Source organism: Sphaerotilus hippei, from assembly GCF_003201595.1.
Lineage (GTDB): Bacteria > Pseudomonadota > Gammaproteobacteria > Burkholderiales > Burkholderiaceae_C > Sphaerotilus > Sphaerotilus hippei.
On record NZ_QJJS01000024.1, the window covers coordinates 1 to 46897 of the forward strand.

31 protein-coding genes and 1 tRNA gene are annotated in these 46897 nt (G+C 68.6%); 10 read left to right on the plus strand and 22 right to left on the minus strand.

Annotated features, from left to right (window positions below; genetic code table 11):
- Nucleotides 1-195: 195 nt before the first annotated feature.
- The 7 genes from C7444_RS18385 to C7444_RS18415 form a co-directional block, all read right to left on the minus strand.
- Nucleotides 196-1506, minus strand: coding sequence for a citrate synthase (locus C7444_RS18385; protein ID WP_110402350.1), 1311 nt, complete (start codon nucleotides 1504-1506; stop codon nucleotides 196-198).
- A gap of 69 nt (nucleotides 1507-1575) precedes the next feature.
- Entirely contained in the window at nucleotides 1576-1845 is a 270-nt protein-coding gene (locus tag C7444_RS18390; protein WP_110402321.1) for an FAD assembly factor SdhE, read from the minus strand.
- A gap of 35 nt (nucleotides 1846-1880) precedes the next feature.
- Nucleotides 1881-2588 (minus strand): succinate dehydrogenase iron-sulfur subunit, encoded by a 708-nt coding sequence (locus C7444_RS18395; protein ID WP_110402322.1) that lies wholly within the window; start codon nucleotides 2586-2588, stop codon nucleotides 1881-1883.
- Between the two features lie 22 nt (nucleotides 2589-2610).
- Nucleotides 2611-4419 (minus strand): succinate dehydrogenase flavoprotein subunit, encoded by a 1809-nt coding sequence (gene sdhA / locus C7444_RS18400; protein ID WP_110402323.1) that lies wholly within the window; start codon nucleotides 4417-4419, stop codon nucleotides 2611-2613.
- Nucleotides 4419-4784: a succinate dehydrogenase, hydrophobic membrane anchor protein gene (gene sdhD / locus C7444_RS18405; RefSeq protein ID WP_110402324.1), complete on the minus strand. Its 366-nt coding sequence runs from the start codon at nucleotides 4782-4784 to the stop codon at nucleotides 4419-4421. The genes sdhA and sdhD overlap by 1 nt, the downstream gene beginning before the upstream one ends.
- Before the next feature lie 27 nt (nucleotides 4785-4811).
- Nucleotides 4812-5234, minus strand: coding sequence for a succinate dehydrogenase, cytochrome b556 subunit (gene sdhC, locus C7444_RS18410; protein ID WP_110402325.1), 423 nt, complete (start codon nucleotides 5232-5234; stop codon nucleotides 4812-4814).
- 93 nt (nucleotides 5235-5327) lie between these two features.
- Nucleotides 5328-6104 (minus strand): GntR family transcriptional regulator, encoded by a 777-nt coding sequence (locus C7444_RS18415; protein WP_110402326.1) that lies wholly within the window; start codon nucleotides 6102-6104, stop codon nucleotides 5328-5330.
- Between the two features lie 158 nt (nucleotides 6105-6262).
- Here C7444_RS18415 and C7444_RS18420 point away from each other — a divergent pair, with 158 nt between their 5' ends.
- The 4 genes from C7444_RS18420 (at nucleotide 6263) to acnB (ending at nucleotide 11767) form a co-directional block, all read left to right on the plus strand.
- Complete coding sequence (locus tag C7444_RS18420; RefSeq protein WP_110402327.1) at nucleotides 6263-7249, plus strand: malate dehydrogenase; 987 nt, start codon at nucleotides 6263-6265, stop codon at nucleotides 7247-7249.
- Nucleotides 7250-7376: 127 nt separating this feature from the next.
- Nucleotides 7377-8408 carry an HpcH/HpaI aldolase/citrate lyase family protein gene (locus tag C7444_RS18425; protein WP_110402328.1) on the plus strand — a complete coding sequence of 344 codons (1032 nt, stop codon included), beginning with the start codon at nucleotides 7377-7379 and terminating at the stop codon, nucleotides 8406-8408.
- 140 nt (nucleotides 8409-8548) lie between these two features.
- Nucleotides 8549-8974, plus strand: a complete 426-nt coding sequence (locus tag C7444_RS18430) for a hypothetical protein (RefSeq protein ID WP_110402329.1) — start codon at nucleotides 8549-8551, stop codon at nucleotides 8972-8974.
- Nucleotides 8975-9175: 201 nt separating this feature from the next.
- Nucleotides 9176-11767: a bifunctional aconitate hydratase 2/2-methylisocitrate dehydratase gene (gene acnB / locus C7444_RS18435; protein ID WP_110402330.1), complete on the plus strand. Its 2592-nt coding sequence runs from the start codon at nucleotides 9176-9178 to the stop codon at nucleotides 11765-11767.
- Nucleotides 11768-11880: 113 nt separating this feature from the next.
- Here acnB and C7444_RS18440 read toward each other — a convergent pair whose 3' ends face one another.
- Entirely contained in the window at nucleotides 11881-17268 is a 5388-nt protein-coding gene (locus tag C7444_RS18440) for a DUF7379 domain-containing protein (RefSeq protein ID WP_110402331.1), read from the minus strand.
- Nucleotides 17269-17611: 343 nt separating this feature from the next.
- Between C7444_RS18440 and C7444_RS20815 the strand changes: the two genes are divergently transcribed.
- Nucleotides 17612-19579, plus strand: coding sequence for a methyl-accepting chemotaxis protein (locus C7444_RS20815; protein WP_110402332.1), 1968 nt, complete (start codon nucleotides 17612-17614; stop codon nucleotides 19577-19579).
- 446 nt (nucleotides 19580-20025) lie between these two features.
- Complete coding sequence (locus C7444_RS18450) at nucleotides 20026-21918, plus strand: acyltransferase family protein (protein ID WP_110402333.1); 1893 nt, start codon at nucleotides 20026-20028, stop codon at nucleotides 21916-21918.
- 36 nt (nucleotides 21919-21954) lie between these two features.
- Here the strand turns inward: C7444_RS18450 and C7444_RS18455 are convergent, their stop codons facing one another.
- The 9 genes from C7444_RS18455 to C7444_RS18495 form a co-directional block, all read right to left on the minus strand.
- Nucleotides 21955-22740 (minus strand): tRNA-uridine aminocarboxypropyltransferase, encoded by a 786-nt coding sequence (locus tag C7444_RS18455; RefSeq protein WP_110402334.1) that lies wholly within the window; start codon nucleotides 22738-22740, stop codon nucleotides 21955-21957.
- 179 nt (nucleotides 22741-22919) lie between these two features.
- The gene (locus C7444_RS18460; RefSeq protein ID WP_110402335.1) at nucleotides 22920-25796 is read right to left on the minus strand and encodes an ATP-binding protein; all 2877 of its coding nucleotides are present in this window, start codon (nucleotides 25794-25796) and stop codon (nucleotides 22920-22922) included.
- Entirely contained in the window at nucleotides 25793-26407 is a 615-nt protein-coding gene (locus C7444_RS18465) for a hypothetical protein (RefSeq protein ID WP_110402336.1), read from the minus strand. The genes C7444_RS18460 and C7444_RS18465 overlap by 4 nt, the downstream gene beginning before the upstream one ends.
- Nucleotide 26408: 1 nt before the next feature.
- Nucleotides 26409-27473 carry an AAA family ATPase gene (locus C7444_RS18470; RefSeq protein WP_170130804.1) on the minus strand — a complete coding sequence of 355 codons (1065 nt, stop codon included), beginning with the start codon at nucleotides 27471-27473 and terminating at the stop codon, nucleotides 26409-26411.
- 16 nt (nucleotides 27474-27489) lie between these two features.
- Nucleotides 27490-30390, minus strand: coding sequence for a DUF1156 domain-containing protein (locus C7444_RS18475; RefSeq protein ID WP_110402338.1), 2901 nt, complete (start codon nucleotides 30388-30390; stop codon nucleotides 27490-27492).
- A gap of 15 nt (nucleotides 30391-30405) precedes the next feature.
- Nucleotides 30406-30996, minus strand: coding sequence for a retron system putative HNH endonuclease (locus C7444_RS18480; protein ID WP_110402339.1), 591 nt, complete (start codon nucleotides 30994-30996; stop codon nucleotides 30406-30408).
- Between the two features lie 2 nt (nucleotides 30997-30998).
- Nucleotides 30999-32414, minus strand: coding sequence for an AAA family ATPase (locus C7444_RS18485; RefSeq protein WP_110402340.1), 1416 nt, complete (start codon nucleotides 32412-32414; stop codon nucleotides 30999-31001).
- Nucleotides 32405-35965: a helicase-related protein gene (locus tag C7444_RS18490; RefSeq protein ID WP_110402341.1), complete on the minus strand. Its 3561-nt coding sequence runs from the start codon at nucleotides 35963-35965 to the stop codon at nucleotides 32405-32407. The genes C7444_RS18485 and C7444_RS18490 overlap by 10 nt, the downstream gene beginning before the upstream one ends.
- A gap of 587 nt (nucleotides 35966-36552) precedes the next feature.
- Nucleotides 36553-36628, minus strand: a tRNA-Asn gene (locus C7444_RS18495).
- A gap of 107 nt (nucleotides 36629-36735) precedes the next feature.
- Between C7444_RS18495 and C7444_RS18500 the strand changes: the two genes are divergently transcribed.
- Complete coding sequence (locus C7444_RS18500) at nucleotides 36736-37890, plus strand: metallophosphoesterase family protein (RefSeq protein ID WP_110402342.1); 1155 nt, start codon at nucleotides 36736-36738, stop codon at nucleotides 37888-37890.
- Nucleotides 37887-40604, plus strand: coding sequence for an AAA family ATPase (locus C7444_RS18505; protein ID WP_110402343.1), 2718 nt, complete (start codon nucleotides 37887-37889; stop codon nucleotides 40602-40604). Before C7444_RS18500 ends, C7444_RS18505 begins: the two co-directional genes overlap by 4 nt.
- A gap of 30 nt (nucleotides 40605-40634) precedes the next feature.
- Here C7444_RS18505 and ylqF read toward each other — a convergent pair whose 3' ends face one another.
- The 3 genes from ylqF to C7444_RS18520 all read right to left on the minus strand — a co-directional run bounded on the left by ylqF (nucleotide 40635) and on the right by C7444_RS18520 (nucleotide 43531).
- The gene (ylqF, locus tag C7444_RS18510) at nucleotides 40635-41648 is read right to left on the minus strand and encodes a ribosome biogenesis GTPase YlqF (protein WP_110402344.1); all 1014 of its coding nucleotides are present in this window, start codon (nucleotides 41646-41648) and stop codon (nucleotides 40635-40637) included.
- Between the two features lie 107 nt (nucleotides 41649-41755).
- Entirely contained in the window at nucleotides 41756-42433 is a 678-nt protein-coding gene (locus C7444_RS18515) for a DJ-1/PfpI family protein (RefSeq protein ID WP_110402345.1), read from the minus strand.
- Nucleotides 42434-42469: 36 nt separating this feature from the next.
- Entirely contained in the window at nucleotides 42470-43531 is a 1062-nt protein-coding gene (locus tag C7444_RS18520) for a GlxA family transcriptional regulator (protein ID WP_110402346.1), read from the minus strand.
- 210 nt (nucleotides 43532-43741) lie between these two features.
- On the opposite strand from C7444_RS18520, the gene C7444_RS18525 reads away from it, so the two are divergent.
- Complete coding sequence (locus C7444_RS18525) at nucleotides 43742-43966, plus strand: hypothetical protein (protein WP_110402347.1); 225 nt, start codon at nucleotides 43742-43744, stop codon at nucleotides 43964-43966.
- Between the two features lie 36 nt (nucleotides 43967-44002).
- Here C7444_RS18525 and C7444_RS18530 read toward each other — a convergent pair whose 3' ends face one another.
- The gene (locus C7444_RS18530; protein ID WP_110402348.1) at nucleotides 44003-44926 is read right to left on the minus strand and encodes a DNA ligase; all 924 of its coding nucleotides are present in this window, start codon (nucleotides 44924-44926) and stop codon (nucleotides 44003-44005) included.
- 205 nt (nucleotides 44927-45131) lie between these two features.
- Complete coding sequence (gene sbcB / locus C7444_RS18535; RefSeq protein ID WP_110402349.1) at nucleotides 45132-46583, minus strand: exodeoxyribonuclease I; 1452 nt, start codon at nucleotides 46581-46583, stop codon at nucleotides 45132-45134.
- A 203-nt stretch (nucleotides 46584-46786) separates the two neighbouring features.
- On the opposite strand from sbcB, the gene C7444_RS18540 reads away from it, so the two are divergent.
- The coding region (locus C7444_RS18540; protein ID WP_146219446.1) for a hypothetical protein at nucleotides 46787-46897 on the plus strand (111 nt) is incomplete at its 3' end.

The following is a 46897-nucleotide window of genomic DNA, read 5'->3' on the forward strand; positions in this document are numbered from 1 at the left end:
TCAAGGGCCTGCTCTAAGCCCTGCCCTGCCGCCCGCTCGGCACGCTCCGGGCCCGCGGGCTCCAGGCCTCAAGCCGTCGCTCGCGACGGCTTTTTTTCGACCACGCGCCGGGAGCGGGCAGCAAAAAGGGTCCCGCAGGACCCTGGGTGCGACCTGCACGATCCGGCCGGAGCCGGAGCGTGCATCAGGTGCCGATCAGCGTTCGCCGACGGGCTGCACGTCGCGCGAGGCCGCGCCCACGAACAGCTGGCGCGGACGGCCGATCTTGTACTCCGGATCGCTGATCATCTCGTTGAGCTGGGCGATCCAGCCGACCGTGCGGGCCAGCGCGAAGATGCCGGTGAACAGGTTGACCGGGATGCCGATGGCGCGCTGCACGATGCCGGAGTAGAAGTCGACGTTCGGGTAGAGCTTGCGGCTGACGAAGTATTCGTCTTCCAGCGCGATCTTCTCCAGCTCCTTGGCCAGCTTGAACAGCGGATCGTTCTCCAGGCCCAGCTCGGCCAGCACCTCGTTGCAGGTTTCCTGCATCAGCTTGGCGCGCGGGTCGTAGTTCTTGTAGACGCGGTGACCGAAGCCCATCAGCTTGACGCCGGAGTTCTTGTCCTTGACCTTCTCCATGAACTCGCCGACCTTGGAGACACCGCCCTGGCGCTGGATGTCTTCCAGCATGTTCAGGCAGGCTTCGTTGGCACCGCCGTGGGCGGGGCCCCACAGGCAGGCGACGCCGGCAGCGATGGCGGCGAACGGGTTGGTGCCCGACGAGCCGCACAGGCGGACCGTCGAGGTCGAGGCGTTCTGCTCGTGGTCGGCGTGCAGGATGAAGATGCGGTCGAGGGCGCGCTCGAGCACCGGGTTGACCACGTACTCCTCGCACGGCGTGCCGAACATCATGCGCAGGAAGTTGCCCGAGTAGCTCAGGTCGTTCTTCGGGTACATGTAGGGCTGGCCGATGCCGTACTTGTAGGCCATGGCCACCAGCGTGGGCATCTTGGCGATCAGGCGGATGGCCGCGACGTGGCGGTGCTCCGGGTTGTTGATGTCGGTGCTGTCGTGATAGAAGGCCGACAGACCGCCGATCAGGCCGGTCAGCACCGCCATCGGATGGGCGTCACGGCGGAAGCCGCGCAGGAAGAACTGCATCTGCTCGTTGACCATCGTGTGGTTGATGACGAGCTTGTGGAAGTCGCTGCGCTGCGTGGCGTCAGGCAGGTCGCCGTTGAGCAGCAGGTAGCAGGTGTCGAGGTAGTCGCACTGGGTGGCCAGCTGCTCGATCGGGTAGCCGCGATACAGCAGCTCGCCCTTGTCACCGTCGATGTAGGTGATCGTGGAGTTGCACGACGCGGTGGACAGGAAGCCCGGGTCGTAGGTGAACTTGCCGGTCTGGGCGTAGAGCTTGCGGATGTCGATGACGTCCGGGCCTACCGTACCCTTGTAGATCGGCAGGTCCATCTTCGGACTGCCGTCCGAGAACGACAGGGTGGCTTTCACGTCGGAGGGAGTCATCATCGCAAAGTCCTCTAGGTCAAATAATGTGTTGCAGAGCCCAGCCGCTGAGCGCGACAGGTCGGTGGCTCAGGGGCGCTGACGCAGCTGCGCCAGCACGTCCACGACTTCGGGCCGAGCCAGCTCGCCCTCCGGCTCACGCCGTTGCAGCAGGAGGTCGAGCAGATCGTTGTCGGCCAGGTCCATCAGCAGTTCGATCCCGGCGGCCTGGCGCACCGTCAAGGTGCTCTCGTACCGCTGGAAGAAGCGCTCGATGAACAGATCGTTCTCCAGCAGGCCCCGGCGGCAACGCCACCGGAGCTTGCTGAGTGCCCGTTCATCAAGCAAGCCGTGGTCCATCGCGGGATCGGATACCGATGTGCCGGTCACGTCGTTCACACCGCGCGGCGGATCATCAGTTCCTTGATCTTGCCGATGGCCTTCGTGGGGTTCAGGCCCTTCGGGCACACGTCCACGCAGTTCATGATCGTGTGGCAGCGGAACAGACGGTACGGATCTTCCAGATTGTCCAGACGCTCGCCGGTGGCCTGGTCGCGGCTGTCCGCGATGAAGCGGTAGGCCTGCAGCAGACCGGCCGGGCCGACGAACTTGTCCGGGTTCCACCAGAAGCTCGGGCAGCTCGTCGAGCAGCTCGCGCACAGGATGCACTCGTACAGGCCGTTGAGCTCGTCGCGCTCTTCGGGAGACTGCAGGCGCTCCTTGTCGGGCAGCGGCGTGTCGTTGATCAGGTAGGGCTTGATCGAGTTGTACTGGTTGAAGAACATCGTCATGTCCACGATCAGATCGCGGACGACGGGCAGGCCCGGCAGCGGCTTGAGCACGATCACGCCCGGCAGGTCGCGCATGTTCGTCAGGCAGGCCAGACCGTTCTTGCCGTTGATGTTCATCGCGTCCGAACCGCAGACGCCTTCGCGGCAGGAGCGGCGGAAGCTGATGGTCGGGTCGACGGCCTTGAGCTTGATCAGGGCGTCGAGCAGCATGCGCTCGTTGCCTTCGAGCTCGACCTCGATGCTCTGCATGTAGGGCTTGGCATCCTTGTCCGGATCGTAGCGGTAGATCTGGAACGTGCGCTTCTGTGCCATGTTGTTTACTCCTGTTGCACGCTTAGAAGGTGCGGACCTTGGGCGGAACGGACTCGACCGTCAGCGGCTTGAGCTGCACCGGCTTGTACGACAGGCTGTTGGTGGCGCTGTCCCACAGGGTGTGCTTCATCCATTCGCGGTCGTTGCGGCCCAGCGGGAACTCGGCATCGTCGGCGCCACGCTCGTAGTCGTTCACGGTGTGGGCACCCCGGCATTCACGGCGGGCGGCGGCCGAGACGATCGTGGCCTGGGCGGCCTCGATCAGGTTCTCGACTTCCAGCGCCTCGATGCGCGCGGTGTTGAACACCTTGGACTTGTCCTTGAGCGTGATGCCCTTGACACGTTCGCGGATCGCGGCGATGGAGACCACACCCTCGTCCATCATCTTCTGGGTGCGGAACACGCCGGCATGCTTCTGCATCGAGGCACGCAGGTCGTTGGCGACGTCCTGGGCGTATTCGCCCGAGGTGCTGCCATCCAGACGCGCCAGGCGCGACAGCGCGAGGTCGGCGGCGTCCTTGGGCAGTTCCTTGTGCGAGCGCGGAGCGTTCTTGATCGCGTCGACGATGTGGTTGCCGGCCGCGCGGCCGAACACCAGCAGGTCGAGCAGCGAGTTCGTGCCCAGGCGGTTGGCGCCGTGCACCGACACGCAGGAGCATTCGCCCACGGCGTACAGGCCGTTGACGACGCTCTTGTAGTCGTCGCCCTTGGGAGCGACGACCTGGCCGTTGATGTTGGTCGGGATGCCACCCATCTGGTAGTGGATGGTCGGCACCACCGGGATCGGCTCCTTGGTGATGTCGACGTTGGCGAAGTTGTGACCGATCTCGAACACCGAGGGCAGGCGCTTGAGGATGGTGTCGCCACCCAGGTGGGTCATGTCGAGCTGGATGTAGTCCTTGTTCGGACCGCAGCCACGACCTTCCTTGATCTCCTGGTCCATGCAGCGCGAGACGAAGTCACGCGGTGCCAGGTCCTTCAGCGTCGGGGCATAACGCTCCATGAAGCGCTCGCCGTTGACGTTGCGCAGGATCGCGCCTTCGCCGCGGCAGCCTTCGGTCAGCAACACGCCCGCGCCGGCCACGCCGGTGGGGTGAAACTGCCAGAACTCCATGTCCTGCAGCGGGATGTTGGCGCGTGCGGCCATGCCCAGGCCGTCACCGGTGTTGATGAAGGCGTTGGTCGAGGCCGCGTAGATGCGACCGGCACCGCCGGTGGCCAGCAGCGTGGTCTTGGCCTCGAGGATGTGGACCTCGCCGGTCTCCATCTCGAGCGCGGTCACGCCCACCACGTCACCGTCGGCGTCGCGGATCAGGTCCAGCGCCATCCATTCGACGAAGAACTGGGTGCGCGACTTGACGTTCTGCTGATACAGCGTGTGCAGCATCGCGTGGCCGGTGCGGTCGGCCGCGGCGCAGGCACGCTGCACCGGCTTCTCGCCGTAGTTGGCGGTGTGGCCGCCGAACGGACGCTGGTAGATCGAGCCGTCGGCATTGCGGTCGAAGGGCATGCCGAAGTGCTCGAGCTCGTAGACCACCTTCGGCGCTTCACGGCACATGAACTCGATCGCGTCCTGGTCGCCCAGCCAGTCGGAGCCCTTGATGGTGTCGTAGAAGTGATAGTGCCAGTTGTCCTCGCTCATGTTGCCCAGCGAGGCACCGATGCCACCCTGTGCCGCCACCGTGTGCGAACGGGTCGGGAACACCTTGGACAGCACCGCCACGTTCAGGCCGGCACGGGACAGTTGCAGGGAAGCACGCATGCCGGAGCCACCGGCACCGACGATGACGACGTCGAACTTGCGGCGCGACAGATTGGAACCAACAGACATTACAGCCTCCAGAGCACTTGGACCGCCCAGCCGGCACAGCCGACGAGCCACGCGACCGTGGCCACCTGCAGCGACAGGCGCAGCCCGACCGACTTGGTGACGTAGTCCATGTAGATATCACGCACACCGACCCAGGCATGCCATGCCAGGGAGACGATGACGACAAAAGTCAGGGTCTTCATCCACTGGGCGGAGAAGATCGCCGCCCAGCGGTCATAGCCCAGCGGGCCGCCCAGCAGCACCTGGGCCAGCAGCACGATGGTGAACAGCGCCATCAGCACGGCGGTCATGCGCTGCACGAGCCAGTCGCGCAGACCGTAATGCGCGCCGACGACGACACGCTTGGAACCATAGTTCTTGGACATGGAAAACAACTGCCTCTCGGAAAGGGTTCAGAACAGACCGAACAGCTTGGCGCCCAGGGCCACGGTCAGCACCAGGCTGATCGCGAAGCTGACCACGGCCGACGAATGGCCCTGCTGCTTGGTGACGCTGTGGGTCGCGTCCATCCAGAGGTGGCGCACGCCGGCGCAGAAGTGGTGCAGGTAGGACCAGATCAGGCCCAGCACGACCAGCTTCATGAACCAGCCGGGCAGCACGCCCCAGCCCGCGGTGAAGACCGACGTGAAGGCGTCGTACGAGACTTCCGAGCTGACACTGTTGTCGAACATCCAGATGATGAACGGCAGCAGGACGAACATCACCACCCCGCTGGCGCGATGGAGGATCGACAGCTTGGCTGCCAGGGGAAGTCGGTACTGCGTGGCGTCGATCAGACGCATCGGGCCTGGCCGCTGCTTGGTGGTGGCTGTCATGACGTGCCTTTTTGGTGAGAAGGTAAACCGATCGATTTTATTGCAATGCAGCAGAGTTGGTACGTCCGGTGTGGCAGGCGCCCCACCCCTGCTTCAGCTGAGTTCGTTGCGATAGTGATGCCCGTGGGTGTTGTACAGGCCGCGCCGGAGCTCGACCGGCTTGTCGCCGTAGGTCATGGACAGGCGCTCGACGCTGAGCAGCGGAGCCCCTGCCTGCACCGACAGCACGACGGCCGTGGCCTCGTCGGCCACCACGGCGCGGATCTTCTCCTCGGCCCGGATCATGCGCACCCCGAACTCGGATTCGAACAGGCTGTAGAGCGGCCCGCGGTATTCACTCAAGCGTTCGGCGGTCAGCCCCTTGAAGAGGGAGCCCGGCAACCAGATGTCGTCGAGCACCACCGCCACCCCCGACTGCGACAGCGTGCGGCGGATCTGCACGACCGTGTCGCCGGCGCGCAGATCCAGCGCCCGCGCCACGTCGGACGGCGCCCGCAGGCGGCGGCAGTCGAGGAACTGGCGCTGCATGCGCAGCGGCGGCATGCCATCCTCGGGCTGCAGCCGCAAGAAGCGGTACTGGATCTTCTCTTCGTTGTGGGTGGCGACGAACGTGCCCTTGCCCTGACGTCGAACCAGCAGATTCTCCGCGGCAAGTTCGTCAATAGCCTTACGCACCGTGCCCTGGCTGACACGAAAGCGCGCCGCGAGCTCCAGCTCGCTCGGGATGGCCTCGCCCGGACGCCATTCACCGCCCTGCAGACCCCGCATGATCAGGGCCTTGATCTGCTGATAAAGTGGACTGAAGGCAGGCGTGGCCCCACCGCCACCATCGGATGCGGACTGTGCGGAAGGGGGGGCCTGGTTCGACATCCCCGGATTGCAGCACAAGGCCGCACACCGTTGCAATCGTCTGGTCAAAGATGTCTTATATAAGACATAAGATCGTTGACAGCCATGGGGGCGAGACCTAGACTGAAAGGCTAATCCCGCCCAAAATTTAGGTCCAACTTCCTCCAAGGAGTCCGTCCATGAGCAAGAGCCCCGTCCGTGTTGCCGTCACCGGCGCCGCTGGTCAGATCGGTTACGCCCTGCTGTTCCGCATCGCCTCCGGCGAAATGCTGGGCAAGGACCAGCCCGTGATCCTGCAACTGCTGGAAGTGCCGGTCGAGAAGGCTCAGGAAGCGCTCAAGGGCGTGATCATGGAGCTCGAGGACTGCGCCTTCCCGCTGCTGGCCGGCATCGAGGCCCACAGCGACCCGATGGAAGCCTTCAAGGACACCGACTACGCCCTGCTGGTCGGCTCGCGTCCCCGCGGCCCGGGCATGGAGCGTGCCGAGCTGCTGTCGATCAACGGCGCCATCTTCACCGCCCAGGGCAAGGCCCTGAACGCCGTCGCCTCGCGCAACGTCAAGGTGCTGGTGGTCGGCAACCCCGCCAACACCAACGCCTACATCGCGATGAAGGCCGCGCCAGACCTGCCGGCCAAGAACTTCACCGCCATGCTGCGCCTGGACCACAACCGCGCCGCCTCGCAGATCGCCGCCAAGACCGGCAAGGCCGTGGCCGACATCCAGAAGCTGGCCGTGTGGGGCAACCACTCGCCGACCATGTACGCCGACTACCGCTTCGCCACCATCGGTGGTGAGTCGGTCAAGGACATGATCAACGACGAAGCCTGGAACCGCGACGTGTTCCTGCCCACCGTCGGCAAGCGTGGTGCCGCGATCATCGCCGCACGCGGCCTGTCGTCGGCCGCCTCGGCCGCCAACGCCGCCATCGACCACATGCGCGACTGGGCCCTGGGCACCAACGGCGCCTGGGTCACGATGGGCATCCCGTCCAACGGCGAATACGGCATCCCGGCCGAGACGATGTTCGGCTTCCCCGTCACCTGCGAAGGCGGCGAATACAAGATCGTCGAGGGCCTGCCGATCGATGCCTTCTCGCAGGAGTGCATCAACAAGACCCTGGCCGAGCTGGAAGGCGAGAAGGACGGCGTCAAGCACCTGCTGTGATGCCTCGCTGACGCAGGCAGGCCGGCGGTCCCCCGATCGGCCGGTCGCAGCGTCACAATGCAGCCAGTCTGGCAACGGACTGGCTTTTTTTTGCCCGTCTCCTTTCCTTCACGCACCGGCACGACCCATGAGCGCTCCTTCCGTTCCCCTGGTCCACCCCCGCGACGCCCTGTTCGAGTCCGACGAGCGGGCACCGACCCTGCCGGTCTGCGACCACTACGCCGGCGTCGAGGTGCGCATGCGCAAGGCCCTGGCGCTGCAGGCCGAACTCGGGCCGGTGTTCGACGTCACGCTCGACGGCGAGGACGGCGCTCCGGTGGGCGGCGAAGTCGAGCACGCCCACCTGATGGCCGAGCTGGTCGACTCGACCGCCAACCACCACGACCGTGTCGGCGTGCGGGTGCAGACCGTCGATCACCCGGCCTTCGAGGCCATGGTGGACACGGTGGTCGCACGCGCCGGCGCCCGCCTGGCCTACCTGATGGTGCCCAAGCCGCGCCACCTGCAGGACATCGAGCAGGCGATCGCCGCGATCGACGCCGCCAGCCGGCGCCACGGCCTGGGTCGCTCCATTCCGGTGCACACGCTGATCGAGACCCACGGCGCGCTGCGCGAGGTCGAGGCGATCGCCGCCCTGCCCCGCATCGAGTCGCTGTCCTTCGGGCTGATGGACTTCGTCTCCGCCCACCGGGGCGCGATCCCGCACAGCGCGATGACCGCGGCCGGCCAGTTCAGCCATCCGCTGGTGGTGCGCGCCAAGCTGGCGATCGCCGCGGCCTGCCATGGCCGGGGCAAGACGCCGTCGCACTGCGTGGTGACCGAGTTCAAGCACCTCAACGCGCTGCAGGACGCGGCCACGCGCGCCTGCCGAGAGTTCGGCTACACGCGCATGTGGAGCATCCACCCCGACCAGATCCGCCCGATCGTCGAGGCGTTCTCGCCGACGACCGCCGAGATCGATCTGGCCATCCAGATCATCGAGGCGGCCCAGCAGGCGCAGTGGGGGCCGATCCGCCACCGCCACCAGGGCCAGGACCAGCTGCACGACCGCGCCAGCTACCGCTACTTCTGGCACGTCATCGAGCGGGCCCACCGCACCTCGCTGCACGGCCAGGCCCAGCTGCCGGTCGAGGTCAGCGCGCGGTATTTCGGCACCTGACCGGCGCCGGCAGGCCCCGCCGCCGTGACGGAACGCATCCACCCGGCCGCTGCGGGCACGACTTGCAACAGACCAGGCGGCCAATCGGCGCACAATCCGCCCGCCTGAATGCCCGTAGCCCTTTCTCCCGGAGTCCGAACATGCCCACCCTCCTGCGCACCCTGATCTGCACCACCGCCGCCGGCCTGTGCCTGTCGCTCGCTCCGCTGAGCCAGGCCGCCACCAAGGCCGCCAAGAAGACCGAAGCCGCCGCCCCGGCGCCGCTGCCCGAGCTCAGCGAGGAGCAGCTGTCCAACGCCGGCCGGGTGCTGACCGGCGACCAGGCCTGCGAGTTCAACCAGACGGTGAAGGTCGAGCCCAACGCCAAGTCGGGTTATTTCGACATGGATTTCAAGGGCAAGAAATACGTGCTGGCGCCCGAGCCGACCACGACCGGCGCGGTGCGCCTCGAGGACAAGAAGAACGGCCTGGTCTGGATCCAGATCGCCAACAAGTCGATGCTGATGAACTCCAAGATCGGCCGCCGCCTGGTCGACGAGTGCGTGCATCCGTCCCAGAAGGCCTGATCCCCGCGCACCCGGCCCTGCGGCCGCACGACGCCGGTGTCCCCGGTGTTGTGCGGCCGTGTCATTTTGTGGCGCCACAAGCCCGTTGAAATCACGGTGGCTCTTGGCAAGTCTTATATAAGACTTAAAATCAACGATTGATCCGGCGCCGGCTTGCGAGTCGTCTGTCCGGCACGTTCGTCACCCTGCACGGAGCACCTCATGCTGCAAGCCTATCGCCAACACGTCGCTGAGCGCGCTGCGCTCGGTATCCCGCCCCTGCCGCTGGATGCCAAGCAAGTCGCCGATCTGATCGAGCTGATCAAGAATCCGCCCGCTGGCGAAGATGCGTTCCTGCTGGACCTGCTGACCCATCGTGTGCCCCCGGGCGTGGACGATGCCGCCAAGGTCAAGGCCTCGTTCCTGGCCGCGGTCGCCCATGGCGACCTGGCCGTCGGCCTGATCTCCAAGGCCAAGGCCACCGAGCTGCTGGGCACGATGGTCGGTGGTTACAACGTGCACCCGCTGATCGAGCTGCTCGATGACGCCGAAGTCGCCGGCGTCGCCGCCGAAGGTCTGAAGAAGACCCTGCTGATGTTCGACTTCTTCAACGACGTCGCCGAGAAGGCCAAGGCCGGCAATGCCCGCGCCAAGGAAGTCGTGCAGAGCTGGGCCGAGGCCGAGTGGTTCACCACCCGCCCCGAAGTGCCCAAGTCGATCACCGTGACCGTCTTCAAGGTGCCTGGCGAGACCAACACCGACGACCTGTCGCCCGCCCCCGACGCCTGGAGCCGCCCGGACATCCCGCTGCACTACCTGGCGATGCTGAAGAACACCCGCGAAGGCGCGGCGTTCACGCCGGAAGAGGACGGCAAGCGCGGCCCGATGCAGTTCATCGAGGACCTGAAGAAGAAGGGCAACCTCGTGGCCTACGTCGGCGACGTGGTCGGCACCGGCTCCTCGCGCAAGTCGGCCACCAACTCGGTGATCTGGGCCACGGGCCAGGACATCCCGTTCGTGCCGAACAAGCGCTTCGGCGGCGTCACGCTGGGCGGCAAGATCGCGCCGATCTTCTTCAACACGCAGGAAGACTCCGGCTCGCTGCCGATCGAGGTCGACGTGACCAAGCTCGAGATGGGCGACGTGGTCGACGTGCTGCCCTATGACGGCAAGATCGTGCGCAACGGCGAGACCGTGGTCGAGTTCAAGCTCAAGAGCGACGTGCTGTTCGACGAAGTGCGCGCCGGTGGCCGCATCAACCTGATCATCGGCCGCTCGCTGACCGCCAAGGCGCGCGAGTTCCTGGGCCTGCCCGCGTCCACGCTGTTCCGCCTGCCCTCGACGCCCACCGCCACCAACGCCGGCTTCACGCTGGCGCAGAAGATGGTCGGCCGTGCCGTCGGCCTGCCGGAAGGCCAGGGCGTGCGCCCCGGCACCTACTGCGAGCCGAAGATGACCACCGTGGGTTCGCAGGACACCACCGGCCCGATGACCCGCGACGAGCTGAAGGACCTGGCCTGCCTGGGCTTCTCGGCCGACCTGGTGATGCAGTCCTTCTGCCACACCGCCGCCTACCCGAAGCCGGTCGACGTCAAGACCCACCGCGAGCTGCCCAAGTTCATCTCCAGCCGCGGCGGTGTCGCGCTGCGTCCGGGCGACGGCGTGATCCACTCGTGGCTGAACCGCCTGCTGCTGCCCGACACGGTGGGCACCGGCGGTGACTCGCACACCCGTTTCCCGATCGGCATCTCCTTCCCGGCCGGCTCCGGCCTGGTGGCCTTCGGTGCGGCCACCGGCGTGATGCCGCTGGACATGCCCGAGTCGGTGCTGGTGCGCTTCAAGGGCCAGATGCAGCCCGGCATCACGTTGCGCGACCTGGTGCACGCCATTCCGCTGTACGCCATCAAGGCCGGTCTGCTGACCGTCGCCAAGGCCGGCAAGAAGAACGTGTTCTCGGGCCGCATCCTCGAGATCGAAGGCCTGCCGGACCTGAAGGTCGAACAGGCCTTCGAGCTGAGCGACGCGTCGGCCGAACGTTCGGCCGCCGGCTGCACCGTCAAGCTGAACCCCGAGCCGATCAAGGAATACCTCACCAGCAACGTCGTGCTGATGAAGAACATGATCGCCGACGGTTATGCCGACGCCCGCACGCTGGCGCGCCGCATCGAGAAGGTCGAGGCCTGGCTGGCCAAGCCCGACCTGCTCGAGGCCGACCAGGACGCCGAATACGCGGCCGTGATCGAGATCGACCTGAACGAGCTGACCGAGCCCGTGCTGTGCTGCCCGAACGATCCGGACGACGCCAAGCTGCTGAGCGAAGTCGCCGGCGCCAAGATCGACGAGGTGTTCATCGGCTCGTGCATGACCAACATCGGTCACTTCCGCGCCGCCTCCAAGCTGCTCGAAGGCAAGCGTGACATCCCGGTCAAGCTGTGGATCGCCCCGCCGACCAAGATGGACGCTTCGGAGCTGACCAAGGAAGGCCATTACGGCGTGTTCGGTGCCGCCGGCGCGCGCACCGAGATGCCGGGCTGCTCGCTGTGCATGGGCAACCAGGCACAGGTGCGTGAAGGTGCGACCGTGGTCTCGACCTCGACCCGCAACTTCCCGAACCGCCTGGGCAAGAACACCTTCGTCTACCTGGCGTCGGCCGAGCTGGCCGCGATCGCGTCCAAGCTGGGTCGCATCCCGACGGTGGCCGAGTACGCCGCCGACATGGGCGTGATCAATAAGGACGGCAGCAAGATCTACACGTACCTGAACTTCGACAAGATCGAGGAGTATGCCGAGACCGCCAAGGGCGTGACCGCCTGATCGGTGCCATGCTGAGGGCATGAGCAGGCGGCCACGCCGCCTGCTGCGCGCACGAGGCCTGCCGGGGTGACCCGGCAGGCCTTTCCTGTTCCATGGGCGGTCCGAGCGCGGCCTCAGCCGGCCTCCAGCGCCAGCCTGAACTTCTGCAGCGCGGCGCGCAGCTTCCTGTGTTCACCCGACGAGGGCAGCAGCTCGATCAGCCAGGCCAGCTGGGATCGGATCGAATCCTGCTGGCCGGCGTTGCCCAGACGCCGCAGCAGTTCTTGCTGGGCCGCCACGAGGCGACGCCGCACCGGCTCGCGGTCCAGGCCCGAGCCGGCGGGGCCGTCGAGCATCGCCCACAGCGCATCGACCCGGGTGGCCTCCAGTTTGGCCTGGGCGTGGAAGAACTGGCGCTGCTCGCCGTAGCGGCGCCGGCCGTCGGCCACCGCCTCGGCCAGCCAGGCGCTGCGCTGCGCCACCAGGGCGTCGAGCACGGAACGATCCCCTTGTGCCGCCAGCACGATCGCCGCGTCCAGCGTCTGCAGCGTCGGGTAGTGGTCACGCGTGCCCTCGAGCTGCAGCGACAGCTCGCTGGCGCTGCGACAGGCCTGGATCATCTCGAGCAGGTTCGCCTGCACGGTGTCGTCCTCGCCACGGCGGCGGCTCGCCAGGGCCGCACGTTTCCAGTACGAACCCAGCAGCGCCAGCCGCTCGGGCGTGCGCCCCAGCAGCAGCAGGGCCTGCAGGCGGGCATGGCCCGCCGCCAGCAGCCGGGCGCCTTCCGCGGCGGTCTGCGGCTGCCGGCCCAGCGCGTCGCCCAGCCGCACCTCGAGGTTGGCCAGCTGCTCGATCGCCTTCAGGCTGGCGGCGGCCTCGTTGCAGCTGAGCGCCGCGCGGTAGTGCTCGATGGCCCGGGCCTTGTCGCCCAGGTCGGCCCAGGCCTGCGCCAGGCGCTCGCGCACCGGCGCCAGGTGGAAGAAGCGCGTGCGGGCCGCCTCCTCGATGCGCGCCAGGCGCACCTGGTAACGCTGCTGGTCCGGCGAGGCCACCGAGCCGATGCGGGCCAGCAGCCAGTCGAGGTCACCGAGCACCTGGCCCGCATGCAGGTAGTCGGGCGCCTGCCAGGCGTCGCGCTGCAGCTCCTTCAGACGGAAGCGCTCGTCGCCATACGCCTGGTAGGCCCCCCAGGTGTTGCTGGCGGGGTGGGCGCGCCAGGTGGTGGCCCGGGCCTGCAGCACCGCCTCGCCGAAGTTCGCGCCGTCGAGCAGGGCCGACCAGAAGGTGGTGGCGAAGGTCTCGGCCGCCGCATCGTCGACCGCCCAGCCGGCGGCGACCACCGCCTTGCAGCCCATCTCGATGAACTCGGTGGCCAGGTTGGCGGCCAGCTGGCCCCAGCGCTGGGCTTCACCCTGCATGTTGCCCAGGTGGCAGCAGTTGAGGAACACCACTTCGGGCACCCGCCTGAGCTTGCTGACCTGTGCGGCGGTCAGGTAGGTGTCCGGACCCAGCACCACGCCGGTGAAGCGCTGCTCCCCTTGGGCGACCACCCCGTGGGCCGCCAGGTGGATGGCGCGGTAGCAGCCGTCGAACAGCGAGACCAGCACGGCCTGGCCTTCGGGCCGGTCGAGCCGGGTGACGGCGTAGGCCTTGTCCTGGAAGCGGCGCGCCACCTCGACGGCCTCCTGCCGGGCGCCGTCGAGCTCGACCAGGCCGGAACGGGTGTCGCCGACCACCAGCACCCGGCACTCGTCGACCGTCGCCACCTGGCGGCGCCCGTAGGGCGAGGCCAGCTGGCGCACCAGGCCCACCCGCGTGGCCAGCGGCTGCTCGTGCTGGCCCGCCTCGTCGCGCATCATCTCCCACGGGTAGGCCGCGGCCACGGCGTCGACGCCGAGGATCAGGCCGCGCAGATCGGGCAGCGCGGCCTTGAAGCCGTTGGGCACCATCAGCTCGAACAGCGCCCGCGACAGGCCAGGCTGGTCCTGCGTGGACAGCGTGGCCGAGCGGATCAGGCCGTCGACCGCCTGGCGCTGGTCGGGCTCCTCGTTGACCTCGTTGCGGGCCCGGTCGGTGACCAGCGTGAAACGCAGGCCCAGGCCCGGCCGTTCGGTGATGTGCACCCGCTGCCAGCCGTTGGCGCCGCCCCCGTCGCCCCGACGGCCGAGGTAGCGCCCCTGCCCCAGGTGGATGCGGCCGTCAAAGCGCAGGTCGTCGCTGAACTTGCCGTCGAGCGCCAGTTCACGCAGCGCGCCGGCCGCGGCGATGACCCGGGACTCCTCGTCCTCGAAGAGGGTGAGCGCCCCGAGCCGCACCGCCATCTTCGCCTGCCGCAGCATCAGGTTGGCACGGCGCAGCGCCTCGACCAGCGCGCGCACGCCCAGCTCCACGCTGAGCCCGGCATAACCGGTGCCCACCAGCAGCGTCGACAGGCCGATGGCCCGCACCTCGTCACGCTCGGGGGGATGACCCTGAGCCCAGACCCGGGCGTATTCCAGCACGCCGCTGCACAGCGCGCGGGTCAGCTCGCCCGGCTGCAGCTCGCCCAGCGCGCCCAGCCCGACGACGATCGCGCCCCCCGGCCGGCTGCCCTCGAGCGGCGGCAGGAACACCATCGCATCCCCCGGCACGCTCGGATAGCGCCCCATCGCCTGGGCCCGCTTCAGCCCGTCGCCCAGGTGCTGGTCGAGGAACAGCGCACTGCCGCTGAGCGGGTCGTTGGCATAGGCACCGATCAGCACCGGCGTGTCCGCGCAGGCCAGGCTGCCGTGCACGATCGTCACCTCGACCGGCTCGCTGCGGCGCCGGGCCACCCGGCGGCCCGGCATGCGCCCGCCCACGGCGGCGGCCAGCACCTCGTCGGCGCTCGGGTAGAGCGTGTGCACCGCCAGCGGCGCCGGGCTGAACTGCAGCGCACCGGCATCACGGGCCGCACCGAGCGAGGTCGGCAGGCGGCACTGGCCGGTGTCGATCAGGCGCACGTAGTCGTCGAAGGCCACCTCGTGGTCGAGCAGATCCCCGTGGGCGGCCTCGACGAACCAGGCCCGCAGCGCCTCGGGCCGCCCGGTCTCCCAGGGCACCCGGCCATCGCCCTGGCCGCTCCAGCCGATCTCGACCTGGCCGTCGACCAGCCGGATCGCCATCGGCGTGCGCTCCTTGCCACCGACGTAGAGCGTGCACTCGGGATCGAGCGGTGCGGCCTGGATCTGCTGCACCGCCGCACGCGCCTGCTGCAGCCGCCGTTCGTCGGGCACGACCCAGCCGTCACCGGCCCCGCGGGCGCGGTCGAAGTCCAGGTCGGCCCCGCGGCTGCGGCCGGCCTGCCGGTTCTCGGCGTCCTGGGCATGCCAGGCCAGCCACTGCGCATGGCTGAAGTAGTCGCAGCCGTCGATCGCGACCTCGCCGGCCCCGCCGGGCACCGGCTTCACCGGCCAGGGCAGCAGCTCCAGCACGCCGGGGAAAGCGCTGACGATCGCCAGGAACTCGCGCATGTCGTGTTTCCAGTCGGCCCAGCGCTCGATCTTCTGCACGAAGGCGTCACGCCCCAGCAGCACCGCGGCCATGCTGTGCGAACCGCCGTTGGGCGTGCCGAACTGCACCAGGCGGCTGCCCTCGACGGCCTTGAACCGGTCCCAGCGACCCTTCAGCGCCAGACGGGCGACCAGCCCGCCCATCGAGTGCGCGACGATGCGCAGCGGCTGGCGGCGCAGGCGGGCGTCGTCCATCGCCTGGTCCAGCACGGCCCCGAAGCGCTGCGCCGCGTCGACGATGGACAGGCGCCAGTCGTAGGTGAAGGGCCGCAGCTCGTGGGTCTGCGCCAGGTGCTGGGCAAAACGCTCGTAGGACGCGTCCATCCAGCCGTCGGTCTGCACCTCGGTCGCGTCGACCTGCAGCTGCTCCATCTGGCCGGCGGCCATGCTGAAGGGCTCGAACCAGATGCGGTTGCGTCCCCGCGCCAGGTGGCTGCCCATGATGCCGGGCAGCAGCAGCGCGATCGGCGCGGTGTCGCGCGGGCGGATGTGCACGCCCCCGCGGGCCAGCGGGGTGCGCGACGGTGCGGCCAGCCGCTCGAAGCCGCTGCTGTCGCCGGCCAGCGCCGCCAGCAGCGGCCTGACGCTGTCGGCGCGGCGGAAATAGCTCAGGTGGTGCACCGCCGGCCCGGCCAGCGCCTTCAGCCACAGCCCCTGCAGGCGCACGGCCCCCCCGCTCATCGACGGCGTGTTCACCACCAGGTCGGTCTCGCCGCCGTAGTAGGACTCGGACAGGCAGTCGCCCAGCCAGGACAGCAGCCCCTCGCCCTCGAAGTCACCGGCGATGACATGCAGCGACGCGTCGAGCTCCACGTCGGGCGCGTTCAGCAGCGCCACCAGCGGCGAGTCCGGCATCATCGCCTCGAGCCCCGGCAACAGCCGGGCATCGGTGCGGGCCCGCACCAGCGCCAGCGCCAGCGACTTCAGCAGGTCGCCGCCCCGGGCGATCGGCTGCAGCCCGGGCACCGCGCCCAGGCCGGCGCCCAGCAGGTTCAGCATCACCGTGGCCCAGCGATCGAGCCGGCCCGACGCGAGGGTCGTGCCACGCGCGGTGGCCGCCACGCGCACGAAACGCTCGACCCGCAGGCCGCGCTGCTTCATCTCGAGGCCCAGCGCACGCAGGCGGTCGGCGTCCTGCTCGGCGCCCTGCCGACCGGTGCGCTGCGCGTGCTGCAGGAAACGGTCGATGTCCTCCTCGGTGAACGGCGCCGCCCCGACCCGCTGGGCGCGCGCCAGCAGCTCGCCCAGCAGCCCCCCGCGGGAGTGGCTCACCAGGTGCAGGCAGGTGCCCCTGGGCAGGCGGCGGATCAGGTCGAGCACGTTGGCGATCGGCCCTTCGGTCAGCGAACGGTGCTCGTAGCCGTAGATCCGGTCGCCATACAGGCGACGCAGCGTGTCCCGGGCGTCCAGCTCGCTCTTGCCGCCGCCCCACAAGGCCCGGAAGCTGCCTTCGCAGCTCGAGGCCGTGCCGTGCAGGAACAGCAGCACCGGCCCGGCCTGCGCCGGCAGGGCCTCGACCGGCTCGGGCGCCCAGCGCTCGGTCGGCAGGCGATGCAGGCCCAGGCGGTGATCGAGCTGGCTGTCCTGGAACGCCCCGGCCGCCAGCACCGCCGTCACGCCGACCGGACCGGTGCGGTAGACCTTCAGCGCCTTCAGTGCCCAGGTGCCGAGCCCGTCGCGGCGGGTGCCGGCCAGCGCATGGGGCCCCGCCAGCCGCAGGGCCGGACCGACCGTCAGCGTGGCCGGCGCGTCCGCCCCGCGTGAGGTCGCCGGACCGAGGTAGCGCGACGCATCCTCGGCCGCGACCAGCAGCTGCACGCCGTTGTCGAGCACCAGCTCCAGCACCCCGTCGGCGGGCAGCTCCAGCCGGGTCGGCTCATCGCCTTCACCGCGGGCCGCACCGGCCAGCGTGTAGTGGTCGGCCGACCAGCCGGCAGCCGCCTCCTGGGTGACGGCGCTGGCATGCAGGCTGAGCACGACGGTGGCGGACATGGCGGTCTCCTGAAGGTGACTTGTTCATTGCCGGCACCGAGTCTAGGCCGACAAGGCCGGCAAGCCCAGCTCCGCAACCCCTTGTTCAGGGGATCGGGTGACAGATGGTTTCGAATGTGCAAACCGGTCGCCTGACCCGGTCATTCTTCATGACGAATGCGCCACGGAAATCCCGCGTCAGTTTCTCGTCAATTTGACTGGAATCAATGAATGAATCGAAATCAGGCCGTCCATTCCCTTCGCCAGCACGACGGAGATCAACACCGCCAATCAGGTGCTTATTTGATCGAAAGGATTTCCGGAGCCACTTCGATACTCGTCACCCGATAAAGGAATCCATCTGATGACCGTTCGTTCCTCACCATGGCGGAGCGCCGGTGTCGGCACCAAGCTGACGCTGGGCGCCTTCGCCCTGATCACCGTCGCCCTGGCCTTGTTCGTGTGGGCCATCGGACATTCGGTGAGCCGGGCCATCGAGGCCCGGGCCGCCGAGGAGCTGCAGGAGAAGACGCGGCTGCTGACGGATCTGGTCGACACCTCCGACAAGGACCTGAAGGCCCGCACCGGATTCCTGGCCCGGGCGCTGCAGCAGCGACTGGCCGGGCGTTTCGAGCTCAGCGCCGACACCGTCGACATCCACGGGGTCGCCACCCCGACGCTGCGGCGCGACCAGCAGCCGCTGAACCTCGACTTCACCCTCGTCGACGATTTCACCCGCACGACCGGCGCGGTCGCCACCGTGTTCGCCAAGAGCGGCGACGACTTCGTGCGCATCACCACGTCGCTGAAGAACGCCAGCGGCGAGCGCGCGGTCGGCACGCTGCTCGACCGCGCGCACCCCGGCTGGCGCGCCACCCGCGACGGCGCGAGCTACACCGGCCTGGCCACGCTGTTCGGCCGCCAGTACATGACGCAGTACGACCCGATCAAGGACGAACAGGGCCGCATCGTCGGCCTGAGTTTCATCGGTCTCGATTTTTCCGAATACCTGGCCCACCTCAAGACCACGCTGCAGAACATCCGGATCGGCCAGGCGGGTTATTTCTACGTGCTCGACGCCCGGCCGGGACCGCACCTCGGCGACCTGATCGTGCACCCGACCCGGGCGGGCCAGAACATCTTCGACCAGAAGGATTCGAGCGGCCGGGCCTTCATCCGGGAGATGGTCGAGCGCAGGAATGGCGCCATCCGGTATCCATGGCAGAACCAGGAACTCGGGGAAACCAGCGCACGCGACAAGATCGTCGCCTTCTCCTACGTGAAGAACTGGGACTGGATCATCGCCGGAGGCACCCACGTCGACGAATACACCGCCGAGATCACCAGCCTGCGGAACCTGTATGCGCTGATGGGCGCCGGCTTCGTGGCCCTCATCTGCGCCCTGCTCTACCTGCTGGTGCGGCGCCTGGTCACCGTCCCGCTGGCCCAGGCCAGCCAAGCCGCTCGGGCCATTGCCGCAGGCGACCTGACGGTGGCGCTGCGCTCGGATCGGCGTGACGAGATCGGCACCCTGATGGCGGCCATGGACCGCATCGGCAGCAGCCTGACCGGGGTCGTGCGCTCGGTGCGGCAGAACTCCGAAAGCGTGGCCACCGCCTGCGGCGAGATCGCCCAGGGCAACCAGGACCTGTCCGCCCGCACCGAAAGCCAGGCCAGCGCGCTGCAGCAGACCGCCGCGTCGATGGAAGAGCTGGGCTCGGTCGTGCGGCAGAACGCCGGCAACGCCCGCCAGGCCGACCAGCTGGCCCGGGACGCCAGCACCGTGGCGATCGAAGGCGGACGGGTCGTGGCCGAGGTCGTCGACACGATGAAGGACATCAACGCCTCGAGCCGGCGCATCGCCGACATCATCCAGGTCATCGACGGCATCAGCTTTCAGACCAACATCCTCGCGCTCAACGCCGCGGTGGAGGCGGCCCGCGCCGGTGAATCCGGCCGGGGCTTCGCCGTCGTCGCCAGCGAGGTGCGCACCCTTGCCAGCCGCAGCGCCAACGCCGCCCGGGAGATCCGCAGCCTGATCCACGACAGCGTCGAGCGGGTCGAGAGGGGCAGCGCGCTGGTCGACCAGGCCGGCGCCACCATGTCCGACGTGGTCGACGGCATCCACCGGGTCAGCACGCTGATGGGCCAGATCAGCACGGCCAGCACCGAGCAGGACACCGGCGTGGCCCAGGTCGGCGAGGCCGTGACCCAGATCGATCAGGCCACGCAGCAGAACGCCGCGCTGGTCGAGCAGATGGCCGCAGCCGCGGCCAGCCTCAGCGCGCAGGCCGACGACCTGGTGCGCTCGGTGGCGGTCTTCAGGGTGTAGCCCCCCGCCGGAGCGGCTCGAGCACCCTGCCCGCCAGCATGCGCTGGCGGGCTTTTTGACGTCCGATGGCTTCGCCACCGCCGCGCCGCGGTGCGCCACACCGATTGCGTTCCCGCAACGGCCCTCGAAAGGGACGGGCATTTCCCGGGCAGTCGTCCTACAATAAATTGTGAATGACTGTAACCTCACACTCGCCATGCTGACGACGCCCTGTCGGGGCCGCGAGTTGCCGCTCGGCTATTTCTGCTCCGTGACACCGCCCTGAGCGCGGTCGGCCGCCGGCAACTTCCTGCTGCACCGCGGCCCTGCGGCTGACGGATCCATCCCGGGTCCGTCCCGTTCGTTCGACCTGAACCCGGACACATCGGATCGCCGATGTGCAGCCTCGCCATGCCGCGCCCGTGCGCGGCCTGCCCGCCGCCGCCCAACCTCCAGTTCACAGCGCCATGACCACTTCTCCACAAGCCTACCGGGCCGACATCGACGGACTGCGCGCGCTGGCCGTGCTGCCGGTGGTGGCCTTCCACGCCGGCGTGTCCGGCATCCCCGGGGGCTTCGTCGGTGTCGACGTGTTCCTGGTCATCTCCGGCTTCCTGATCACCGCCATCCTGGCCCGGGAGATCGAGCGCGGCGAGTTCAGCCTCTGGCGCTTCTACGACCGGCGCATCCGGCGCATCGTGCCCGCGCTGATCACGATGTTCGCCGCCGTGTGGCTGGTGGGCGCGCTGGTGCTCTACCCGCCCGAGATGCGGCTGCTGGGCGAGAGCATGGCCGCCGCGCTGCTGTCGGTGGCCAACCTCTACTTCTGGCAGACGATCAACTACTTCAACCCCGGCGACACGGTGCTGCTGCTGCACACCTGGTCGCTCGGGGTGGAGGAGCAGTTCTACCTCGTCTTCCCGCTGCTGCTGGCCTGGCTGCACCGCCGCGGGCAGGCCCCGCTGCGGCTGCTGCTGATCGTGCTGGCCCTGTCGCTGGTCGCCAGCTCGATCGGCGTCTTCCACTGGCGCTCGGCCACCTTCTACCTGCTGCCCACGCGCGCCTGGGAGCTGCTGGTGGGCGCCTGCCTGGCGCTGTGGCGTCCGTCATTCCGGATCGCCCCGCTGCTGCGCCAGGCGATGGGCGCGGCCGGCCTGGCGCTGATCCTGTTCGCCATGCTGCACTTCAACAAGGACGGCGCCTTCCCGGGCCTGCGGGCGCTGTTTCCCTGCGTGGGCGCGGCGCTGATCATCCTGGCCGGCAGCCCGGGCGGCAGCTCGCTGGTCAACCAGCTGCTGTCCACCCGCCCGCTGGTCTTCATCGGGCTGATCTCCTACTCGCTCTACCTGTGGCACTGGCCGGTGATGGTGTTCCAGAACACCGCCGCGCTGTTCTTCCCGGACACGACCCCGGCCGCGCTGGTGCAGGTCGGCGTGATCGTGCTGTCCATCGTGCTGGCCACCGCCTCGTGGTGGTTCATCGAGCGTCCGTTCCGCGGCGCCTGGGGGCTGTCGCGCCGCACGGCCATGGGCCTGGCCGGCGGTGGCACGGCGGTGGCGCTGACGATGAGCGGTGTGGCGGCCGCGCTGCCGCAGTCCTTCCCGACCCATGGCGACGCGTCGGTGGCCGTCGTCGCCAGCTACCTCGACTATCCGCAGGATGCCGGCACCCGCGTGGGCACCTGCTTCCTGCTGCCCGAGGACCGGCAGGAACAGTTCGATCCCGCCACCTGCCTGCGCTCGGACCCCGCCCGCAAGAACTACCTGCTGGTGGGCGACAGCCACGCGGCCCACCTGCTGCCCGGCCTGACCCGGGCCTGGCCGCAGGCCAACATCATGCAGGCCACCGCGGCGGGCTGCCTGCCCGTGGTGGGCTGGCAGACCGGCATCAGCAGCTGCGTGCGCTTCATGCGCGACACCTTCGACCAGCGCCTGTGGGCCCAGCCGGTCGACGCCGTGCTGCTGAGCGCCCGCTGGAGCGAACACAGCCTCGACGAGGCCAGCCGCACGCTCGCCTGGCTGCAGCGCAAAGGCATGCGCACCATCGTCTTCGGCCCCGTGCCCCGCTACGACATGGCCGTGCCCCGGCTGCTCGCCAATGCCGTGCGCAGCGGTGACCCCGACCTGCTGCGCCGGCACATGGACCCCGGCCTCGACCGGCTCGACCGCCAGATGGCCGACCTCGCCCACCGCCACGGCGCCCGCTACATCTCCGTGTTCCGGTCGCTGTGCGCCAGCGGCCAGTGCCTCTCGCAGACGCCCGAGCTCATCCCCATGCAGTACGACCGCAGCCACCTGACGATCGAAGGCTCGGAACTGCTGGTGCGGCAGTGGCTGCGCAGCGGGGTGCTCGGCCCCTGACCCCCGGCGGGCAGGCCGCCCGCCCGGCCCCTCCGTTCAGCGCGTGCAGGCAATGGCCTCTTCATGCAGCGCGCGCAGGCGCTGGTGCGCCTCGTCCTGCTCGTCCGGCGGCACGCTCTGCCGGGCCTGCAGGTAGCGGCGGCTGAACACGTCCAGGTAAGCCTCCAGCGTGCGCGCCGCATGCAGGTCGCCCGCCAGCGCCAGGCACCGTGCGGCCACCTCCGAGGTGCACAGGTGATGCCCGTGCGACGCCTGGCGCAGCCGGTAGGACGAGCCCTGGCCGGGCGGCAGGCTCAGCACCGGCAGGCACTCCAGGTACGCACTCTTGCGGAAGATCTTGCGCGCCTCGGCCCAGGTCCCGTCCAGCAGCACGAACAGCGGCCGCACGCCTGCGCCGCCCGCCCCGCCCTCATCCGCCGCAGCCCGCGCCGGCATCGCCTCGGGCAGCAGGCCGGTCACCACCCGCCGCGCCGCCGCGAACTCCCCCGGAAACACCAGGTAAGGCTGCCACTGCGGATCGGCCAGCACGGCCAGCAGCGCCGGATCGGCCACCAGGCGCTCCCAGCCGAACGCCATCGTGTCGGGCACCACGTCGGCGATCAGCCAGCCCGTGTTGCTGGGCTTGAGCGCCTCGAACTCGCCCATGATCAGGCACACCCCCGCCCGCGTGGGCACCACCGGCCGCCACGCGCACATGCAATGGCTGGGCAGCAGCCGGCAGCCCGCGCAACGCACCTGGCGCAGCGGCCCGCGATCCAGCCGCGGTCGGGTCGGACAGTGCGTCAGGCAGGCGGTGCGCAGGCGGGAAACGGCGTGGGGCATGCGGAGGAGTCTACGGGGCGGATCCCTACGCTACGATCCGCCCTCTTGCCACCGATGACCGATCCGGGAGTCCCTTGCTGATACTGATACGCCCCTTTTCAGTCGGCGTCACGGTACATCAGCCAGCTGAGCGCTGATGTCCGGCGCCTTGGGCGCCCCAGGGGTGACGGCCGCTTCAGTCACTGATCGGACTCGAACTCGGCAGAGTTGAAGCGCAGCACCTTGCAGTTCTCGTTCACCGCCCGCTGCACTCCATCATCAAACCCCACTGGAGCTTCGGCCTCCAGCTCGATCGAGATGCGCACCTTCACGCCGTGCTTGGTGGTGAACTGCTGGACCACCTCGTCGACGATGTCAGCGAACTGCTTTTTGGCCAGGGTCGGATCAAGGTCGATGCTGCCGTAGAAGCGGCGCTTGGGGGCTGCAGCTGGCGTCGTCGGGGCCGGGGGCATGCCGCTGGTGCCAGTACCGGGCTTACGCTCTTCAACGCCCGGTGCAGACGTGCCAATGCCGGTGGTCAAGCCGCCAGGGCCTGGGAACGGCGGCGGCGTCGGCTCGGTCTTGCGGGCGGCCTCTTCCTCAGCGCGCAGCTTCTCGGCATAGGCCTGCGCGGCAGGCGGCGCAATCAGCAGCAGGCTGGCATCCATGATGATGATGCTGCGCTTGCCGTAGACGAAGCCCAGGTAGCACCCCTCGGCCTTGCCTTGGGCCACGGCGAAGAAATCTTGGCTCTCGACACCGGCACCCACGGTCAGCTGGAAGACTTGGTCGTCCTTCAGGCGCGGGAGGTAGAGGTACTGGCAGGTCTTCTGCCAGACATCCAGTGCAGTGGCTTCAGGCTGCTGATCCTTCCAGAACCACTGTCGCAGCATGGTGGCCAGGTGGATGGGAGCCCACTCGGTGATCAGGAGTTCGTTCTCCTTCATCACGCGCTCGATCTCTTGCGACGCATTGGCCGAGCCGGGGTTCAGGGCGAAGTGCTCCCACTGAATCTCGCTCGGTCCCTTGCCGGGTCGAACTTCCTGCACCGGCGCCAGCAGCCACTTGTAGGTCTCGCGCACCATGCGGCGCAGCGCGTCGTTGGCGTCGTCCAGGCCCTTCTGCGCCTGCTTGGTCTGGATGCCGTCCAGGTTCAGTTTGCCGTCCTTGCCGTCGCTGACGATGGACTGCCAGGCCAGCATCGAGCGCACCTGGTCACGCAGGCGGGACACGTTGTCGTAGTCGGCCGCCATGAAGATCAGGCGGTTCTGCTTCTGGCGGGGCGAGTCGCCACGGTTCCTCAGAATCTCGCTGGCGCGGTCCACGGCCAGGTTGATGGTGTTGCCCGCTTGGGGGCGGCTGAAGCCCGCGTCCGGCGCCAGTACCACCAGGCGCAGCGCCCAGTCGTCGGGTACGTCGCCGCTGCCGGTGAAGACGTGGATGCCGGTGAACATGCCGGTGGCCAAGCTCTTGCGCACGCGGTCCTGGATGGCAGGGAACACGTCTTCCTTGTCCTGGAAGCGGCGCTTGCGGTCTTCCATCTCCCGGCGCAGGTTGGGCCGGGTATCGAACCAGAATCGGTTACTGCCGCTGTTGAGATAGTGCAGGCGGTCGCCCAGGCGGCGCAGCGCGTCCTTGTAGACGCCCAACTGCTGGCCAGGAATGGCCACGCCCAGCACCACGCGCTCCAGCTCCAGCCCGCGCACCACCTGGTTGGCCGTGCTCGGCGCGCTGCCCAGAAAGATGGCCCGCGCCGCGCGGCGGCAGGCCTGCACGGCGCCCAGGCGGGTGTCCTGGTTCTCGATGGCGGTGGTCTCGGCGCGCTCGCCGTCCACGTCGCGCTCCAGCACCGGGTCCCAGCCCTGGGGCAGGTAGTAGATGATGTCGTTGCGCGTGTCGGCGTCGTAGACGGGCAGGCTGCCCGGCATGATCAGCGGGTCCTTGTTGTCGTCCTTCCACAGCCGGTGGATGACCTTGGCCATCAGCTTCAGCACGCCCCGGGTGCGCTGGAAGTTGTCCAGCGACGACCAGTCCTCGTACAGGCGGTCGAACACCTCGGGGTGGATCGGGTAGGCGTGAAGCAGGCGCTCGTAGTAGCGGCCTTCCTGCGTCTCGCGCGGCAGATCGTCCTTGTTGGCCACGTAGTAGTCGGCGAAGGTTCGGCACACGCTTTCAGCGGCCAGCCGGTCGCCGATCTGGCTGAACAGCCGGCGGCGCACGATCTCGAAGGCTTCCTCCGTGGCCACCGGCTTCCACAGTGCCTGCACCCGGCCGAAGTAGTGCGCCAGGGTGGCCAGCGCCTTCACACCGCGTTGGCTGCCGGCTTCCTTGTCCGACTCCGGCAGCGAGGCCAGCAGCACGGCCGTGGGCACCGCCTTCAGCGCCTCGGTCAGGGCTTGGATGAAACTGAGGTTGGAATCGAACGTGCCGCCCGTCAGCGACTTGCCTTCCTCGAACTGGCGCACGTAGGCTACCAGCTCGTCGATCAGGATCACGCAGGGCGCATAGTGCGCCAGCAGCGTCTCCAACACGGCCTTGCCGGGCGAGGTGCCCGAGGCGTCGGCATCGGCCACCAGGGCGTAGCCATCGGCGCCGCCCAGCTGCCAGGCCAGGTCGCCCCACAGCGTGCGCACGGTCACGCCGCCATGATTCACCGGCTGGTTGGGTGAGGATTTGATGCCGTCCAGCACCGCGATGCGCGCGTGCGGCAACTCGGCCACGCCAGCCGCATCCAGGATGGCCGACACGCCCGGCATGTCGCTGGCCGGCACCTGGGCGCTGGCCAGGTGGTAGACCGCCAGCATGGTGTGCGTCTTGCCGCCGCCGAAGGCCGTCTGCAGTTGGATAACCGGGTCACCGCCCCGGCCCGACAGGCGCTTGACCACCGAATCCAGCAGCAGCCGCATACCCCCGGTGATGAAGGTGCGCTGGAAGAACAGCGCCGGGTTCTGGTACTCGGGCGTTGCCGTGCCGGCATGCACGCGCGAGATGTCGGCGGCAAACTCGGCTTGGGCAAAAGTGCCCTTGAGCACGTCTTCGTGGGGGACGGCGATTTCTCGCCAAGGCTTCAGGCTCACGGTGTGACTCTCCCGACCGTCCAGGGTAGTGTTGGCGCGGTGATGTTTTCGTTGACGACATGACACGTCACGTCGAAGGCCCGCAGGCGCTGTTCCAGTGCTGTTTTCAGCCGGCTGGCCAAGCGGCCATAGTCTGGAATGTTCCAAGTAAGCAGCAGCACCACATTCCATCTGGACCCTGTCATGCAAGCTGCGACAAAGGGCCGAACCGCTGCAGCGTGGGCGTCGGTGACAGGCGCACGGGCTGCAGCCGTCAGGGTTGCCACCGTGCCGACCACCTTCTGCAGCACCTCATCGGCTACGAACATCTTGGCTCGCTTGGCTTCGACCCGCCCTTTCCAGCCTTGCTCGTTGGCCCAGGTCTGGGTGGCCTTGACCTCGGATGGCGGATCTATCGCCAGACGCGGCAGGTTGTCGGCCTCGTAGCCGACGCAATCCTTGATTTCGATCCACCAGTGATGCCCATCAGGCCCCCGGGCCGTGACGTCCATGGCCATGACGCCGTGGGCGTTGAGGTGGCTGACGGCGTACCACGGCGTCTTGTCGAACTGGATCGCATGCCAGCCGGGGTTGAACGTCAACTGCAGCGTGCCTTCGGTAATCGGCTCCATCTCAAGCGCCCTGCAGTTCGCGGTCGTACTGCGCCAGCTCTTCGTCCAGTGCCACGATGTGGCTCACCGACTTCAGATCCTCACCTTGCTCGAAAACGGGCTTGTCCTCATCGTCGTGGCCCAAGGTGATGTACCGGCACGGAACCTGGCCGAAACGGGTATCCAGCCGCTTCAGCATGTCGATTTCCTTCATCAGGAAGAAGCTGTGCGTGCCAATGAACACTTGGATGCCTTGCGCGGCCAAGCTCATCAGCATCGCCGCCACATCGCGCACCAGCCGTGGGTTCAGGTTCGACTCCGGCTCATCCCAGAACACGATGCCCTTTTTTGTGAGCGATCCGTTGCGCAGCAAATGCGCCAGAGTGGCCAGCTTGCGAACGCCCTCCGCCACCAGCGGCATCTCGGTTTTGCCCTGCGTGCTGTCGAGGTAAAACCGATCCCCTTCGCGCACGACCTTGCCGCCCAGCCGCTCTTCGATCGGATCGAGCAGTTGCTTGATGGAGTCGAACCGCGGCCCGCGCAACGGGGCGCCGTCCAGCGCCAGGCACAGGTCGAAATAAGTCTCGTCCATCGCCAGTTCGCGGTTGCGGTACAGGCTCGCGAACCCTGGGAACATCGACATCACCTCCTTGGTGGGGATGAAGATGGCTTCTGACTTAGGGAATGCCTTGGGTGGGCTGTCCAGCACGACCTCTTTCTCGGCCATGCCCGAGAAGTTGAACGACCATTCGTCGGCCCCGCCCAGGAACTGGAGCCTCACCGCTGCCCGCCCCTTGTTGCCGCGTCCCTCGCCTTTGGCGCGCTTTGAACGCACCAGCCTGCCCAACGTGTCGGGCCGGAACACGTGGACCAGCTTGGCCGCGATCTGCTTCTGTAGCTCCGCCTTGGCGGGTGGGCTGGCAGACTTTCCTGTGCTGACCGCCACGGTGCTGATGGCGTAGGCCAGCTTGAGCAGGTGGCTTTTGCCGGTGCCGTTGTCACCGATGATGACGTTGATGCCTTTGCCGAATTGAAACTCCACGTCGTCAAAGACAGTGAAGTTTTCGATCTTGATCTTGTCGAGCATGAAGGGCCTCCTTGATTCAGATGTCCAGCGCCGTTTGCTGTCCCACCGGCCCCAAGTCGCTTGCTGCCGTCTCCACGCTTGTCCACGCCGCCACCAGCTCGTTGTACGCCCGCGCATCCTCGGCCCAGCCCTGCCGCTCGCACAGGGTATAGAGGCGGTAGGCCAGGGCGCGAATGGGCTCGGCGCGGGCGGGCATGCGGGCCAGCAGGGCACCGGCGGCGGACTCGCCGTCCTTGTTGAGGGCGCGGATCAGCTGGTGCAGGGCTTCCCACACCGGGGTGCCGCCTTTGCTACGTTCGTCGTCCTCGGGTGACCAGCCGGCGTCCAGCTCCGCCCAGCGCAGCAGGCGCAGGTTGCCGCCGCTGCTTTCCAGCACGCCGGCATCGGCCAGGCCGCTGACGCTGGTGCCCTTGGCGCGGGCCAGCACGTCGCCTTCACCGAACTTGCCGATGGCCCAGCCCTGTTGCTCGAACCAGGCCAGGCAGAACTGCGTGTCGTGGTCGAAGTCGTCTTCGGCCAGGAAGCGGTTGATCAGCTGCAGCGCGGTCTTCACGCTCATCTTGCTGCCGTCGGCTTCCAGCACCGCGCTGTACTGGCTGAAGATGGCCATGCCGGGGCCGATGATGGCCTGGCTCAGGTCCACCGGCGCCACGGGCGAATTGACGCCACCACGGGTCATCTCGTCCAGCGCATCGGGCAGCGCGGCGTTCAGCTCGCGGATGAAGGCGCGACGGCCGATGGTGGGCGCGTCGTGCGCGCGCTGGCGGCAGACCAGTACGATGCTGGAGGCCAGGGCGTTAGAACCGATGCCGCGCGACCGCGCGCTGCGTTCGGTGCGCATGGGCCATGTGCCTGTAACGGCAAATCCGGCGTCCAATACGGCTTGTAGGAACGTCTCCCAACCCGTGTTTGAAGTGCCCAACTCTGCCTCGGTGTCACTCTGTTTGAAGGCGTAGTAGATGGTGACCGGAAAGGCCGCATGTGCCTTCTCGGCCAAGTTGTGCATGGCCTGGGTCATGCCGTTCAAGAAGAACGACTCGGCCTGACGCGAATCACCGTGGCGGAAGGGGGTAGCCACCAGTTCCTCCGCCTTGGGCACAGCCAGGGTGGCGTACAAGTCCGGGTAGATCAGCTTCAGGCTCTTGCGCAGCCAGACATAGAAGAAGTCAGAAAGGTCGGCGTACCCGATGTTGTCGTAGTAAGGCGGGTCTGTGGAAACGACCTTCCCCGCACTATGAGACTGAGTCTGAGCGTCTGCTTGCAGTACGCATCCAGACCCTTCAGATGGAAGCCGCTCTATGCATTTGGCAATGAAGCTCAAATTCTGCGTAAAGTTTCCGCCCGATTCGCTGAGTGGATTGCACTCACCGAAGTCCCAAGTCATTGGAATCGCCTGTTTTGTGAAGGCATGCGAAACCAGTTCGTTTTTCGCTGCGTTGCTCCAAGTGGCGATTGAACACCAAAAGTCAGCCGAGCGGCCAACCCCAAGACCCAAATACACACCTATGGCCTGTGCGTAGGCGTCGGCTCCACTGCCGCCACTACCGAGTGCCGATTCGTCATTTGCTGCGCCTGCAGCCTGAGCATCGGTCTTGCAGAGAGCGATAGCCTCTTGTACCAAATCGGCAAACGTGGTCAGGGCGACTAGCTGGCGCAGCGTAAAGAGATCACTCCAACGGGACATGCCATAGTTGCCGACGCGAAACCCCAAGGCTTGCTGGAAGAACTCGACATCAGGCCGCCAAGTCGGCGACGCGCTCGCCGCGGTAGTTTCATGCTCGCTGGTAGGCGCTAGGTAGACACGACCTCGCTGCCCCTCGGCCACGATCGCCATCAGGCGAGCGCTTAGTCGTCCGGCTTGACCTTCGACCTTGATGTAGTCGGCACCAATCGGCGTGTTCGACATGACGCACCGAAAGTTCGCCCCACGGGACAGCCTAGTCCCACTCTTTGCTGCCTCGTCAGGCTCACCCACCTGCACCGTGAAACGGTAGCCGCCGTTGTCCACTACCGGCTGCACATACGACTGCTTGCCCTCCTTGCTGGACAGCACGAAGGTCGAAGCCAGCGGCACGTCCACATCCGCGAACGCCGGGTTCGGGCTCTTGACCGTGCGCGCCCACAGCCAGGCGATGACGGTCAGCTTCTCGCCCTGGTAGGGCTTCAGGTCCGGCCGCTCGGCCACCATCTCGGCCGTCACCTCGATCTTCGGGTACAGGTGACCGATGCGCTTCTCGGCCTCGGCGCGCATCCAGGCGCCGTAGCGGCGCACGTCCTCGGCCAGGCCACGCGCGCCGCGCCAGTCCTCGTCGAACTTGCCCTGCTTGTCACTCTCCAGCCGTGGCCCCACCGGCGCACGGCCGGCGAACTTGGGCGGGATCTCGATCATCGCCTTGTTGATCGTCACCGCCACCGGGTTCAGGTCACTGGCCCAGCTTTCGAGCCCCAGGCGCTGCGCCTCCAGCGGCAGCGCGCCACCGCCCGCAAAGGGGTCATGGAAGGCGGGCAGCTTGTCGGGGTTGAACAGCTCGGCCGCCTGCGGGTGGCCCTTGTTCAGCCGGCAGGTCTCGACCCAGCTTTCGCGGATGGCCGCGCGGGCGCGCTCCAACACCGCCTCGTTGTTGGTGTTCTCCCACTGCACCAGGTCTTCGATGATCTTGAACAGCTCCTCGCGCTTGGCCGCGGCCTGCGCCTTGGTCATGCCTGCGAAGTAACCGCGCTCGCCGCCCGGGTCGTTCACCATCTGCGCAAAGATCACCGCCCGCGCCGCCGCCAGCGGACGACGCGCCCACCACAGGTGCAGCGTGCTGGGGTGGCCGTGGCGGATGGACTTCTCTCGGGCGGACGCGACGTTGATCGCGTCCAGCGGCAGGGCGACTTCGATGAGCTTCTTGGGGGACTTGATGGGGGCGGTCATGAATGCTCTCGGCGCTTACAGCGCCGTGGCCAGAATGTGTCGGTAGGGAATCTGCTGCAGGTAGGCGCCGATGTCGACCGGGGCCTGGTGCAACACGTCCAGCATGCGCTGTAGCCAGCGTTCGCGCTCATCCACGAGGTTGGAGTCCCGGTTCAGGCCCAGCATGTCGCGGGTCTGCCGCACTTGGTGGGCCCGTGTGCGGGTGAGCCCGGCTGTGGGTTCGATGGCGCCGGTAGTGGTCAACATCCATTCGCCGTTGCAGCCTGGGCCGGGCTCGATGGGCAGCAGGCCATTGCCTTTCTTCTGCCCGCAGGTCTGTGGGTTGATGCAGCTGTGCGCGTAGTTGCCGTAACTGAAGCACAGGTGCGGGTGGGCGTTGGCGCCGGCCTTGGGCTTGATGTGTTCGACCTGACCTGCATCGCTCGCCAACTCGCGCTCGCAATAGACGCACAGCCCGGCTTGGTCGGCATGCAAATCGGCCTTCACCTGGTCTTTGACGGGGCGGAACTCCAAGCTGTCGAAGTCGGCGGCCGTGGCTGCGGGGTGGGCGGTGACGAAAGCAGTCAGTGAGGGTGTGGGAATGGCGCGGTGTTGAAGCTCGACCATGTTCAGCTCTGCTTGCCCAGTTTGCGACTGGCGAGGAAGCGCCAGGTCACCAGATCACTGTCATGGACTTGATAGCCCGCCTGATCAAGCTTCGCCTTCAACTTCACTGCGTCGTCACTAAGCTCCTGGCCAGAGCGAACCAGTTGCTCGTAGGCATGCACGTCGTCCAGCAAGGCCAGAGGCGGCACCTTGTGCGTGCCCATCACTTTGGCCAGCGCGTCGCCTGCAGCGTGGCCCAGGGGGCTGAAGTCGGGCGTCAGGGCAACATGCTGGCCGTCATCGCGCTGCGTCAGCACACGGATGTGCTCGCGGCTGACGGTGCTGAGGACTTGGGGGCTGTGGGTAGTGACGATGAATTGCGTGCCGGGGAAGGTACGCATCAGGTCACCCAGAACCCTTTGCTGCCAGGTGGGATGCAGATGCAGGTCGATTTCGTCCACCAGCATCAGGGCGGGAGCGATCATCGGGGCGACTGCGGGCAACCTGTCTTCACCGGCCCACCCAAGCACCTGCAGCTCGCTAGCGGCGAAGACGGTGGAATCGTGGTTGCCGTAGCTCATGTGCGGATTGCCCAGAGCCAATCGTCGTGCGAAATCCATGCCCAGGGCTAGCATGCTTTGATAGCCCTGACTTAGCTGGCCAACTTGCAGAGGCACGCCCCCATCGATGCGTTCCACCACAAAGCGGTGGTCGGCATTGAAGTACGGGTTTTGGTAGGCCCCGCCGAGCAAACTGGTCACGGCATGACGCACGGCCTCCAGCGCTGGGGAAAGTTCGTAGTCCTCGGGGCGGGACCCCTTGTTAGCCCGAAGTTCGGCAGCTTCGGCCAAGTCGAACCACTTCAGCATCTCCTTGAAGTCGTTCAGCGATTCAAGAGCGCCGACCAGGGCGGCCGTAGGGTGGCCGTAGTTTTCTTTGGTAGCGCGCAGTCGTTCGGGGATCTCGATGTGCCCGCGCCGCGCCCCGTAGTACGCGAACACGGGTAGGAGCAGAGGATCAGGACTGCTGAGGCTCTCACCAATCTGCTTGAGATGTGCGGAGAGCGAGCTCTCGCCCACCTTGCTCGCGGGTTCCGCGCCCTTGGAGGATGGACGCCAGTAGTCCCACTCCAGCCCGGTGGTTGTACGCAAATGCACTTGAGCATGGCTTGCGGCTACCCAGCGTTCAGCACCGGCACGCCCTTCGCGCGTAACGAGCCGGAAGTCTGTGTCCTTGATGCCGGCGCCTTCACCTGTCAGGCGCTGGTTGGCTGACGACAGGTGCCTGAGAACCGGCGTCAGGCCTGCTGCGATGCCGTCGAGTACAGCTGTTTTGCCGGCACCGTTGGTGCCGACGATGACGGTCAGGCGCGGGTGCAGGTCAATGTCGAGTCGCTCAAAGCATCGGTAGTTTGACAGCGAGACTTTTCTCAGACGCATGGGCCGGTGCTCCTCTTCAGGAGTTCATTCAAGTCGAGATTCACGCTGGTCACGGCCCAATCAGGCTCCTGCGTGAATGGCCGACGCACATAGTGCGGGCCTTCGACATTGTCCCCGTCCACCAGCACCACTGCGAGGATGAACTTGTCCTGCTGATTGAGGCCGTACAGCACCTCGTTCTTGGTCACGGTCACGGTGCTGCTGCCCTTGGCGCGGCCCTTGACCTCGATGTGGCGGGACAGCGGCAGCTTGCCGCCCTGGGCGGGCGGGATGGCGGTGATGTCCCAGCCGCACTTCTGCGCCGACACGTCGATGACCTGGTGGCCCAGGGCGCGTTCAGCGTCCGTCACGGCCTGCATGGCCAGTTGCTCGACACGAGAGCGTGCAGCGGCATCGGCCGTCCAGCCGCCCACCTCGGCAGGCACGCCCCGGCGCTGCAGCAGCAGGCCGGCGGGGATGACCAGCGCACCGCCTACTACCACTGGAGTGGCCGACACCACGTGGCGCAGCGCCAGGAGTTCCTTCTCGCGCGACTGCTTGCGGGCGGTCAGGTCGTCGATGGTGCGCTGCACGTTCTCCAGCGGCAGGCGCACGTCTTTGCCGGCGGCCTTGTCTTCGCCCAGCTTGATGTAGCGGTCCGACCAGTAGTTGATCTCTTTGACCAGCCGCTCGTGGACGGCAGCCAGGGTCTTGTCCACCTGGGCTTCGCGCCGGGTGCGTACCTCGTTGAAGTGTTCGGGCACCAGCTGAGCTGACGCGTAGGTCAACGCCACCTGCTCCAGGTCGCGGGCGATCCAAGGCGTGGCCAGCACGTCGGGCACCAGGGCCAGATCGGCCTCGTCGGCAGCCTGCATGTCCAGGTGCGGCGCCCAGCCGGCGTTGGTGGCCAGGCCCTGCGGGTCGATGGCCACGAACTGCATGCGGCGCGACGCAATCTTGGTCTGGTCGTCACCTTCGCGCACCGCGTGGTCGACCATGAATAGCAGGCGCGGGGTCAGGCCCAGGTCGGTGGGATCCACCAGCACGGCGCCTTGCTTGAGCTTGCTGCGGTACTGCTCCATCATCAAGTCGGTGGTGGCCTGCATCAGCGGGTGGGCCGGATGGATCAGGCTGGCCATGGGCGCGCCCACTTTGCCGGCCAGTCGCACATGACCCTTCTCGAAGCAGACGCGCTCGTAGCGGCGCAGCACGGGCTGCAGGTGGCGGCGGTCACGGCCGGCGATCTGGCGGTCGCGCTCGCGGATCACGGCGGGCACGTTGGTGATCTCCCAGCGGCCGGCCTCGCGGGCGCGCAGCTCGCCGCCCAGTTGCTGGAAGGCTTGGCTGAAGAAGGCGCGGATGAAGTAGGGCTGCAGTTTGCGGGCCTCGGCCTTCTCCATCTCCTCCTTCAGCGCGAACAGGCGGTTCGGGTCTATCACCTCGTCGCACAAGGCGTTGCGCTTGATGATGGTTTCAAGGTGGGCGGTGTCCAGTGCGCCGTCGACCTGACGGTGCAGCCGCTCGCGAACCTCGGGGTCATCGCCATAGCGGATGGCGTCGATCAGAAGGTCCTTGAGGCTGCGATCCTCGAAGACCTCGCCCAGGATGTCGAACACCCGGCCCTTCAGCGCAGCGCGCTCGATCTCGATCTTCTCGAACAGGCGCTGGAAGACGTCGCCTTCGCGCGTTTCCTTGGCCACCAGGTTCCAGAGGTGGCAGACCTCGGTCTGGCCGATCCGGTGGATGCGGCCGAAGCGCTGCTCCAGCCGGTTCGGGTTCCACGGCAGGTCGTAGTTGACCATCAGGTTGGCGTTCTGCAGGTTCACGCCTTCGCCGGCAGCATCGGTGGCCAGCAGCACCCGTGTGGCCGGGTCGCTGCGGAACAGCTCCTGCACCTTGCGCCGGTCTTCGCGCTTGACGCCGCCGTGGATCATCACCACCGACTCTTCGGTACCGATCAGGCCGCGGATCTTGTCGGCCAGGTAGTTGAGGGTGTCCTTGTGCTCAGTGAAGATGATGAGCTTGCGCTGACGGCCTTCAGCATCGCGCATCTCCGGCGTGTCCTGCAACAGGCGCGACAGCTCGTCCCACTTGCGGTCCTGCCCGCTGTGCACCACTTGGCGGGCCTGCTCTTCCAGCGCCTGCAGGCTGAAGATCTCGGCCTCCAGCTCGACGATGGTCTGCGCGGCGGTGGCCTGGTCCACCACCGCTTCCTCGAAATCTTCATAGTCCTCGGGCGTCAGGGCATCGGCGGATTCCCAGACGTCTTCGGGTGAGCCTTGCTTGCCCCCTGCACCATTCAGTGGGATGGTCTCGGCCAGCTTGTTGCCGGCTGCCTGGCCACGGGCACGTAGCTTCTCTTCCTCGACCCGGCGCGACAGCTTGATGCGGCGGCGCTTGAGTGACTGGTAGATCGCCTCGGGGCTGGATGCCAGCCGGCGCTGCAGCGAGGTGAGGGCGAAACCCACGGTGCCCTTGCGGTTGCCGTCCTGCAGCTGGTCGGCCCGGTTCATCTCCTCCTTCACGTAGGCTGTGACGCCCTCGTACAAGGCGGCTTCCAGGTTGGATAGCTTGTAGTTGACCGTGCTGGCGATGCGCTCAGGGAACAGCGGCGAACCGTCGAACTTGAGCAGGTCTTCCTTGACCATGCGGCGCATCAGGTCGGTGACGTCGACCTTGTGAGCGCCGTCGCGGAACTTGCCGTAGAAGCGGTCGCTGTCCAGCAGGCTCATGAACAGCTGGAAGTCCTCTTCCTTGCCGTTGTGCGGCGTGGCCGTCATCAGCAGCAGGTGGCGGGTGATGCCGCCCAGCAGCTCGCCCAGCTGGAAGCGCTTGGTCTTGTTGACCTTGTTGCCGAAGTAGCTGGCCGAGAGCTTGTGCGCTTCATCGACCACCACCAGATCCCAGTGGGACAGGCGCAGCTTCTCCAGCAGTTCTTCACTGCGCGAAAGCTGGTCGATGCGGGCGACCATCAGGTCGGCGTCCTCGAAGGCGTTGCCGCGGCTCTGCTCGACCATCTCGCGGCTGAACAGGGTGAACTCCAGGCCGAACTTCTCGGCCATTTCGTCCTGCCACTGCTCGACCAAGCTACCGGGGGCCACGATCAGCACGCGCCGGGCGTCGGCGCGCATCAGCAGTTCGCGGATCAGCAGGCCGGCCATGATGGTCTTGCCTGCGCCTGGGTCGTCAGCCAGCACATAGCGCAGCGGCTGGCGCGACAGCATCGACTCGTAGACCGCGGTGATCTGGTGCGGCAGCGGTTCCACGTTGGACGTGTGCACCGCCATCATCGGGTCGAACAGGTGGGCCAGGTTGATGCGATAGGCCTCGGCGGCGAGCTTGAAGGCCTCGCCCGGAGCATCGAAGGCCCAGGGCCGACCGGCTTCGGCCAGTGCCAGGTTGGCCTCGTCGGAACGGAACAGCATGCGCTCCTGAACCCGGCCATCGGCGGTCTTGTAGTAGACCGTCAGCGCCTGATTGCCCACCGGTTCGGTGGTGACGATGCGGACGATCTGACCAAGCTCGATGCCGGCTACCGCGGCGTTCTTCTTGATGTCTTCGAGCTTGAGCATGTCCTGAGGTAAACCCTGTGCAGACGGGTGGCGGATTGCCGGTGCTTGCCATTCACCGCGAGTCGCGCAGCACGCCATCTTGGTACCCCTCCCGTGAGGCACCAGTTATTGACTTTCACTATACCTGCGGGTTAGACCGAGTCCGTCCTGTCATCGTGCGAATGAGACGCCACCCGGGTACGCCGGACCGCGTTTGAGGGGGATACGTGAATCTTTCCTACGCGCTGTAGAACCTCTGCACTCCGAGACCTGAAAACCACGCCTTCATCGTGTCGAGGAACGTCCTGACCTCTGGGGTCTCGGCCGCAATGCCCCCATCGACACAGCTGTCGCCGGGCGTTCTTGACATCGGACTCGGACACCTGACCCAGTCAGTCGTTGAGTGCTTGCGGTATCGCCGCAACTGAGAAAGCGCGGACCTGTTTCCCAAATGGAGACATGGATCTGTTCACGTGCCGTAATGCCCGCGGCACACCACGAACTCGGCATTGCTCGTTAGCTGGACCGAACCAGAGATGGACCAGAACCGCATAGGCAACAAAAAGGCACCTGAGCTTTTGGCTTAGGTGCCTTTTTGTTTTGAGTTCTGGCTCCCCGACCTGGACTCGAACCAGGGACCTGCGGATTAACAGTCCGTCGCTCTACCAACTGAGCTATCAGGGAACAGCCTTCCATTATATGGAGGAAATCGGAGCTTGCAAGCACTTTCTGCAAGAACATTTGCCTATGATCGTCGGCATCGCTGCACAGCCTTGCCTGGAGACCTCCTCTTGCCCCGTTTCCTCCACACCGCCGACTGGCAGATCGGGCGCCAGTACGGCAGCCTGCCCCCGGACAACGCCGTGCCGCTGGCGCAGGCGCGCTATGCGGCGGTGGAGCGGCTGGCCCAGCTGGCCACGGCGCAGCAGGTCGATGCGGTGCTGGTGGCGGGGGACGTGTTCGATGCGCAGACGGTGTCGGACCGCTGCATCCGCCAGCTGTTCAATGCGCTGGCGGCTCATGCGGGGCCGTGGATCCTGCTGCCGGGCAACCACGATGCGGCCCTGACCGAGAGCGTGTGGACCCGGGCGCTGCGGCTCGCGGCCGTGCCGCCGAACGTCCACCTGGCACTGAGCCCGCAACAGCTGGACTTCGCGGACCGGGGCTTCGTGGTGCTGCCCGCGCCGCTGACGCAGCGCCACACCTACAGCGACCTGACCGCGTGGTTCGACACGGCCGAGACCGAGCCGGGGCGGGTGCGCATCGGGCTGGCGCATGGCAGCGTGCAGGGCGTGCTGGCCGAGCAGATCGACTCGGCCAACCCGATCGCGCCGGACCGGCCCGAGCGGGCCCGGCTCGACTACCTGGCGATGGGCGACTGGCATGGCTGCAAGGCGATCCAGCCGCGACTCTGGTACAGCGGCACGCCGGAGACCGACCGCTTCAAGGCCAATGACTCGGGCCGCGCGCTGCTGGTGGACGTGGCACACGCCGGGGCCGAGCCGCAGGTGACGGTGCTGGAGACCGGGCAGTTCCGCTGGACGAGCCTGGAGGCGACGCTGCAGGTGGCCAGCGACCTGGACGGGCTGCTCGACCGGCTGGCCGCGCTGACGGCGCGTGACGTGGTGGACCTGAGCGTGAGCGGCCCGATCGACCTGGCCGGCCACCAGCGGCTGCAGGCTGCGCTGGGGCGCGCCGAGGCGCAGGCGCGCCACCTGGCGGCCGATCTCGGCGGGCTGCGGCTGGATCCGACCGACGAGGACCTGGCGGGGCTGCACGCCGACGGCTACCTGGGCGAGGTGATCGACGAGCTGCGCGAGACCCGCCGGGCCGGGGGCGAGGCCGCCGGGGTGGCGCAGGACGCGCTGATGCTGCTGACCGCGGCGCTGGCCGCGCGCCAGGGCACGGCCGACGCCCCTGCCCTGCCGGCGGGAGCCGCCGCATGAGCCCGAAACCAGGCATGTACCTGACCCGCCTGCGCGTCGAGCAGCTGCGCCAGTTCCGCCAGCCTTTCGAGCTGCGTGACCTGGAGCCCGGCCTGAACCTGTTCACCGGCCCGAACGAGGCCGGCAAGAGCACGCTGGTGCGCGCCATCCGCGCGGCCTTCTTCGAGCGCCACCGCTCGACGGCCGTCGACGACCTGAGGCCCTGGGGCGACACGGGCGCGGCACCGGCCATCGAGCTGGATTTCATGCTCGACGGCCGGGCCTGCCGGCTGAGCAAGAGCTTCCTGGGCCGCAAGCGCTGCAGCCTGCACCTCGCGCCACGGGCCGGCGAGCCGACGGCCGGCCAGCAGCTCGAAGGGGTGGAGGCCGAGGACCGGCTGGCCCAGCTCTTCGGTTTCCAGTTCGCCGGCAAGGGGGCGAGCAAGAGCGAGCACTGGGGCATCCCCGGCCTGCTGTGGGTGGAACAGGGCACGGGCCAGGAGCTGCACGACGCCGCCCGCCACGCCCGCGACCACCTGCACGACGCGCTGCAGGGCCTGATCGGCGGCAACGCCGCGGGTGAGCTGGCGGCCACCGGCGGCGACGAGGTGCTGGAGCAGCTGCGCGCCTGGCGCGCCGAGCTGCTGACGCCGCAGGGCCGTCCGCGGGGGGCCCACTCGGAGGCGCTCGAGCAGGTGCAGGTGCTGGAGAGCGGACTGGCGGCGCTGGACACGCGGATCGCCACCTACCGCCAGCAGGTCGACCAGCTCGCCAGCGAGCGCGCGCTGCACCAGGCCGACGAGGTGCAGCGCCCCTGGGACCGGCTGCGCGGCGAGCTCGAGGCCGCACGCCAGCGCGAGGCGGCGCTGAAGGCCACCCAGCGGCAGCTCGACGACGACCGCATCCGCCACGCCCAGCGGGAGCAGACCCGCGGCCTGCTGCTCGAGCAGATCGAGGCCCACCAGCAGCAGGCGCAGGAACGTGGCCGTCGCGAGGCCGCGCTGGCCGAGGCTGGCACCCGGCTCCAGGCCAGCGCGGCGGCGCTGGCACCGGCCCGCCAGCAGGCCGAGGCCACGCGAGCGGCCAGCGTGCGCGCCCGCGAGCAGGTGCAGGCGGCGCGCCAGGACGAACACCGCCGCACCCTGCTCGAGCAGCAGGCCCGCGACCACGACGGCGCCGCCCGGCTGCAGGACATGCTGGACCGCGCCCGGGCCGGGCAGCAGGCGCTGGTGCAGCTCCGGCAGGCCGCGGCAGCCAGCGCGATCACGCTGGCCGAGGTGCAGGCGCTGCGCCAGCTGGACGCACGGCGGCGCCATCTGGCGCTGCAGCGCGAGGCCGTCGCCACCCGGCTGACCCATGTGCTGCAGCCCGGGCAACGGGTGCGGCTGGACGGCCTCGCGCTGGAAGGCCGGGGAGAGCGGCACCTGTCGGCGCCCGCCGTGCTGGTGATCGAGGGCGTGGGCGAATTCACCATCATCCCCGGCGGCCAGGACCTGGCGACGCTGGCCCGCGACGAGGCCGCGGCACAGGACGGCCTGCTGGCCGCGCTGCAGCGCGCCGGGCTGCAGGACCTGGACGAGGCCGAGGCCCGCCTGCTCACCCACGAGGACCTGCGCACCCGGATCCAGCTGGCCGAGCAGGCCCTGGCGCTGAGCGCCCCGCGTGGCGTCGAGGCGCTCGCCGAGGAGGCCGACCGCCTCGCGGCCCGGCGGCTCACGACCGCGACGGCGCTGGCGCGGCTGGCGCCCGCCGCGGAGCAGGCCGGCAGCCACACCGAGCTTGGCGCCCCCGATCTGGCCCGGGCCGAAGCGCTGCAGGACAGCACCCGCCAGGACGAGGACCGGGCCGCGGCCGCGCTGTCGCTGGCCCAGCAGCAGCACGCCGCCAGCCTGAGCCGCGAGGCCGAGGCCCGGCGTGAGCTCGACGCGGTGCGCTGCGCGCTGGACGACCCGCAGCGGCTGGAGCGCCATGCCGAAGCCCAGCGCCAGCTGCTGGAGGCCAGCGCCGAGCGGGATGCGCTGGCCACCCGCATGGCCAGCACGCAGGCGCAGATCGAGGCGATCCGCCCGGACCTCGTGCAGCAGGACCTGCTGCGGCTGAGCCGCAGCATCGAGCAGGCCGAGCAGGCGCACCAGCGCCGCCGCGAGCAGATCCTGCTGCTCGAGCACGACCTGCACAAGGCCGGCGCCCAGGGGCTGGAAGAGCAGCGTGAACACGCGGCCGGAGAACTCGGGCGCGCCCGGCGGCGCCTGGACGAGCTGCAGCGCCGCGCCGCCGCGCTCGACCTGCTCTGCCGCCAGCTCGACGCCCGGCGCCAGGCCACCATCACGCGCTTGCAGGCGCCGCTGCAGCGCCACCTCGACGCCTGCCTGCGCCTGCTGATGCCGCAGGCGCGGCTGCAGATCGATGCGCAGCTCGCCCCGGGCGCGCTGACGCGCCCGGACCATGGCGGGGTGGCGCAGACGGGTGAATTCGGCGCGCTGAGCTTCGGTGCGCGGGAGCAGCTGGGCCTGATCAGCCGCTTCGCCTACGCCGACCTGCTGCGCGAGGCGGGCCGCCCGACGCTGCTGATCCTCGACGACGCACTGGTGCACAGCGATGCGGGGCGGCTGGCGCAGATGAAGCGGGTGCTGTTCGACGCCGCGCAACGCCACCAGGTGCTGCTGTTCAGCTGCCACCCCGAGGCTTGGCGCGACCTGGGCGCCATCGAGCGGCCGATCGTGCGGCCGGCCTGAGCCCGGGCCGGGCCTTCCCGCCCGGCCGGCTCAGGACGCGGCAGCGGAGCGGTCGTCGTCCGGGGAGGCGTCCGTGTCGGCATCGACGCCGGATTCATCCTCGTCCTCGACTTCAGCCTCGGCCTGGCGGCGCGCGCCCTTGCGCGGCAGCGACTTCAGGCGCTGACGCTCGGCTTCGGCCTCGCGGGCGGCCTCGAGCCAGGTGGTGAACTCGGCCGGGGTCTCCAGCGTGATGCGGCCCAGGCCACCGGCACGGAACTCGTGCAGCACCATCTCGGCGGCCTTCTGCAGGTTGATGCGCCCGCCGCTGAGCACCGCGCCACGCTTGCGGCCGATGACCTCGAGCAGCTCCGGGGCGTTGAGCGAGGCATCGGGCGTGACCTTGAAACGGGCCTCGAGCGCGCCCGGATAGGACTCGCGCAGCGCGTCGATCAGCACCAGGCTGACCTCTTCCTCGTCGTAGGCATTGCGGCCCACCGCACCGCTGGCGGCCAGGTGGTAACCACTGCGCTCGACGATGATCTTGGGCCACAGCATGCCGGGGGTGTCGATCAGGTGGAAGTCGCTGGCCAGCGCGATCAGCTGCTCGTTGCGGGTGATGCCCGGCTCGTCACCGGTCTTGGCCGCACGCTTGCCCAGCAGGGTGTTGATCAGCGTGGACTTGCCGACGTTGGGGATGCCGCAGATCAGCACCCGCATCGGCTTGTCCAGGCCCTTGCGGTTGGGCGCGAGCGTGCGGCAGCTGGTGATCAGGCGCTGGGCCGGTGCGGTCACGCTGGCGTCCAGGCCGATGGCGCTGGTGCCCGGCAGGCCGTTGTAGTGCGCCAGCCAGAGCTCGGTGCGCGCCGGGTCGGCCAGATCCTGCTTGTTGAGCACCTTGAGCGTGGGTCGCCCGCGCATCAGCTCGGCCAGCATCGGGTTGGCGCTGGAGCCGGGCAGGCGGGCGTCGAGCAGCTCGATCACGACGTCGACGCCCAGCTTGACCCGCTCGAGCAGGGCCTTCCGGGTCGAGTTCATGTGACCGGGGAACCACTGGATGGCCATGGGCTGTGTCTCTTTCTGTGTGCCGGCGCGGCGCGGGGTGGCGGGGTCGTGGTGCGCGCCGCGGGGCGACAGTGTGCCACTGTCGCCGGACCGGGCCGCCACGATCCTCAGTCGGGCGACCAGCGGTATTCCATCTGCCGTGCCACGGCCCGGGCGGGATCGGGGCCCAGCAGCCGCGCCACCAGGTGCAGGCTCATCTCGATGCCCGCCGAGATGCCCCCCGACGTGAGCAGGCCGCCAAGGTCGACGAACGGCACGCCGGCGACCACCTCCAGGCCCGGATGCAGGCGCTGCAGATCGGCCTGGTCCTCCCAGTGCGTGGTCACCCGCCTGCCCTCGAGCAGGCCCAGCCGCGCCAGCAGGAACGCGCCGGTGCACACCGACGCGACCAGCGGCGCCTGCCGCGCCGCGGCACGGGTCCAGGCCTGGATCGCCGGGCTGGCCAGCGGCTCGTCCATCACCCCGCCCGGCACGATCAGCAGATCGAGGTCCGGCGCGTCGGCGAAGGTCTGCATCGGCAGCACCGGCAGGCCGTGGCGCGCCCGCACCGGCGTGGCGTCGACCGCGATGGTGCGGACCTGGAAGGCCGCATGGGCGCAGAGCCCGTCGCGACGGGCCACCCGCGAGGCCACGGAAAACACCTCGAAGGGCCCGGCGAAGTCCAGCACCTCGACGTCGGTGAACAGCAGGATGCCGACCTGCAGCGGCAGCCCGGCCTGCAGGCGCTGGCGCAGCACGAGGTCCGCAGGGTGGACGGGACGGGCGGCAGGGATGGCAAGGCTCATGGCCGGAACTCCTTCGGGGAGGGATGGACCCGGGGGTCAGGGATCGAGGGGAGGCGGACCGAACCGGGTCCGGTGGTCGAGCGGGGTCAGGCCCAGGCGACGGCGGAAGCAGCGGCCCATCACGTCGGCGCTGGCGAAGCCGCAGCGCTGCGCCACGCGCGACAGCGGCAGCGCCGTCTGCTCGAGCAGCTGGCGGGCCTGCTGCAGGCGCACCTGCTCGACGAAGGCCGCCGGCGTCAGGCCGGTGTCGCGCACGAAGGCCCGGCTGAGGTGGCGCGGGCTGAGCGCCACCAGAGCGGCCAGCGTCTCCAGGCGCAGGTCGGCCTGGGGCCGGGCCCGCACCCGCTCCTGCACCTGCTGCACCGCGGCGCGGGGTGCCATCGCCTGGGCCTGCAAGGGCTCGCTGAACTGCGACTGCCCGCCGGGCCGGTGCAGGTACATGACCAGCTCGCGCGCGACCCGCAGCGCCAGCGCGCGGCCATGGTCGGCCTGGATCAGGGCCAGCGCCAGGTCGATGCCGGCGGTCACGCCGGCCGAGGTCCAGACGCCCTGGTCGCAGAGGTAGAGCGCATCGGGCTCGACCACCACCCGAGGATGGCGCCGCGCCAGCCGCTCGCACCAGTTCCAGTGCGTCACCGCCCGGCGCCCGTCGAGCAGGCCGGCCGCGGCCAGCAGCAGGGCACCGGTGCAGATCGAACCCAGGCGCCGCACGCGCCCTGCCCCGGCCTGCAGCCAGTCGCGCCAGTGCGGGTCCTCGCAGGCACGCTCCACGCCCCGTCCACCGGCGACCAGCAGCGTGTCGATGCCAGACATCAGGGCCGGATCCGCCAGCTCGGCCCGCCCGCGGCGGGCCAGCAGCTCCAGCCCGGAAGACGCCCGCACCGGCCCGGCCTCGGCGGCGACCACCTGCACCGAATAGCCCGGCAGGCCCCGGGCCTGGAGAAAGCCGGCGGCGGTGGCGAACGCCTCCAGCGGGCCAACGGCATCCAGCAGCTCGAAGTCGGGATAGACCAGCATCACGACCTGGCGCTCGACCGGCCCCGACGCGGTGGCCGTCGCGGGTGCGGGTGCGGGTGCCAGGATCTGCGGTGAGCTCATGCCTCGATTCTGCGCATGCCGATGCATGTCCGGATGGACATCTTTCCGACGAATCAGGACCTGCGGGCTCTTTCCAGGCCCAGGCCACGCCGGCCGCGTCCGGCGCCCGTCGGGCCGTGCCACCATCGAGCGCGGCGGCCCGGCCCATCCGTGCGGCCGGGCCCGACCCGCGCTGCGGGACAATGACGCCCCGTCCAGGACTCCCGCACGATGAAAACCTACACCCTCGAAGTCCAGCGCTACAAGGCCGCTTCCAGCAGCCATGGCCTGGTGAACATCAAGTTCGACGCCACGGTGGTGCCCCGCACGACCCCCGAAGGCCAGGAACCCGCCCATGTGCTGAGCATGAGCGAGGCCGATGCACGTTCGCTGATGCTGCTGATCAAGGCGCAGCTGAGCGAATTCGACAAGCGCAAGGCCCGCAGCCAGCGCTGAACGGCGCTGGCATCACCGCGGGCCACCGGCCCGGCATCAGGGCTCGTCGCGCACCCGCACGAAGCTGGCGAAACGCGGCAGCCCGCGGGCCGTGCGGCCGCGGAAGCTGTAGGTGACGACACTGCCCGGCGGGGGTGGCGAGGCCCGTTCGGCGTCGCTGAAGCCGGTGCCGATGAGCAGCACCAGGCCCTCGGCGGTGCGCACCTCGAGGGCGCCCAGCCGACCGGCATGCCGGCCACGCCCGGGGCGGTGGCCGAGCACCACGGCCTCGGCATCCTCCAGGCGCTTGAGCTTGAGCAGCACCGGCTGCCGGCCGGCGACGTACGCCGCATCGGCCCGGTGCAGCATCAGGCCCTCGCCACCGGCGGCCAGCACGCGGTCGAGCGTGGCCTGCAGCGCCACGGTGTCCGCGAGCCGGAACTGGCGGGCGGCCTGCAGCTGGGGCCAGCGGGCGGCCTCGCACAGGCGCTCGATGCGCTCGGCCCGCTGCTCGAAGCTGCCCGGCTCGCCCGGCAGCTCGAACACCACGAAACGCAGCTCGCGCCAGAGCGGACCGTTGTCGCCACCCCGGCGCAGGCCGGCCGACAGATCCTCGAAGCGACCCCGGCCCAGCCAGAGCTCACCGTCGAGCGGCACCGGCGGCAGGCGGGCCACGAACCAGTCGGGCGCCGGCACCGGCGCGCCGCTGCGGAAGTGCAGCACCCGACCGTCCCAGCAGGCCCGCACGCCATCGAGCTTCTCGCTGACGAGGTAGCGGGCCGGATCGAACACCGCCGGGGCGGTCTGCGCCAGCAGCAGGCCGTGACGCTGGCAGATCGACCGGGGCGGCGCCACGACGGGAGCCGGCACCGGGCCATGCGGCCCGGTGCCGATCGCCGTGGTGGCCACGCCGGCCGGCGGATCCTGCGGCGCGGCCAGCGCCACCAGGGGCGGGCCGGCCAGCACCCAGGCCAGCAGCATCGGCCCGCCCAGCCTCGCGCCTCCCGACCGGCATCCCCCGGTGGACGACACGGGCCACGGCGGCCGTGGAACGCGGTCAAGCGGCAAGGTGGACATCGGGAACCCCTTCCGGCACGTGGTGGTGATGCACCACAGCGTAGGCCGAGCCGCCGGCCGGCGCACTCCCTCCGAAGGGGTCCCTCTTCCGGGGCAGGCCTGGCCGGCGTCAGTCGACCTCGGGGGCGATCTGCTCGGCGTAGTCGTAGAGCGCGCCCAGCAGGTCCTGCGTGCGTTCGTCGTCCCCACCGGCCTCGCCCAGCGCGTCGATGCGCTCGAAGAACGAGGTCAGCGTCAGGTAACCGTCGAGGCCCTCGTGCAGGCGGGTGGTGCAGTGGGCGAGCCAGCGCTGGCGCTCCGCCTCGTCGAGCATCTCGGGATGGTTGCGGGCGCGGAAACGGAACACCAGCTCCTCGAGCCGGGGGTCATCGAAGGCGGGCGCGCGGGCCTGCAGGCGCTCGGCCAGCGCCACCGGCTCGAGCGCCTTCAGGCGCTGCAGCGTACGGCGATCGTCCTGGCCGACAAAACCGCCGTAGAGGTCCTCGTCGACATCGATGGGCGCCCCCTCGCGGGCCCGGGCATAGACCTCGGGCCACAGGCCGGCGAGCACCGGCGTCATGCGCGCAGCCGCTTCGGCGTGGCGCAGACCCTGTTCGACGTCGAGGCCCCAGTGGACGGCGCGGGCCGGCGTCAGCGTCTTCAGGTTGGAGATGACGATCGGGCACTTGTTGAGGTGGATGGACTTGATCGGCAGGCGGCTCACGCCCTCGGGCAGGTCCTCGCTGCGCGAGAACAGCCGCTCGCGCACCTGGGTGGCGTTGAGCTGCATCAGCTCGGCCGGATCGTGCGCCAGGTCCCAGACGATCAGCTCGTTCTTGTTGGTCGGATGCGGGGCCAGCGGCCAGACCAGCGCCAGCCCGCCCCGGTCGGCGCCGTACATGCCCGAGACGTGCAGGAAGGGCCGGCCGATGCCGATCTCGGCGATCACCGCGTCCTTGCGGCGCAGCTTCAGGCAGAAATCGAACAGGCGGGGCTGGCGCTCGCGCAGCAGGCGGGCCAGCGCCAGCGTGGCACGCACGTCCGACAGCGCATCGTGCGCCGCGTCGTGGCCCAGGCCGTTGGCGCGGGTCAGGTCCTCGAGCCGGAACGACGGACGACCGTCCTCGTGGCGCGGCCACTCGATGCCCTCGGGCCGCAGCGCGTGGGCGCAGCGCACCATGTCGACCAGGTCCCAGCGGCCGCAGCCGTTCTGCCACTCGCGGGCATACGGCTCGATCAGGTTGCGCCAGAACAGGTGGCGGGTGACCTCGTCGTCGAAGCGCAAGGTGTTGTAGCCCACGCCGACCGTGTCGGGGCGGGCCAGCTCGGCCTCGATGCGGTCGGCGAACTCGCGCTCGCTGACGCCCCGCTCCAGGCAGGTCTGGGGCAGGATGCCCGTCAGCAGGCAGGATTCGGGGTCGGGCAGGTAGTCGGGGGCCGGCCGGCAATAGAACATGACCGGCTCGCCGATCTCGTTGAGTTCGGCGTCGGTGCGGATGCCGGCGAACTGGGCGGGGCGGTCACGCCGCGGGACCCGACCGAAGGTCTCGTAGTCGTGCCAGAAGAAGGTGGTTGCGCTCATGCGCGCAACATACCTCAAGCCGCAGGCGACGCCCGCGTCGGATCCCGCACGAACCGGGTCTCGGCCGGCGATGCGTTCGCGTCGACAATCGCGGCTTGATCCGGCAGGCGGGCCACGGAAGTCATATTCTGTTACAACCATGCCGGCTCGGCACCGGGAATGTGGTCCCGGTCGCTACCTCATTCAGCTAGGGAACACCATCCATGAAAGTCACCGTCGTCGGCACCGGCTACGTCGGCCTGGTCACAGGCGCCTGCCTGTCGGAAATGGGCAACCACGTGATGTGCCTGGACGTCGATCCGGCCAAGATCCAG

Bases quoted from the DNA above. Each gene is read 5' to 3' on its own strand.
- C7444_RS18385 (WP_110402350.1), bottom strand. From the start codon at position 1,506: ATGACTCCCTCCGACGTGAAAGCCACCCTGTCGTTCTCGGACGGCAGT.
- C7444_RS18390 (WP_110402321.1), bottom strand. From the start codon at position 1,845: ATGGACCACGGCTTGCTTGATGAACGGGCACTCAGCAAGCTCCGGTGG.
- C7444_RS18395 (WP_110402322.1), bottom strand. From the start codon at position 2,588: ATGGCACAGAAGCGCACGTTCCAGATCTACCGCTACGATCCGGACAAG.
- sdhA (WP_110402323.1), bottom strand. From the start codon at position 4,419: ATGTCTGTTGGTTCCAATCTGTCGCGCCGCAAGTTCGACGTCGTCATC.
- sdhD (WP_110402324.1), bottom strand. From the start codon at position 4,784: ATGTCCAAGAACTATGGTTCCAAGCGTGTCGTCGTCGGCGCGCATTAC.
- sdhC (WP_110402325.1), bottom strand. From the start codon at position 5,234: ATGACAGCCACCACCAAGCAGCGGCCAGGCCCGATGCGTCTGATCGAC.
- C7444_RS18415 (WP_110402326.1), bottom strand. From the start codon at position 6,104: ATGTCGAACCAGGCCCCCCCTTCCGCACAGTCCGCATCCGATGGTGGC.
- C7444_RS18420 (WP_110402327.1), top strand. From the start codon at position 6,263: ATGAGCAAGAGCCCCGTCCGTGTTGCCGTCACCGGCGCCGCTGGTCAG.
- C7444_RS18425 (WP_110402328.1), top strand. From the start codon at position 7,377: ATGAGCGCTCCTTCCGTTCCCCTGGTCCACCCCCGCGACGCCCTGTTC.
- C7444_RS18430 (WP_110402329.1), top strand. From the start codon at position 8,549: ATGCCCACCCTCCTGCGCACCCTGATCTGCACCACCGCCGCCGGCCTG.
- acnB (WP_110402330.1), top strand. From the start codon at position 9,176: ATGCTGCAAGCCTATCGCCAACACGTCGCTGAGCGCGCTGCGCTCGGT.
- C7444_RS18440 (WP_110402331.1), bottom strand. From the start codon at position 17,268: ATGTCCGCCACCGTCGTGCTCAGCCTGCATGCCAGCGCCGTCACCCAG.
- C7444_RS20815 (WP_110402332.1), top strand. From the start codon at position 17,612: ATGACCGTTCGTTCCTCACCATGGCGGAGCGCCGGTGTCGGCACCAAG.
- C7444_RS18450 (WP_110402333.1), top strand. From the start codon at position 20,026: ATGACCACTTCTCCACAAGCCTACCGGGCCGACATCGACGGACTGCGC.
- C7444_RS18455 (WP_110402334.1), bottom strand. From the start codon at position 22,740: ATGCCCCACGCCGTTTCCCGCCTGCGCACCGCCTGCCTGACGCACTGT.
- C7444_RS18465 (WP_110402336.1), bottom strand. From the start codon at position 26,407: ATGGAGCCGATTACCGAAGGCACGCTGCAGTTGACGTTCAACCCCGGC.
- C7444_RS18470 (WP_170130804.1), bottom strand. From the start codon at position 27,473: ATGCTCGACAAGATCAAGATCGAAAACTTCACTGTCTTTGACGACGTG.
- C7444_RS18475 (WP_110402338.1), bottom strand. From the start codon at position 30,390: ATGACCGCCCCCATCAAGTCCCCCAAGAAGCTCATCGAAGTCGCCCTG.
- C7444_RS18480 (WP_110402339.1), bottom strand. From the start codon at position 30,996: ATGGTCGAGCTTCAACACCGCGCCATTCCCACACCCTCACTGACTGCT.
- C7444_RS18485 (WP_110402340.1), bottom strand. From the start codon at position 32,414: ATGCGTCTGAGAAAAGTCTCGCTGTCAAACTACCGATGCTTTGAGCGA.
- C7444_RS18490 (WP_110402341.1), bottom strand. From the start codon at position 35,965: ATGCTCAAGCTCGAAGACATCAAGAAGAACGCCGCGGTAGCCGGCATC.
- C7444_RS18505 (WP_110402343.1), top strand. From the start codon at position 37,887: ATGAGCCCGAAACCAGGCATGTACCTGACCCGCCTGCGCGTCGAGCAG.
- ylqF (WP_110402344.1), bottom strand. From the start codon at position 41,648: ATGGCCATCCAGTGGTTCCCCGGTCACATGAACTCGACCCGGAAGGCC.
- C7444_RS18515 (WP_110402345.1), bottom strand. From the start codon at position 42,433: ATGAGCCTTGCCATCCCTGCCGCCCGTCCCGTCCACCCTGCGGACCTC.
- C7444_RS18520 (WP_110402346.1), bottom strand. From the start codon at position 43,531: ATGAGCTCACCGCAGATCCTGGCACCCGCACCCGCACCCGCGACGGCC.
- C7444_RS18525 (WP_110402347.1), top strand. From the start codon at position 43,742: ATGAAAACCTACACCCTCGAAGTCCAGCGCTACAAGGCCGCTTCCAGC.
- C7444_RS18530 (WP_110402348.1), bottom strand. From the start codon at position 44,926: ATGCTGCTGGCCTGGGTGCTGGCCGGCCCGCCCCTGGTGGCGCTGGCC.
- sbcB (WP_110402349.1), bottom strand. From the start codon at position 46,583: ATGAGCGCAACCACCTTCTTCTGGCACGACTACGAGACCTTCGGTCGG.